51 protein-coding genes and 1 riboswitch (2 of these 52 only partly in view) are annotated in these 56,333 nt (G+C 73.2%); of the genes, 26 read left to right on the top strand and 25 right to left on the bottom strand.

The genetic code is table 11. The features are described 5' to 3' along the window. The 3 genes from ACFCXS_RS20265 to ACFCXS_RS20255 all read left to right on the top strand — a co-directional run. Positions 1–984 carry the 3' portion of a sensor histidine kinase gene (locus ACFCXS_RS20265; protein WP_376644991.1) on the top strand. 186 nt of this gene lie to the left of the window's left edge, so the window shows 984 of its 1,170 coding nt (coding positions 187–1,170); the start codon falls outside the window, past its left edge; the stop codon is at positions 982–984. A gap of 14 nt (positions 985–998) precedes the next feature. Next, positions 999–1,661, top strand: a complete 663-nt coding sequence (locus tag ACFCXS_RS20260) for a response regulator (RefSeq protein ID WP_376644729.1) — start codon at positions 999–1,001, stop codon at positions 1,659–1,661. Positions 1,662–1,771: 110 nt separating this feature from the next. After that, positions 1,772–2,920 (top strand): ROK family transcriptional regulator, encoded by a 1,149-nt coding sequence (locus ACFCXS_RS20255; protein WP_376644728.1) that lies wholly within the window; start codon positions 1,772–1,774, stop codon positions 2,918–2,920. Positions 2,921–3,109: 189 nt separating this feature from the next. Here the strand turns inward: ACFCXS_RS20255 and ACFCXS_RS20250 are convergent, their stop codons facing one another. Beyond that, complete coding sequence (locus ACFCXS_RS20250; protein WP_376644727.1) at positions 3,110–3,871, bottom strand: GntR family transcriptional regulator; 762 nt, start codon at positions 3,869–3,871, stop codon at positions 3,110–3,112. 169 nt (positions 3,872–4,040) lie between these two features. Further along, a complete protein-coding gene (locus tag ACFCXS_RS20245) occupies positions 4,041–4,925 on the bottom strand; it encodes an RNA polymerase sigma-70 factor (RefSeq protein WP_376644726.1) in 885 nt (294 codons plus the stop codon). Positions 4,926–5,034: 109 nt separating this feature from the next. On the opposite strand from ACFCXS_RS20245, the gene ACFCXS_RS20240 reads away from it, so the two are divergent. From ACFCXS_RS20240 to ACFCXS_RS20220, 5 genes are all read left to right on the top strand, one after another. Continuing rightward, the gene (locus ACFCXS_RS20240) at positions 5,035–5,688 is read left to right on the top strand and encodes an NADPH-dependent F420 reductase (protein WP_376644990.1); all 654 of its coding nucleotides are present in this window, start codon (positions 5,035–5,037) and stop codon (positions 5,686–5,688) included. Between the two features lie 107 nt (positions 5,689–5,795). Beyond that, positions 5,796–6,626: an alpha/beta fold hydrolase gene (locus ACFCXS_RS20235; RefSeq protein WP_376644725.1), complete on the top strand. Its 831-nt coding sequence runs from the start codon at positions 5,796–5,798 to the stop codon at positions 6,624–6,626. A gap of 40 nt (positions 6,627–6,666) precedes the next feature. Further along, positions 6,667–8,106 (top strand): PLP-dependent aminotransferase family protein, encoded by a 1,440-nt coding sequence (locus tag ACFCXS_RS20230; protein WP_376644724.1) that lies wholly within the window; start codon positions 6,667–6,669, stop codon positions 8,104–8,106. Between the two features lie 140 nt (positions 8,107–8,246). Next, complete coding sequence (locus ACFCXS_RS20225; protein WP_376644723.1) at positions 8,247–9,821, top strand: alkaline phosphatase D family protein; 1,575 nt, start codon at positions 8,247–8,249, stop codon at positions 9,819–9,821. 130 nt (positions 9,822–9,951) lie between these two features. Next, positions 9,952–11,187, top strand: coding sequence for a GNAT family N-acetyltransferase (locus ACFCXS_RS20220; protein ID WP_376644989.1), 1,236 nt, complete (start codon positions 9,952–9,954; stop codon positions 11,185–11,187). Between the two features lie 9 nt (positions 11,188–11,196). Here the strand turns inward: ACFCXS_RS20220 and ACFCXS_RS20215 are convergent, their stop codons facing one another. After that, positions 11,197–12,417, bottom strand: coding sequence for a trans-sulfuration enzyme family protein (locus tag ACFCXS_RS20215; RefSeq protein ID WP_376644988.1), 1,221 nt, complete (start codon positions 12,415–12,417; stop codon positions 11,197–11,199). Between the two features lie 67 nt (positions 12,418–12,484). Here ACFCXS_RS20215 and ACFCXS_RS20210 point away from each other — a divergent pair, with 67 nt between their 5' ends. Together ACFCXS_RS20210 and ACFCXS_RS20205 are read left to right on the top strand one after the other, a co-directional pair. Continuing rightward, a complete protein-coding gene (locus ACFCXS_RS20210; RefSeq protein WP_030835643.1) occupies positions 12,485–12,976 on the top strand; it encodes an Lrp/AsnC family transcriptional regulator in 492 nt (163 codons plus the stop codon). Positions 12,977–13,007: 31 nt separating this feature from the next. Next, positions 13,008–14,699, top strand: a complete 1,692-nt coding sequence (locus ACFCXS_RS20205; RefSeq protein WP_376644722.1) for a DUF885 domain-containing protein — start codon at positions 13,008–13,010, stop codon at positions 14,697–14,699. A gap of 49 nt (positions 14,700–14,748) precedes the next feature. On the opposite strand, the gene ACFCXS_RS20200 is transcribed toward ACFCXS_RS20205, so the two are convergent. The 4 genes from ACFCXS_RS20200 to asnB form a co-directional block, all read right to left on the bottom strand. Then, the gene (locus ACFCXS_RS20200) at positions 14,749–15,267 is read right to left on the bottom strand and encodes an immunity 21 family protein (RefSeq protein WP_376644721.1); all 519 of its coding nucleotides are present in this window, start codon (positions 15,265–15,267) and stop codon (positions 14,749–14,751) included. A 243-nt stretch (positions 15,268–15,510) separates the two neighbouring features. Beyond that, positions 15,511–18,507: an AAA family ATPase gene (locus ACFCXS_RS20195; protein ID WP_376644720.1), complete on the bottom strand. Its 2,997-nt coding sequence runs from the start codon at positions 18,505–18,507 to the stop codon at positions 15,511–15,513. Beyond that, positions 18,504–19,667 carry an exonuclease SbcCD subunit D gene (locus ACFCXS_RS20190; protein WP_376644719.1) on the bottom strand — a complete coding sequence of 388 codons (1,164 nt, stop codon included), beginning with the start codon at positions 19,665–19,667 and terminating at the stop codon, positions 18,504–18,506. Before ACFCXS_RS20190 ends, ACFCXS_RS20195 begins: the two co-directional genes overlap by 4 nt. Positions 19,668–19,852: 185 nt before the next feature. After that, entirely contained in the window at positions 19,853–21,718 is a 1,866-nt protein-coding gene (gene asnB / locus ACFCXS_RS20185) for an asparagine synthase (glutamine-hydrolyzing) (protein ID WP_376644718.1), read from the bottom strand. Between the two features lie 158 nt (positions 21,719–21,876). Between asnB and ACFCXS_RS20180 the strand changes: the two genes are divergently transcribed. From ACFCXS_RS20180 to ACFCXS_RS20160, 5 genes are all read left to right on the top strand, one after another. Next, positions 21,877–22,242 carry a hypothetical protein gene (locus ACFCXS_RS20180; RefSeq protein WP_376644717.1) on the top strand — a complete coding sequence of 122 codons (366 nt, stop codon included), beginning with the start codon at positions 21,877–21,879 and terminating at the stop codon, positions 22,240–22,242. Next, positions 22,235–23,647, top strand: coding sequence for an amidase family protein (locus tag ACFCXS_RS20175; protein ID WP_376644716.1), 1,413 nt, complete (start codon positions 22,235–22,237; stop codon positions 23,645–23,647). The genes ACFCXS_RS20180 and ACFCXS_RS20175 overlap by 8 nt, the downstream gene beginning before the upstream one ends. 82 nt (positions 23,648–23,729) lie before the next feature. After that, complete coding sequence (locus ACFCXS_RS20170) at positions 23,730–24,917, top strand: 3-deoxy-7-phosphoheptulonate synthase (protein WP_376644715.1); 1,188 nt, start codon at positions 23,730–23,732, stop codon at positions 24,915–24,917. A gap of 97 nt (positions 24,918–25,014) precedes the next feature. Next, the gene (locus ACFCXS_RS20165) at positions 25,015–26,007 is read left to right on the top strand and encodes an aldo/keto reductase family protein (RefSeq protein WP_376644714.1); all 993 of its coding nucleotides are present in this window, start codon (positions 25,015–25,017) and stop codon (positions 26,005–26,007) included. Between the two features lie 49 nt (positions 26,008–26,056). Continuing rightward, the gene (locus ACFCXS_RS20160) at positions 26,057–26,872 is read left to right on the top strand and encodes an SDR family NAD(P)-dependent oxidoreductase (protein WP_376644713.1); all 816 of its coding nucleotides are present in this window, start codon (positions 26,057–26,059) and stop codon (positions 26,870–26,872) included. A 63-nt stretch (positions 26,873–26,935) separates the two neighbouring features. Here the strand turns inward: ACFCXS_RS20160 and ACFCXS_RS20155 are convergent, their stop codons facing one another. Next, positions 26,936–27,538: a MarR family winged helix-turn-helix transcriptional regulator gene (locus ACFCXS_RS20155; protein WP_376644712.1), complete on the bottom strand. Its 603-nt coding sequence runs from the start codon at positions 27,536–27,538 to the stop codon at positions 26,936–26,938. A 71-nt stretch (positions 27,539–27,609) separates the two neighbouring features. Between ACFCXS_RS20155 and ACFCXS_RS20150 the strand changes: the two genes are divergently transcribed. Beyond that, the gene (locus ACFCXS_RS20150; RefSeq protein ID WP_376644711.1) at positions 27,610–29,151 is read left to right on the top strand and encodes an MFS transporter; all 1,542 of its coding nucleotides are present in this window, start codon (positions 27,610–27,612) and stop codon (positions 29,149–29,151) included. Positions 29,152–29,213: 62 nt separating this feature from the next. On the opposite strand, the gene ACFCXS_RS20145 is transcribed toward ACFCXS_RS20150, so the two are convergent. The 7 genes from ACFCXS_RS20145 to ACFCXS_RS20115 form a co-directional block, all read right to left on the bottom strand. Then, on the bottom strand, positions 29,214–29,840 hold the full coding sequence (locus ACFCXS_RS20145; protein WP_376644710.1) for a YigZ family protein: 627 nt from the start codon (positions 29,838–29,840) through the stop codon (positions 29,214–29,216). 115 nt (positions 29,841–29,955) lie between these two features. Continuing rightward, positions 29,956–30,240, bottom strand: a complete 285-nt coding sequence (locus ACFCXS_RS20140) for a hypothetical protein (RefSeq protein WP_376644709.1) — start codon at positions 30,238–30,240, stop codon at positions 29,956–29,958. A 121-nt stretch (positions 30,241–30,361) separates the two neighbouring features. After that, a complete protein-coding gene (locus ACFCXS_RS20135) occupies positions 30,362–30,904 on the bottom strand; it encodes a histidine phosphatase family protein (protein ID WP_376644708.1) in 543 nt (180 codons plus the stop codon). Further along, positions 30,901–31,617, bottom strand: coding sequence for a hypothetical protein (locus ACFCXS_RS20130; protein WP_376644707.1), 717 nt, complete (start codon positions 31,615–31,617; stop codon positions 30,901–30,903). Before ACFCXS_RS20130 ends, ACFCXS_RS20135 begins: the two co-directional genes overlap by 4 nt. A 97-nt stretch (positions 31,618–31,714) precedes the next feature. Next, a complete protein-coding gene (locus ACFCXS_RS20125) occupies positions 31,715–32,512 on the bottom strand; it encodes an ABC transporter ATP-binding protein (protein ID WP_376644706.1) in 798 nt (265 codons plus the stop codon). Next, positions 32,509–33,561: a FecCD family ABC transporter permease gene (locus tag ACFCXS_RS20120; protein WP_376644705.1), complete on the bottom strand. Its 1,053-nt coding sequence runs from the start codon at positions 33,559–33,561 to the stop codon at positions 32,509–32,511. The genes ACFCXS_RS20125 and ACFCXS_RS20120 overlap by 4 nt, the downstream gene beginning before the upstream one ends. Continuing rightward, the gene (locus ACFCXS_RS20115; RefSeq protein ID WP_376644704.1) at positions 33,558–34,574 is read right to left on the bottom strand and encodes an ABC transporter substrate-binding protein; all 1,017 of its coding nucleotides are present in this window, start codon (positions 34,572–34,574) and stop codon (positions 33,558–33,560) included. The genes ACFCXS_RS20120 and ACFCXS_RS20115 overlap by 4 nt, the downstream gene beginning before the upstream one ends. A gap of 68 nt (positions 34,575–34,642) precedes the next feature. Beyond that, positions 34,643–34,833, bottom strand: a riboswitch (cobalamin riboswitch). An 81-nt stretch (positions 34,834–34,914) separates the two neighbouring features. On the opposite strand from ACFCXS_RS20115, the gene ACFCXS_RS20110 reads away from it, so the two are divergent. The 3 genes from ACFCXS_RS20110 to ACFCXS_RS20100 all read left to right on the top strand — a co-directional run bounded on the left by ACFCXS_RS20110 (position 34,915) and on the right by ACFCXS_RS20100 (position 38,347). Next, complete coding sequence (locus ACFCXS_RS20110; protein ID WP_376644703.1) at positions 34,915–35,343, top strand: CoA-binding protein; 429 nt, start codon at positions 34,915–34,917, stop codon at positions 35,341–35,343. A 153-nt stretch (positions 35,344–35,496) separates the two neighbouring features. Beyond that, positions 35,497–37,101, top strand: coding sequence for an APC family permease (locus tag ACFCXS_RS20105; RefSeq protein ID WP_376644702.1), 1,605 nt, complete (start codon positions 35,497–35,499; stop codon positions 37,099–37,101). Positions 37,102–37,123: 22 nt separating this feature from the next. Continuing rightward, positions 37,124–38,347, top strand: coding sequence for a 4-hydroxybenzoate 3-monooxygenase (locus ACFCXS_RS20100; RefSeq protein ID WP_376644701.1), 1,224 nt, complete (start codon positions 37,124–37,126; stop codon positions 38,345–38,347). 150 nt (positions 38,348–38,497) lie between these two features. Here ACFCXS_RS20100 and ACFCXS_RS20095 read toward each other — a convergent pair whose 3' ends face one another. Further along, positions 38,498–38,857, bottom strand: a complete 360-nt coding sequence (locus ACFCXS_RS20095; protein ID WP_376644700.1) for an ArsR/SmtB family transcription factor — start codon at positions 38,855–38,857, stop codon at positions 38,498–38,500. Positions 38,858–38,920: 63 nt separating this feature from the next. Between ACFCXS_RS20095 and ACFCXS_RS20090 the strand changes: the two genes are divergently transcribed. Then, positions 38,921–40,021: a cation diffusion facilitator family transporter gene (locus ACFCXS_RS20090; RefSeq protein WP_376644699.1), complete on the top strand. Its 1,101-nt coding sequence runs from the start codon at positions 38,921–38,923 to the stop codon at positions 40,019–40,021. A 20-nt stretch (positions 40,022–40,041) separates the two neighbouring features. On the opposite strand, the gene ACFCXS_RS20085 is transcribed toward ACFCXS_RS20090, so the two are convergent. After that, the gene (locus tag ACFCXS_RS20085; protein ID WP_376644698.1) at positions 40,042–40,614 is read right to left on the bottom strand and encodes a helix-turn-helix domain-containing protein; all 573 of its coding nucleotides are present in this window, start codon (positions 40,612–40,614) and stop codon (positions 40,042–40,044) included. 97 nt (positions 40,615–40,711) lie between these two features. Between ACFCXS_RS20085 and ACFCXS_RS20080 the strand changes: the two genes are divergently transcribed. After that, the gene (locus ACFCXS_RS20080) at positions 40,712–41,569 is read left to right on the top strand and encodes an EamA family transporter (RefSeq protein ID WP_376644697.1); all 858 of its coding nucleotides are present in this window, start codon (positions 40,712–40,714) and stop codon (positions 41,567–41,569) included. A gap of 10 nt (positions 41,570–41,579) precedes the next feature. On the opposite strand, the gene ACFCXS_RS20075 is transcribed toward ACFCXS_RS20080, so the two are convergent. Next, on the bottom strand, positions 41,580–42,377 hold the full coding sequence (locus ACFCXS_RS20075) for an acyltransferase (protein WP_376644696.1): 798 nt from the start codon (positions 42,375–42,377) through the stop codon (positions 41,580–41,582). 112 nt (positions 42,378–42,489) lie between these two features. On the opposite strand from ACFCXS_RS20075, the gene ACFCXS_RS20070 reads away from it, so the two are divergent. Further along, positions 42,490–43,017: a gamma carbonic anhydrase family protein gene (locus ACFCXS_RS20070; protein WP_361880583.1), complete on the top strand. Its 528-nt coding sequence runs from the start codon at positions 42,490–42,492 to the stop codon at positions 43,015–43,017. Between the two features lie 54 nt (positions 43,018–43,071). Here ACFCXS_RS20070 and ACFCXS_RS20065 read toward each other — a convergent pair whose 3' ends face one another. From ACFCXS_RS20065 to ACFCXS_RS20055, 3 genes are all read right to left on the bottom strand, one after another. Beyond that, a complete protein-coding gene (locus ACFCXS_RS20065) occupies positions 43,072–43,710 on the bottom strand; it encodes a DedA family protein (protein ID WP_376644695.1) in 639 nt (212 codons plus the stop codon). Positions 43,711–43,782: 72 nt separating this feature from the next. Beyond that, positions 43,783–46,179: a phosphoketolase gene (locus ACFCXS_RS20060; RefSeq protein ID WP_376644694.1), complete on the bottom strand. Its 2,397-nt coding sequence runs from the start codon at positions 46,177–46,179 to the stop codon at positions 43,783–43,785. A gap of 411 nt (positions 46,180–46,590) precedes the next feature. After that, positions 46,591–48,462, bottom strand: coding sequence for a ricin-type beta-trefoil lectin domain protein (locus tag ACFCXS_RS20055; protein ID WP_376644693.1), 1,872 nt, complete (start codon positions 48,460–48,462; stop codon positions 46,591–46,593). A 351-nt stretch (positions 48,463–48,813) separates the two neighbouring features. Here ACFCXS_RS20055 and galU point away from each other — a divergent pair, with 351 nt between their 5' ends. Further along, complete coding sequence (gene galU / locus ACFCXS_RS20050; protein ID WP_376644692.1) at positions 48,814–49,779, top strand: UTP--glucose-1-phosphate uridylyltransferase GalU; 966 nt, start codon at positions 48,814–48,816, stop codon at positions 49,777–49,779. Between the two features lie 52 nt (positions 49,780–49,831). Here galU and ACFCXS_RS20045 read toward each other — a convergent pair whose 3' ends face one another. Beyond that, entirely contained in the window at positions 49,832–50,284 is a 453-nt protein-coding gene (locus ACFCXS_RS20045; RefSeq protein WP_376644691.1) for a DUF4442 domain-containing protein, read from the bottom strand. Positions 50,285–50,444: 160 nt separating this feature from the next. Here ACFCXS_RS20045 and ACFCXS_RS20040 point away from each other — a divergent pair, with 160 nt between their 5' ends. Continuing rightward, positions 50,445–51,467, top strand: coding sequence for a hypothetical protein (locus ACFCXS_RS20040; protein WP_376644690.1), 1,023 nt, complete (start codon positions 50,445–50,447; stop codon positions 51,465–51,467). A 117-nt stretch (positions 51,468–51,584) separates the two neighbouring features. Then, on the top strand, positions 51,585–52,889 hold the full coding sequence (locus ACFCXS_RS20035; RefSeq protein WP_376644689.1) for an MFS transporter: 1,305 nt from the start codon (positions 51,585–51,587) through the stop codon (positions 52,887–52,889). On the opposite strand, the gene ACFCXS_RS20030 is transcribed toward ACFCXS_RS20035, so the two are convergent. Beyond that, the gene (locus ACFCXS_RS20030) at positions 52,851–53,696 is read right to left on the bottom strand and encodes a spermidine synthase (protein ID WP_376644688.1); all 846 of its coding nucleotides are present in this window, start codon (positions 53,694–53,696) and stop codon (positions 52,851–52,853) included. The two genes, ACFCXS_RS20035 and ACFCXS_RS20030, sit on opposite strands and share 39 nt — an antisense overlap. Positions 53,697–53,784: 88 nt before the next feature. Next, positions 53,785–54,954 carry an elongation factor Tu gene (tuf, locus tag ACFCXS_RS20025; RefSeq protein WP_376644687.1) on the bottom strand — a complete coding sequence of 390 codons (1,170 nt, stop codon included), beginning with the start codon at positions 54,952–54,954 and terminating at the stop codon, positions 53,785–53,787. A 342-nt stretch (positions 54,955–55,296) separates the two neighbouring features. Between tuf and ACFCXS_RS20020 the strand changes: the two genes are divergently transcribed. Then, positions 55,297–56,088 carry a TVP38/TMEM64 family protein gene (locus tag ACFCXS_RS20020; RefSeq protein ID WP_376644686.1) on the top strand — a complete coding sequence of 264 codons (792 nt, stop codon included), beginning with the start codon at positions 55,297–55,299 and terminating at the stop codon, positions 56,086–56,088. A gap of 18 nt (positions 56,089–56,106) precedes the next feature. Here the strand turns inward: ACFCXS_RS20020 and ACFCXS_RS20015 are convergent, their stop codons facing one another. Then, positions 56,107–56,333, bottom strand: partial view of a thiolase family protein gene (locus ACFCXS_RS20015; protein WP_376644685.1) — the 3' portion only. 943 nt of this gene lie beyond the right edge of the window; only the last 227 of its 1,170 coding nucleotides appear in the window; its start codon lies beyond the right edge, outside the window; the stop codon is at positions 56,107–56,109.

The raw sequence follows: 56,333 nt of genomic DNA, 5'->3' as shown, positions 1-56,333 counted from the left end.
CAGGCCAGGCTGTTGCTGACCGGCCGTCGGGACAGGGGCGAGAGCGAGGAGATCGTCGTCACCCCCTCGGCCACCTGGGGTGACCGCGGGCGGATGGTGGTGTGGCTGGAGACGCGGCTGCTCCTCGGCGCCCTGGCATCGCATCTCGCCGTCCAGCTTCTCCTGCTCACCATGGACCTGGTGTCGACGGCACTGGGCGGCGGGCGCGCCGGCGGAGCCTGGCTGCCCGTCGAGGGCCGCCACTGGTGGCACGCCCTGCTCGTCCCCGTGCCCGTGGTCCTGGCAGCCGCGATCGTCGTCGGTTCCGGGCACCTCATCACCCGCATCGCGCTGCGTCTGCTCGGCCCGTCCCCCTCCGAGCGGCTGGCCGCGCTGGAGGAGCGTACGGACCAGCTCCTGGAACGCACGCGGATCGCCCGCGAGTTGCACGACTCCATCGGGCACGCGCTCACGGTCGCAGTCGTGCAGGCGGGCGCCGCCCGGGCGGCGGGCGATCCGGCCTTCACCGACCGTGCGCTGGTCGCCATCGAGGAGACCGGCCGGGCCGCCCTGGAGGACCTGGAGCGGGTGCTCGGGGTGCTGCGCGAGTCGGGGAAGCCGGTGAGCGGGAGGCCGGCCCTGGTGGACGCGGGGCGTCTGCTGGAGTCGGCCCGCGCGTCCGGGGCGAAGGTCGACGCCGAGGTGACCGGCCCGGTGGAGACGGTGCCCGGGCCGGTGTCCCGGGAGGGCTACCGGATCCTCCAGGAGTCGCTGACCAATGTGCTGCGGCACGCGGGCGCGGTCCCGGTGCGCGTCCGCGTGCAGGTCACCGGCGACACCGTCGTCCTCGCGATACGCAACCCCCTGCCGGCCGGAGTGACCGGCTCCGGACGCGGCAGCGGCCTGCGCGGGATACGGGAGCGCGCGGCCCTGCTCGGCGGCCGGGCCCGGACCGGCCCCGACGAAGGGGACTGGCAGGTCCATGCAGAACTGCCCCTGAGGTGATCTACGCTGGCCCGATGCCGGTCACCGTTCTCCTCGTCGACGACGAACCCCTCGTGCGCGCGGGTCTGCGGGCCGTGCTGGAGGCACAGTCCGACATCGAGGTCGTCGGGGAGGCCGCCGACGGGGCGGCGGTGATCCCGCTGGTGCGGAGGCTGCGGCCGGACGTGGTCGCCATGGACGTGCGGATGCCGCTGCTGGACGGCATCGAGGCCACCCGGGCGCTGCTGCGGACGGTCGACGATCCGCCGCGGATCCTCGTGGTGACGACGTTCGAGAACGACGAGTACGTGTACGAGGCGCTGCGGGCGGGTGCCGACGGGTTCCTGCTCAAGCGGGCCCGGCCCGCCGAGATCGTGCACGCGGTCCGGCTGATCGCCGAGGGCGACTCGCTGCTGTTCCCGGCCTCCGTGCGGCAGCTTGCCGCCGAGTACGGCGACGCCGGCGGGAACCGTGCGGCACGGGCCGTGCTGGATCGGGCCCAGCTGACCGAGCGGGAGGCAGAGGTGCTGCGGCTGATGGCGCGTGGCCTGTCGAACGCGGAGATCGCCGCCCGGCTGGTGGTGGGGACCGAGACCGTGAAGTCGCACGTCAGCTCGGTGCTGGCGAAGTTGGGCGCGCGGGATCGCACCCAGGCGGTGATCGCGGCGTACGAGTCGGGGTTCGTGGCGCCGGGCTGACCACCGGGGGGCGGGTGCCTGCCCCTCGCCGGGTGCGACCTGCCCCTCGCCGGGTGCGCCGGACCGAAGTACGATCCGGCCAACACGCGCACGACCTGGGAGGACGGACGGTGGGGCGGCTGACCGGCGGGGATCCCTCGCTGCTGCGAAGGATCAACTCCGCGGTGGTGCTGCACGCGCTGCGCGCCACGGACTGCGCGACGCTGACCGAGATCACCCGGGTGACGGGGCTGTCCCGGCCGACCGTCGAGGGTGTCGTCGAGGGGCTCATCGAGGCCGGGCTGGTCGTCGAGAAGGCCGCCGAGGAGGGTGCTGCCCGGCGGCAGGGGCGTCCGGCGCGGCGGTTCCGGTTCCGGGCCGAGGCCGGGCATCTGATGGGGCTGGAGATCGGGGCGCACCGGGTGGCGGCGCTGCTGTCCGACCTGGACGGCCGGGTGATCGGCGCCCAGGCGAAGGACGTGCCCGAGACGGCGGGGGCCGACGAGCGGCTGGAGCGGCTGCGCGGGGCGGTCGCCGAGTTGCTGCGACGGGCCGGGGTCGCTCGCGGCTCGCTGCGGGCCGTGGGTGTGGCGACGCCCGGCATCGTCGAGGCCGACGGCACGGTGCGGCTGGGCACGGCGCTGCCGGGGTGGACGGGGCTGCGGCTGGGCGAGCGGCTGGGACGGTCGTTCACGTGCCCGGTCTTGGTGGAGAACGACGCCAACGCCGCTGCCGTGGCCGAGCACTGGAAGGGCGCGGCCACCGAGTCGGACGACGTGGTCTTCGTGCTGGCGGGGCTCAGCCCGGGCGCCGGTTCGCTGATCGGGGGGCGGCTGCACCGCGGCTACGGCGGGGCGGCCGGCGAGATCGGGGCGCTGCATCTGCTGGGCCGGGGGGTGACGCCCGAGACGCTCCTGTCGACCACGGACGAGCCCCTGCACCCCCTCGACGAGCAGGCGGTCGCCGCGGTCTTCGCGCAGGCCCGCGAGGGCGACCGGCGGGCCCGGGCGGCCGTCGAGCGCTTCATCCAGCGTCTCGTCCACGACGTGGCGGCCCTCGTCCTCGCCCTCGACCCGGAGCTGGTCGTGATCGGCGGCTGGGCGGCGGGCCTGGACGGCGTCCTGACCCCCCTGCGCGAGGAACTCGCCCGCTACTGCCTGCGTCCCCCGGAGGTGACTCTCTCCGCACTGGGAGACGCGGCAGTGGCGACGGGCGCCCTGCGCCTGGCCCTGGACCACGTGGAGGAGCAGCTGTTCGCGGTGGAGCAGCGCCCCCTTTAGGGGCGCGGGGCCGCACCGACCTGCGACTCCGCCGCATCGGGGCAAGGGGTCAGGACGCTCCGGCTCCGGCGCCCGCACCCTTCAGGGGCGCGGGGCCGTGTCGATGTGCGGCTCCGCCGCGTGGGCGCGACAAGCCACGACGCTCCCGGCAGCCCGCCGAGCACCGCCTCCCGCCCCCGTTCTGGTCGGTCAGGACGCCTTCTGCCGAGGCCCGGCGTGAATCTCCACGCCACCTGAGTCACCGAAGGTCAACCGGCACGTGTCAGCCCGGTACGTGGCCACCGACAACGCGGACGTACGCCCCCCGGCGAAGAACCGCGTGGTCACCACGAGCACGGGCGCCCCGGGCAGCCGGTCCAGCTCCTTCGCCTCCTCGGCCCCCGCGGAACCGAGCTCCACCGCGTTCTCCTGCCGCTCCAGCTCCAGCCGCTGCAGCTCCCGCAGCACCGCACGCGCGCGTGCCGCTCCGGACGGCGCGTCGATGCCGGAGAGCTCGGGTACCGAGGGCTGCGGGATGTACAGCAGCTCCGCGGCCACCGGCCGGCCGTGCGAGACGCGGGAGCGCCGCACGATGTGCACGAGTTCATCCCGGCCGGTCTCCAGCGCGTCGGCAACGCTCGCCGGTGGCGCGGCCGCCGTGCAGTCGACGGGCTGCCAGGCATCCTCGGGACCGCCCGGCCAGGTGTGCGGGCCGGTGCCGAGGGAGACGCCCTCGCGGGGCGGCGCGACGGTCGTACCGACGCCACGGCGCCGCTGCAGCCTGCCTTCGAGTTCGAGTTGCTCCAGGGCCTGGCGGAGCGTGGCGCGGGCGACTCCGAAGCGGGCCGCGAGGTCGCGCTCGTTGGGCAGGATCTCGCCCACCGAGAACTCCGAGTCGAGGGCCTCACTGAGCACGGTCTTGAGATGCCAGTACTTCGGTTCCTGCACCGATTCCAGCTGCGTGGTCCCCACCCTGTCCTCCGCATTCGCCGTGGTCGGCGGCCTTTTAGCGCCCTTGTTTATTAAAGGTTGTTGCACTTCTGTGCGACCATAGGGCGGCCCTGATTCTTGGTCAAGACCAATGGCCGGGAACGTTCACGGGGCGTTCATGAAGGGCCGTCGACGGGCTCCGGCGAAGCACCTAAGAGACCGTCAGGGACCGCAGCTTGTCGGGGTTTCGGACGATGTAGACGGACTGGACGCGTCCGTCGGCGACATCGACCTGGAAGACGGAGTCGGGCTTGCCGCCGGAGAGGATCAGCGCGGCCGGGCCGCCGTTGAGCTCCAGGAACCGCACGGACAGGTCCGGGAGGCTCTTCTGTGCCACGCCGACGAGGAAGCGGCCCACCTTGTCGGCGGTCCGCAGGACCCGCAGCGGGGCCTGCGACTTGCCACCGCTGTCGCCCACGAGCCGGACCTCCGGGGCGAGCAGCGCCATCAGGCCTTCGAGGTCGCCGCCGGCCGCCGCGGCGAGGAACCGCTCCGTGAGGTCGCGTCGCTCGGCGGGGTCGACCTCGTAGCGGGGGCGCCGCTCCTCGACGTGCTTGCGGGCCCGCCCGGCCAGCTGACGCACCGCCGGTTCGCCGCGGTCGAGCATGGAGGCGATGTCGGCGTAGGGGAAGCCGAAGGCCTCGCGCAGCACGAACACGGCCCGCTCCAGCGGTGACAGCGACTCCAGGACGACGAGCACGGCGAGGGAGACGGAGTCGGCGAGCACGGACCGCTCGGCGGTGTCCGGCACGGTGTCGCCGAAGTCGGTGACGTACGGCTCGGGCAGCCAGGGGCCGACGTACGTCTCGCCGCGGGCCTTGATCTGCCGGAGCCGGTCGATGGCGAGGCGGGTCGTGATCCGCACGAGGTAGCCGCGTGGCTCGCGCACGTCGCCGCGGTCACCGCCGGACCAGCGCAGCCAGGCCTCCTGGACCACGTCCTCCGCGTCGGCCACGCGCCCCAGCATCCGGTAGGCGACGCCCAGCAGGACGGGGCGGTGTGCTTCGAAGACATCGGTCGGGGTCTCGGTGGTCACGGCTCCATCCCAGCCCACCCCTGCGGCCCTGTCCAGGCGGAATCGTCACTTCCCGGACAGAATGGCCGACAGGACGCCGGTCATCGGCGGTACGGCTGCGGAGGTGGCGATGCGGTACGGGGTGCTGGGCACGGGACAGGTCGGGCGTACGCTCGGCGGGCGGCTGGTGGAGCTGGGGCACCAGGTGCGGCTGGGATCGCGCACGCCGGACAACACGGCCGCCGTGCAGTGGGCCGCCGCCGCGGGCCCCCGGGCGAGCGCCGGGACGTTCGCACAGGCGGCGGAGTTCGGGGAGGTCCTGGTCAACGCGGTCGGCGGGCGGGTGGCACTGGCCGCGCTGGAGGCGGCGGGCGCGGAGAACATCGACGGCAAGATCGTCGTGGACGTGTCCAATCCACTGGCTTTCGAGGAGGGCGAGCTGAGGCTGTCCCCCGCCGAGTCGGACAGCGTGGGCGAGCAGATCCAGCGGGCCTTTCCGCACGCGCGCGTGGTGAAGTCGCTCAACACGGTCAACTGCCGGGTGATGGTGGATCCGGGCAGCGTGCCGGGCGAGCACAACGTCTTCGTCTGCGGGGACGACCCCGGCGCCAGGGAACAGGTGACGGCGCTGCTCGGGGAGTTCGGCTGGCCGGCGGAGCGGGTGCTGGACCTCGGCGGCATCCGGGCGGCCCGCGCGGTGGAGATGTGGCTGCCGCTGTGGGTCGGACTGTTCCAGAAGTTCGGGCACGGCGAGTTCAACCTGGAGGTGCGGCGGTCGCGTTGAACGGGCCGACACCGTGAAGGTGGCGCCCCCATGGGGCTACCCGCGGGTAGCAATTGCTGACAAGCTGTCTACGGCGTCCGTCAGCGAGTACAGCCGAGGAGCACCCCATGTCCGCCACCGTCTCCTTCAAAGTCGCCTCCGCACAGGGCGAGCAGAGCGTGACCCTGTCCTACACGCGCCGGGGCAGCGGAGAACCGCTGCTCCTGCTGCACGGCATCGGCCACCACCGTCAGGTGTGGGACCCGGTGATCCCGGCGCTGGCGGCCGAACGCGACGTGATCGCAGTGGACCTGCCGGGTTGCGGTGAGTCGCCGGCGCTCCCGGACGGAATGGCGCACGACCTGCCCACGATGAGCACGGTCCTGACGGCCCTCTTCGGGGCCCTGGAGATCGACCGGCCGCATGTGGCGGGCAACTCGCTGGGCGGTCTGCTGGCCCTGGACCTGGCCCGGGCGCAGCTCGTCCGCTCCGTCACCGCCCTGTCCCCCGCCGGGTTCTGGAACGAGGCCGAGCGCCGCTACGCCTTCACCGTGCTGACGGCGATGCGGCAGATCGCCCGGCGGATGCCGCCGCCCCTGGTGGAGCGGCTGGCCCGCCCGGCCCTCGGCCGCACCCTGCTGACGAGCACCATCTACGCCCGTCCCGGCCGCCGTTCACCCGAGGCCGTGGTCGCCGAGACGCTCGCCCTGGCGCGGGCCCAGGGGTTCTCCGAGACGTTGCGCTCCGGCCGGACGGTGCAGTTCACCGACGACATCGTGGGGACGCCGGTCACCGTGGCGTGGGGCAACCGGGACCGGCTGCTCATCCCCCGCCAGGGTGTGCGTGCCAAGGGCGTCATCCCCGGCGCCCGGCTCGTGCGGCTGCCCGGTTGCGGGCACGTCCCGATGAACGACGATCCGGCGCTGGTGGCCCGGGTGGTGCTCGACGGCAGCCGCTGACCCCGCGAGGAGAGCCGCAGAGCCTCTAGGGTCTCCCCTCATGGGGCCGACGCGGAGAAACCCGGGCGGAGGTGCGGCGTCCGCCGCCTGGGAGCTGCTGCTCCCGGCCGCTTCGGCCCCGGCACGCACGCGTGGCCGCTCCCTGCAGGCGGCACTGCGCGAGGCGGTCCGCTCGGGCCGCCTCGCGCCGGGCACCCGGCTGCCGTCGAGCAGAGACCTCGCGGCGGACCTGGGAGTGTCACGCGGGCTGGTCACGGAGGCGTACGAGCAGCTGACGGCCGAGGGATACCTGCGCAGTGGCCGGGGCGCCGGGACGTGGGTGGGCGCGGCCGTACGGGCGGCGCGGCCGCGGGCGCACGATCTCGCTCCGCGCTCGCCCGGTGCCCGGGCGGACTTCGTGCCCGGGACGCCGGATCTCGCGCTGTTCCCGCGGGCGGCCTGGGCCGCCGCGCAGCGCGCCGTGCTCGCGGGACTTCCGCACCGGGAGCTGGGCTACCCCGATCCGCGGGGGCTGCCGGGGCTGCGTACCGCGCTGGCCGAACTGCTCGCCAGGCGACGGGGTGTGGTGGCCGACCCCGAGCGGCTCGTGGTCGTCTCGGGCGTGGCCCAGGCGACGGCCCTGCTCGGTTTCGCGCTGCACGCGCGCGGGATGCGCACCGTCGGCGTGGAGGATCCCGGCAGTCCTCAGCACGACGCGCTGTACGCGGCGGCCGGGGTCGCCGCCGTGCCGCTGCCGCTGGACGACGAGGGCGTCGCCCTGGAGCCGCTGCGGGCGTCCGGCGTACGGGCCGTGGTGGTGACCCCGGCCCACCAGTTCCCCACCGGCATCGCCTGTTCGGCCCGGCGGCGCGCCGAACTGCTGGACTGGGCGCGGTCCGTGGACGGCATCGTCCTGGAGGACGACTACGACGGCGACTTCCGTTACGACCGTGCCCCCGTCGGGGCGCTCCAGGGTCTAGACCCGGACCGCGTGGCCTACACGGGCTCGGTCAGCAAGTCCCTCGCGCCGGGCCTGCGGCTGGGCTGGCTGCTGGTGCCGGATTCCTGGACGGAGGAGGTCGTCGAACGCAAGCGCACGATGGATCTCGGCCACCCCGCCCTCGACCAGGCCGTGTTCGCCCGCTTCCTGGAGCGCGGCGACTACGACCGCCAGTTGCGCCGCTGCCAGCGCGCCTACCGCGAACGGCGCGACGCGCTGGTCGCGGCGCTGGACGCGCACTTCCCCGGAGCGGAGGTGTCCGGGATCGCCGCCGGCCTGCACGTCATCGTCACCCTGCCGGGGCGGTACGGGCCCGAGGAGCGGTTCCTCACGCGCATGGCGGAGGCGGGGGTGGCGGTGCGCCCGCTCTCGGCCTACGCACACCCGCCGACCGGACCCGCGGCGGCCGGGGAGGTTCGGCTGGTCCTGGGCTACGCCCATGTGCCGCCCGCCCGGATCGCCGGGGGCGTGCGGCTGATGGCGCAGGCCGCGGCCGGGTGAGGCGACCGGGTGAGGCGACCGGTTCGCGCGTTCCCTCACCCTGCGGTCGGTTGTTCACTTGGGGTTCGTGTGTGCGCCGCGATGTGCCAGTAGGTGTGGCTCTGCACACTTGGCCGGATCCCGTCCCCGGAGGCGTATCCATGTCACACCGTCCGTTGCCCGGACGCCGCAGCGTCCTGCGTGGCTCCCTCGCCGCGTCGGCGGCCCTGTCCCTGCCCACCGCTCTCGGCGCGGCGCCCGCTTTCGCCCGCTCCGGACGCCCGACGGCAGGGTGGGGGGTGCAGGCGGGCGACGTGACGTCCGACTCCGGTCTGGTGTGGGTGCGCTCCGACCGGCCGGCCCGGATGATCGTCGAGACGTCGGCGACCGAGTCGTTCCGCAACCCGCACCGATGGCACGGGCCGCTGCTGGGCCCGGGCACCGACTTCACGGGCACGACCCGGCTGCGCGGTCTGCCGTCCGGCGAGCAGATCCACTACCGCGTGCTGCTCGCCGACCCGGACGACCCGCGCCGTGCCGGTGAGCCGGTCACCGGTACGTTCCGCACGGTGTCCGCCAGACGCCGCGACGGCGTCCGGTTCGTCTGGTCCGGCGACCTGGCCGGGCAGGGCTGGGGCATCAACCCGGAGCTCGGCGGCTACCGCATCTACGACGCGATGGGCGCCCTCGACCCGGACTTCTTCCTCTGCAGCGGCGACAACATCTACGCCGACGGCCCGATCACCGAGACCGTGGCCCTGCCCGACGGCCGGACCTGGCGCAACGTCACGACCGAGGAGAAGGCGAAGGTCGCCGAGACGCTCGCGGAGTTCCGCGGCAACTTCCGCTACAACTTCCTGGACGAGAAGCTGCGGGCCTTCAACGCCCGGGTGCCGTCCATCGTGCAGTGGGACGACCACGAGGTCCTCAACAACTGGTACCCGGGCGAGATCCTCACCGACACCCGGTACACCGAGAAGCGCGTCGACGTGCTCGCCGCGCGGGCCCGCCAGGCCTTCTCCGAGTACTTCCCGATCTCCACACTGCGCCGCCCCGACGGCCGGGTCTACCGTGTGCAGCACCACGGCCCGCTGCTGGACGTGTTCGTCCTGGACATGCGCACCTACCGCAACGCGAACTCGCCCGACGACCAGACCACCGATCCGCAAGGCATCCTCGGCCGGGAGCAACTGGAGTGGCTCAAGCGGGAGCTGTCCCGCTCGCGGGCGGTGTGGAAGGTGATCGCCTCCGACATGCCGATCGGACTGGTCGTCCCGGACCCGACCCAGGGCAAGGCGAACATCGAGGCCGTCGCGCAGGGCGACCCCGGCAAGCCGCTCGGCCGCGAGCTGCAGATCGCGGAACTGCTGCGGTTCGTCAAGCACCGGCGGATCACGGGCACGGTGTGGCTGACGGCCGACGTGCACCACACCTCGGCGCAGCACTACCAGCCGTCCAAGGCCGCCTTCACGGACTTCGAGCCGTTCTGGGAGTTCGTCTCGGGTCCGCTCAACGCGGGCGCCTTCCCCGCGAGCGCCCTGGACGGCACCTTCGGCCCGGACCGTGTGTTCGTGAAGGCGCCGGCCACCGCCAACGTCTCCCCCGCCGGTGGCTACCAGTTCTTCGGCGAGGTCGACATCGACGGCCACAGCGGCGAGCTGACGGTACGTCTGCGGGAGCAGGACGGCACCGTGTTGTTCACCCAGACGCTCCAGCCTGGCCTGGTCGGCCAGTAGGTACGGAACTCAACGTTTGAAGCGTCCATAAAGGGGGCAGACTGCCCTCTTTACCCATCGGTCACAATGCGTTCGCGATCACGCAACACCGTTCGGTCACAGTGGGTGCATGACGCGAGAACTGACCCACATGACGCATGCCGAAGCCGACCGCCGCCCCGCCACCTCGTGGCAGCGGGTCGCGGCGGCGTTCCACGCCTGGCGAACACGACGCCAGGAACACGCGCCGCCCTCGAGTGATACCGGGTCCCCGGCACCGGAGCCGGTGCCGGGGGCGCACACCCTGTGGCGGATGCGGACCACGGTTCAGGAGGAACCGGGGTCGCTGGCGGCGCTGTGCAGCGCCCTGGCCGGGCAGCGCGTCGACATCCTCAGCCTGCAGACGCACCCGCTGGCCGAGGGCACGGTCGACGAATTCCTGCTGCGCGGCCCGGACGGCCTGCCGGCGTCCGCGATCACCACGGCCGTCGAGTCGGCCGGTGGCGCCGACACCTGGATCGAGCGGGCCGACGCACACGACCTGGTGGACGCGCCGACCCGGGTCCTCGGGCTCGCCGCCCGCACCGCCCTGGACTCGGCGGAACTGCCGCTGGCCCTGCGCCAGTTGCTGGGCCGGTGCACGATCCGGTCGCTGCCCGCGCCGGCCGGTGGAGGCCGGGCACCGGAGAGCCTCGCCGTCGAAGGGGCCCTCGACGACACGGTGATGCGGCTGCGCGGACCGGAAGGCGGCATGATCATCGTGGAACGGCCGTATCTGCCGTTCACGCCGACCGAGTTCGCCCGGGCGAGGGCTCTGGTGGAGCTGGACGCCCGGCTCGGACCGCGCCTGCCGCACGGACGAGACGTGTTCACGCTCGCCGAGGGCAGCGACATCACCGTGCGGCGGGCCGACACCCGTGACCTCGAAGCAGCCCGGGCGATGCACGAGCGGTGCTCGCCGCGCACGCTGAAGCTGCGCTATCACGGGCCGGTCGGTGACGCCGACCGCTACCTGAACCACCTGCTCAGCCCGCGCTACGGCCGCACCCTCGCCGTGCAGACGGCCTCCGGGCGGATCGTCGGGCTCGGTCACCTCCTGTGGGACGGGGACGAGACGGAGGTCGCGCTGCTCGTCGAGGACGGGTGGCAGCGCCGGGGTGTCGGGGCGGAGTTGCTGCGCAGGCTGGTGGGGATGGCGGTCGAGGCCGGGTGCTCGAGTGTGTATGCCGTGACGCAGGCGTCCAACACGGGGATGGTCGCCGCCATGCGTGGCCTGGGGCTGCCTCTCGACTACCAGGTCGAGGAGGGGACGCTGGTCATCACGGCGCGGCTGGGTGAGGCGGTCGTGACGGCGGCGGAGGAGCTCGGGAGCGCCTCCGCGTCGTAAGAGCGTGCGTCAGTGGGCGGCCGCGGGCTGGTTGTGGTTGCTCGCGCTGTTCCCCGCGCCCCTGTCGGGGCGTCGTCCCAGGGCTGCGTCGAGATCCGACCACAGGTCCTCCACGTCCTCCAGCCCCACCGACATGCGCAGGAGCCGGTCGCTCACGCCGGCTCCCCTGCGGTCGTCCGCGTCCACGATGCGGTGGCTGATGGAGGCCGGGTGCTGGATGAGGGTGTCGACGCTGCCGAGGCTCACCGCCGGGGTGATCAGGCGTACCGCGCCGATCACCTCGTGCGGGTCGCCGTGCACCTCGAAGGCGACCATCGCGCCGCCGATGCGCGGGTAGTGCACCCGGGCGATCCGCGGGTCGGCGGCGAGGCGGCGGGCCAGTTCGGCCGCCGTGGCGGAGGCCGCCCGGACCCGGACGGGAAGGGTGGACAGGCCGCGCAGCAGCAGGTAGCCGGCCAGCGGATGCAGGACTCCGCCGGTGGCGAAGCGCACCTGTCGCAGCCGTCCGGCGAGCTCCTCGTCACAGGCGACCACGCCCGCGAGGACGTCGCCGTGGCCGCCGAGGTACTTGGTGGCACTGTGCAGGACCAGCCGGGCACCGTGCTCGGCGGGGCGCTGGAGGACCGGCGTGGCGAAGGTGTTGTCGACGAGCAGCGGTACCGTGCCGCAGGCGTGGGCGACGGCCCGCAGGTCGACCTCGGCGAGCGTGGGGTTGGCCGGGGACTCGACCAGGACCAGTCCGGTGTCCGGGCGCAGGGCGTCGGCGACACCCGCCGGGTCGGTCCAGGTCACCTCCGAGCCCAGCAGCCCGGCGGTCAGCAGGTGGTCGCTGCACCCGTAGAGGGGGCGTACGGCGACGACGTGCCGCAGGCCCATGGAGCCGCGCACGAGCAGAACGGCGCTGAGGGCGGCCATGCCGCTGGCGAACGCCACGGCCGCCTCGGTGCCCTCCAGGCGGGCCAGGGCGGTCTCGAAGCGGGCGACGGTCGGGTTGCCCAGCCGTCCGTAGACGGGCGGGCCGTCCGGCTCGGCGCCGGTGGTGGCGAAAGTGTCGATGCGGGCCGCCTCGCCACGGCTGTCGTACGAGGGGTACGTGGTGGACAGGTCGATCGGCGGGGCGTGCAGCCCCTGCCGGGCGAGGTCGTCCCGCCCGGCGTGCACGGCCTCGGTGGCGAGGGCTCGCGGTGGGGTGCGTATGGCGTCGTGAGCGCGCGTGCTCGTTGTGTCCATGTCCATGGTGGGCAAGGGTGAACATCGGCCGGGCCGCCGGGTGCGGATCCCGTGTTACGTTCGGCCGATGGCTGAATCTGTCGTACTCGATCCGGTGGATCTCCATCTGTTGCGGCTGTTGCAGAACGACGCCCGGGCGACCTACCGGGATCTCGCCGCGCAGGTCGGGGTGGCTCCCTCGACGTGTCTGGACCGGGTGACGCGGCTGCGCCGGTCGGGCGTGATCCTCGGGCACCGGCTGGAGCTGGATCCGGCCAAACTCGGGCGGGGACTGGAAGCCCTGCTGTCGGTGCAGGTCAGGCCGCACCGCCGGGAGCTGGTGGGGCCGTTCGTGGAACGGATCCGGGTCCTGCCGGAGTCGCGGACGGTGTTCCATCTGACCGGTCCCGACGACTATCTGGTCCATGTCGCGGTCGCCGACATGGCCGATCTGCAGCGGCTGGTGCTCGACGAGTTCACGTCGCAGCGGGAGGTGGCGCGGGTGGAGACCCGGCTGATCTTCCAGCAGTGGGAGTGCGGGCCGCTGCTGCCGCCTTCGCCCTCGGCTCAATCGGCGTGACGTGCGCGGTCCGTCGTACGAGGATGGCTGCATGTCTGAGATCAAGAGCCAGCTGCCCCGAGAGGTCGCCGACGCCTACGTCGACGAGCTCGTCGCCCTCGACCCGATCACCGGTACGTTCCTCGGCGACAAGGAGAGTTCGAGCAGGCTGCCCGACACGTCGCCCGCGGGGCAGGAGGCACTTGCCGAGCTGGCGCGGCGGACGCTGGCCCGGCTGGACGAGGCCGAGCGGCTGCCCGGCGCGGACAGTGACATCGAGCGCCGGTGCGCGCGGCTGCTGCGCGAGCGGCTGGGCGCCGAACTCGCGGTGCACGAGGCCGACGAGAGCCTGCGTTCCGTCAGCAATCTGAGCTCCATCGCGCATGCGGTGCGGCAGGTCTTCACCGTGACGCCCGCACAGACGGAGCAGGACTGGGCGGCGATCGCCGAGCGGCTGCGCGGTGTCCCGGCCGCGCTGGAGGGCTACCGGGAGTCCCTGGCGCTCGGCCTGGAGCGGAAGCTGTACGCGGGCCCCCGCGCCACCGCCACCTTCGTGACGCAGCTCGGTGAGTGGGCCGACTCGGACGGCGAGGGTCACGGCTGGTTCGAGCAGTACGCGGCGGCCGGCCCCGAGACCCTGCGGTCCGAGCTGGACACCGCCGCCCGCGCGGCCACCGAGGCGGTCGTGCGGCTGCGCGACTGGATGCGGGACGTGTACGCGCCGACGATCGAGGGCGCGCCGGACGTGGTGGGCCGGGAGCGGTATGCGCGCTGGGTGCGCTACTTCAACGGCACGGACCTCGATCTGGACGAGGCGTACGCCTACGGCTGGTCCGAGTACCACCGGCTGCTCGGCGAGATGAAGAGCGAGGCCGAGAAGATCCTGCCGGGCGCCGGCACACCGTGGGAGGCGCTGGCCCACCTCGACGCGCAGGGCACGCACATCGAGGGCGTCGACGAGGTCCGTGACTGGCTGCAGAGCCTCATGGACGAGGCGATGGACGCGCTCGACGGCACCCACTTCGACCTGGCCGAGCGGGTGCGCCGGGTGGAGTCGCGCATCGCCCCTCCGGGCAGCGCCGCGGCCCCCTACTACACGCCGCCGTCGGACGACTTCTCCCGCCCGGGCTGCACCTGGCTGCCCACCATGGGCGAGACGCGCTTCCCGGTCTACGACCTGGTGTCGACCTGGTACCACGAGGGCGTGCCCGGCCACCACCTCCAGCTCGCCCAGTGGAAGCACGTGGCGGAGAACCTCTCGCGCTACCAGGCGAGCGTCGGCATGGTGAGCGCCAACGCCGAGGGCTGGGCGCTGTACGCGGAGCGGCTGATGGACGAGCTGGGCTTCCTGACGGACCCGGAGCGCCGGCTCGGCTACCTGGACGCGCAGATGATGCGGGCCGTGCGCGTCATCATCGACATCGGCATGCACCTGGAGCTGACGATCCCGGACGACTCGCCCTTCCACCCCGGCGAGCGCTGGACGGCCGAGCTGGCCCAGGAGTTCTTCGGCTCGCACAGCAGCCGTCCGGCCGACTTCGTGGAGAGCGAGCTGACCCGCTACCTGTCCATGCCGGGCCAGGCCATCGGCTACAAGCTCGGCGAGCGGGCGTGGCTGCTGGGCCGTGAGAACGCCCGCGAGCGGCACGGCGACGCCTTCGACCCGAAGGCGTGGCACATGGCGGCGCTGTCACAGGGGTCGCTGGGTCTGGACGACCTGGTGGACGAACTGTCGCAGCTGTAGTTCGTACACGGGGGGACACTGCGCCGTCCCGCGCCCCTGGAGGGTTTCGTCAGCGCGGCGTTCGCAGATGGAGCCGGATGAGGTCCAGCCAGGTCTCCGGGCCCGGCTGGACCCGCGCGGTGCGGACCGTGTAGGTGCCGGATTCCAGGGCGACCCGGACCTGGTCGGTGCCGGCCAGGGCCGTCCCGGGCCAGGCCGCGTCGAAGAGGCGGACGGGTCCGGGCACCTTCCAGGTCGTCTCCGGTCCCCACTGCGCCGCGGTGGTCGCCAGGGGGACGCTGGCCAGGACTTCGTGCTCGGAGTCGCCGGCGCACCAGCGGACGAACATGCCGTGGCCGGGCAGGTAGGCGGTCGCGGCGGGCTCGTCGCCCAGGACCAGGGCGGTGCAGTCGCCGACCGGGAGGAGGCCGACGTCGCCGTCCACCTCGCAGGCCCGGTCGTAGTCGGAGGCCGTCTCCTCGCCGTCGGCGCCCGCCCAGAACGGCAGGACGGTCTCCGGTACCGCTATCAGCGGCCCGCCGCCCGACTCCACCCACTCCACAGCGCCCGGCTCCGCGTATCGCACCATGGCGCTAGAACCTACAGGGCTGACTCGTGGCAGAGGGCCGGGGGTGGCGGCTGCGGCGGCTCCGCAGAGGGCGGATGACCGAAGGCCGTGTCCGGAGAAGATCGGGGAGTCGGGGGACCAAAGGGCGTATCGGGTGGTGCAGGAGGCGTCGACGGATTCGGCAGCCGCAGCCGTCGGCGCACACGGTGACCACGAGCGTGGTGCACTCCCCGCCTCTCCCTCGGCGCCCCCGGGCCGCTGACCTCAGCCGGCGCCGCGCTGCCGCAGTGCCGACCCGGAACGGCCCTTGACCACTTCGAGCTGGGCGTGCACCCGGCGCCGCAGGTCGGCGACATGGCTGACGATACCGACGCTGCGGTCGCGTTCGCGCAGGGAGTCGAGCACGTCGAGGACCTCGTCCAGGGTCTGGTCGTCGAGACTGCCGAAGCCCTCGTCGATGAACAACGTGTCCAGCCGCACCCCGCCCGCCTCGTCCGTGACGACGTCCGCGAGGCCGAGGGCCAGGGCGAGCGAGGCGAAGAACGTCTCGCCGCCCGACAGCGTCGCCGTGTCGCGTTCGCGGCCGGTCCAGGCGTCGACGACGTGCAGCCCGAGCCCGCTGCGGCCGCGCCCGGCGCGGTCGTCGGAGTGGACGAGGGTGTAGCGGCCGGACGACATCCGGCGCAGCCGTACGGTCGCGGCGGCGGCGACCTGCTCCAGCCGGGCGGCCAGGACGTACGACTCCAGGCGCATCCGGCGTTCGTTGTCCGCCGAGGTCCCGGCGGCGAGGCCGGCCATGCGGGCGACGCGGTCGTACTCCTCGCGCAGCGGCGCCAGCCGGCGCACGGAGGCGGTCGCCCGGGCGGAGAGGCGGTCGAGGTCGGCGCAACGCCGCTCGGCGGCGTCATGGGCGGAGGCCGCCTCGCGCAGCCGCCGGGCCGCATCTTCGGCCGCCCGCTGCGCCGCGTCCGGGTCGGCCCGCGGTTCGCGGGCCGCCGCGGCCGTGTCGCCCTCCGCGAGGACGGCCCGTACGGCGGCCTCCTCGTGCTCCCAGGCGTCCAGGCGGCGTTGCAGCTCGCGGTGGGCTGCACGATCCAGGAGTGCGTCGGCCGCGGCCTGCGGCGTCTCGAAGCCGGCCCGGAAGGCGGCGTCGGCGAGGCGGGCGTCGGCGTCCTTCAGCCGCTGGGCGGTGTCCTCGGCCACGCGGGCGGCGTCGGCGGCGTCCGTGAGCAGGGCGGTCCGCCGCTCCAGCTGCGCGGCCCGGGCGGCGACGCTGTCGCAGGAGCCGCGTGCCCGGTCCAGTTCCTCCTCCAGCGCGGCCCGTTCGCGGTCCAGGCGCTCCCGGTGACCGACCCGGGCGGCGGTCCGCACGGCGGTCTCCTGCCGGGCGGCGAGGCGTCGTTCGTGCTCCTGTCCGGCCTGCCGGAGCCGCTCCTGCGCGGCGTGCAGCTCGGCCGCGGCACTGCGGGCCTGCGCGTAGCGCCCCTCCAACTCCTCGGCGTCCTCGGCGAGTCGATCGGTGGGGGTGTCACCGGCCTCCGCGGTGGCGGCGGCCAGTGCCTGCCGTGCGTCCCCGAGCTTCCGCTCGGTGCCAGCGCGCTGTTCGTCGGCGCGCTGGTAGGCGGTGAGGGCGTGTTCCTCCGCCTCTCGGTCCACGTGCCCGGCGGCCTTGCGGGCGGGGGCGGGGTGTTCGGTGGCGCCGCAGACCGCGCAGGGTTCGCCGTCGAGGAGGTGTGCGGCCAGTTCGGCGGCGATGCCGTTCAGGCGCTGCTCCTTGAGTTCGAGCCAGTGCTGCTTGGCCCGCAGCGTCTCGTCCTGCGCAGTGCGCACCCGCTCGACGGCACGCTCCGTGTCCTTCGCGAGCTGGTCGCGCAGGCGGGCCGCCCGCAGCCGCTGCTGCGCGGGCTCACGGCGTGCGCCGAGCTGCTCGGCGAGTGCGGCGGCCTGCTGAGCGGAGTCCACGCGGGTCTGGAGTGCGGTGCGCCGCTCCTCCCAGCCGTCGAGCCAGGCCTCCGCGTCCTGCAGCAGGTCGGCGTCCGCGCGGTCCTGGCGGTCGAGGTCGGTGCGCTCGTCGAGGAGTTCGGCGAGGCGTCGCTCGGCGCGGCGGGCGGAGTCGAGTCCGCCCAGTTCCTCGGCGGCCCGGCGGGCGGCGGCGGCGAGTCCGGCCGCGCCCGCGTCGGCGAAGGTCTCCGGCAGCAGGCCACGCGTGCGTGCCCCGGCGGCGGCCGCCCTGCGGTGTTCGGCTTCGGAGGCTTCCCTCAACTCGAGGGCGGGCGCGACGGCTTCGGCCTTGCGGGCCCGCTCCATGAGCGCCTGGGCCTCCCGGTAGGCCTCGGCTCCCCGCTCCAGGGCGGCGGCCCGTTCCCGGGCCTCCGCGTGGCGCCGCTGAAGCCGGGCCCGTTCGCGTACCTCGTCCAGGGCCTGGCCGGCACCGGCCTGAGTGGACTCGGCCGCGGTGAGCGTGCACGCGGCGACGGTGAGCTGCTCACGGGCGGTGCTTCGGGCCACTGCGGCGGCACCGAGCACGGCCTCGGCGAGCCCCGGTTCGCCCGGGGCGAGATCGGGCAGCTCCATGGCGTCGTCCGCGGCCTGCTGCATGCGGTGGGCGTCGGCCAGCAGCTCCGCGTCCCCGTCGCGCACCTGGGCCTCGGCGGTGCGGCGCCGCTCGGAGAGGCGCTTTTCGACGTCGGCGAAGCGGCGGGTGTCGAACAGGCGGCCCAGCAGTTTGCCGCGGGCCTCGGCGTCGGCGCGCAGGAACCGGGCGAAGTCGCCCTGCGGAAGCAGCACGACCTGGCAGAACTGTTCCCGGCTCATGCCGAGCAGCTGGGTGATCTCCTCGCCGACCTCCTGGTGGGAGCGGCTGAGGTCCTTCCAGGTCCCGGCCGTCGCGTCGTACTCGCGCAGCCAGCTCTGGGCCTTGTCCAGGGTCGTGCCGGTGCCGCGTTTCTTGGGGCGTTCCCAGGGCGGCTGACGGGTGACCTCCAGGCGGCGCCCGGCGACGGTGAGGTCGAGGGTGACCTCGGTGCGGGTCGCGGGCGCGGCGTGGTCGCTGCGCAGGGCCGTACCCTGGCCACCGCCCTGCCGGGCGCCCGGCACCGAGCCGTAGAGGGCGTAGCAGACGGCGTCCAGGACGGATGTCTTGCCCGCGCCGGTGGGTCCGTGCAGCAGGAACAGCCCTGCCACCGACAGCTCGTCGAAGTCGACGGTCTGGGTGCCCCCGAAGGGTCCGAAGGCGGTGACCGCGAGCCGGTGGAGCCTCACCGGGCCACCTCCCGTACGGTCTCGTCGGCCCGTACCGCGTCGAACGCGTCGCGCAGCACGCCCTGTTCGTGCGGGTCGGGTCCGGCGCCGCGCACATGGGCGACGAAATCCTCGGCGATCTGCTGGTCGCTGCGGCCGGCCAGGCGCCGGGCGTACGACACCTCGGACTCGTCCTCGTCGCGGTCGGGGTCGAAGACGAGACTGAGCGTGTGCGGGAAGCGTGCGGTGAGCCGGGCCATCGGGTCGGCGGGGCGGACCGGGTCGGTGAGTGTCGCCTCGACCCAGGCCTCTTCGTACCGTGTCAGGTCCGCATCGGCGAGCAGGTCCTCCAGCGGGCCCCGGATCCGGGCGAGGGCGCGGGGCACCGGGCAGTCGACGCGCTCGGCCTCGACGGAGCCGTCGGCGGCGAGGTCGACCAGCCACATGCTCTTGCGGTGGGCGGCCTCGGAGAAGGAGTAGGGCAGCGGCGAGCCGGAGTAGCGGACGCGGTCGGTGAGGGTCTGGCAGCCGTGCAGATGGCCGAGCGCCACGTAGTCGACGCCGTCGAACACCCCGGCCGGCACCGAGGCGACGCCGCCGACGGTGATGTCCCGCTCGCTGTCGCTGGGTTCGCCGCCGGTGACGAAGGCGTGCGCGAGGACGACGGAGCGGGTGCCGGGCGGGCGCGCGGCGAGGTCGGCGCGGACCCGGTCCATCGCGGCGGCGAGAACGGCCTCGTGCCCGGCCTTGTCCGCCCCGAACTCGTCCTTGACCAGGGCCGGTTCGAGATAGGGCAGTCCGTAGAAGGCGACGTCGCCGTGGGCATCGGCCAGCATGACCGGGGTGCCCGCCGCCGCCGGCTCCGTCCGGAGGTGGATGCCGGCCCGCCCGATGAGCCCCGCGCCCACGCCCAGCCGGCGGGCCGAGTCGTGGTTGCCGGAGATCATCACCGTCGGCACACCGAGACCGGCGAGGCGGTGCAGGGCGTCGTCGAACAGCTCGACGGCGGCGAGCGGCGGCACGGCCCGGTCGTAGACGTCCCCCGACACGACCACCGCGTCCACGGCGCGCTCCCGCACGGTCGTGACGAGGTGGCCGATGAACTCGGCCTGGGCGGCGAGCATGTTCACCCGGTGGAAGGCCCGGCCGAGATGCCAGTCGGAGGTGTGCAGCAGCCTCAAGACGCCGCTCCGGCCCGCATGTCTCCCCCTACTGTCCGTTCGTGGGCGACAGCGAGCCGGTCCGGCTCGCTGTCGGCCCCACCACGCTAACGCGTGTGGACACCCGGTCCACCACGAACCTCGCACCGCCACACCCGTCCGGGAGCAAATCAGCGGAAATGTCCGCAACCGGGCTGTGAAACAGGTCATTCGGGCCCGATGCCGTACTCCCGCATCCACCGGTCGAGGTAGAGAGCGGTCTCCAGTCCGTTGCGGCGCAGCTGTGTGTCGAAGTACCCCTGCGGGTGTTCGAGCAGCCGGGCGAGCCCGACCGCGTCGACGACGTCGAAGGCCGGCGAGGAGCGGTCGGCGAGCAGCGCCTGCGTGCGGGCCCGCAGATCCTTCTCGTAGAGCCGGTCGGCGGTGGTCGGGTAGGGGCTCTTGCGGCGCTCCAGCACCGAGCGGGGGACGATGTCCTGGGTGGCCCGCTTGAGCAGGCCCTTGGGGTCACCGTCGGGTGTCTTCAGGTGCCAGGGCGTGTTGTGCACGTACTCGACCAGCCGGTGGTCGCAGAACGGCACCCGGACCTCCAGTCCGGCGGCCATGCTGAGCCGGTCCTTGCGGTCGAGCAGGGCGGGCAGCCAGCGAGTGAGGTGCAGGTGGCCGATCTCCCGCATGCGGCGTTCGGCCGCGGAGTCGCCGGGCAGGTGCTCGACCTCGCGCAGTGCCTGCTGGTAGCGGTCCGCGCGGTACTCCTCGAAGGCGGTGGCCTTCCGGAAACCCGGGGCGAGCAGTTCGGGCGTGATCAGCTGCATGCGGCTGAGCCAGGGGAAGCGCGCCGCCCGGACGGCGTCCGGGTCGTGGAACCAGGCGTATCCGCCGAACACCTCGTCGGCCGACTCCCCCGACAGGGCGACCGTGGAGTGCTCGCGTATCCCGCGGAACAGCAGGTGAAGCGAGGTGTCCACGTCACCGAAGGTGTACGGCAGGTCGTGGGCGTACAGGACCGCGTCACGGTGGGCGTCCCGGGTGAGTTCACCCGCGGACAGCTCGATGAGCCGGTGGTCGGTGCCGATGTGCCGGGCGGCTTCGCGGGCGTAGGGCGAGTCGCGCTCCGGCCGGAAGTCGCTGGCCCTGAAGTCGGCTTCGCTTCCGGTGAAGTCCACGGCGAAGGAACGCACCGGGGGTTCGCCGGCCCGGGACTGCACCTGTGCGGCCAGGGCGGTGAGGACGGTGGAGTCCAGCCCGCCGGAGAGCAGGGTGCACAGCGGCACGTCGGTGACCAGCTGGCGGGCGACGGTGTCCTCCAGCAGGGCCCGCACGGTGTCGGCCGTGGTCGCGGCGTCGTCCTCGTGAGGGCGGCGCCCGAGGCTCCAGTACCGGTCGGTCCGCAGCCCGTGACGGTCGTAGACCGCGACGCAGCCCGGCGGGACCTCCTCGATGTCCCGGTACGGCGTGACCCCCGGCGACTTCGCCAGGCCGAGGAGGTCGGCGAGCCCCTGGCTGTCGAGGCGGGCGGCGAAGCGCGGGTGGGCGAGGATCGCCTTGGGTTCGGAGCCGAACAGAACGCCGCCGCCGAGCCGTGCCACGTACAGCGGCTTGATGCCGAGACGGTCGCGGACCAGGATCAGGCGCTGCACGCGCTCGTCCCACAGGGCGAAGGCGAACATGCCGTTCAGGCGTCCTACGCAGTCCGGGCCCCACTGGAGGTAGGCGCGCAGGACGACCTCGGTGTCCGACCGGGTGTCGAAGGCATGGCCCAGTCCGCGCAGTTCCTCGCGCAGTTCGCGGAAGTTGTAGACCTCGCCGCTGTAGCTGAGCACGGCGGCCGGCGGCTCGCCCTCTCCCGCGCCCGCGGCTGCTCCCGGGCCGATGGGCGCGGACATGGGCTGCCTGCCGCCTTCGAGGTCGATGATCGCCAGCCGGCGGTGACCGAGCACCGCGTGTTCACCGGCGTGGATCCCGGCGGCGTCCGGGCCCCGGCAGGCCATGGTCCGCACCATGGGTTCAAGGCCGTCCACCTCCCGGGTGAGGTCGAGACCGACGTCGGCCCAGCCTGCGATTCCGCACATGACAAAGCTCCAAGCGAAGAGGGGAGAGTGGCCGACGGATGTGCCCGGACGAGGGCCGCGCACCACTGGGGAATTGGGGTGGGGAATTCGCTCCCGGCAGATCTGGAAACCCGCTGTTCGAGCGCGCTTAACCGGGACTTCAATGTGCTTCCGGTGTCGTGCCCGTGGGCCCGCGGGCCTTTCGCCACCTGGGGCGGGCCTCCCGGCTGATCAAGGTGAACGGGCTGCGCTGCGACCTGGCCCGCGTGGAGGAACTGGCCCGTACCCGTTGCCCCGGCGTCGACCTCGTCTGCGTACCGGTCGGCGATCCGGTGCGCGGCGAGCACTACGAGGTGTACTACGCAGGTCCCCGGCCGGCCGAACCGGCCGCGCTGCGCCGGATGCTGGGCCGGTTCCCCGCCGGCCTGCCCGCGCCGCGTGCCGTGCACCGCGTCGCCCGTGTCCCACGCAGCGCCACCGGCAAGGTCCTCACCGCCGAGCTCACCGCCGCCCGCCACCCAGCCGAGGAGCCCGAGCATGCCTGACACCGCCACACCCGAGACCCCCACACCCCAGGACGCGATCACCACCTATGCGCGGCAGGCGCGTTGGACGCCCCGCGCGTCGCGGCCGGCCGTGCCCGACGCCCCGGTACGGCTGCCCCTGCCGGAGCGGGTGACGGCGCGCTCCCGGGGCACCCTGACCGCCGAGGAGTGGCGCACCGCGGAGGCCGCCTGGTCCGACGAGGCCGACGCCCGCTACCGGGCGTGCGTCCAGCGCGCCCCGCTCGGCCCGGACGCCCCGCCGGTGCGCGTCGGCGTGAAGGACACCGTGGACGTGGCCGGCCTCCCCACCCGGCTCGGCCTGCGCGGCCACCGCCACCACGCGCGCGTGTCGACCCCGGCGATCGCCGCCCTGCCGCCCGCACTCGCCTCCGTGACGGCCAAGGTGGTCACCACCGAGCTGAACATCGGGGTCGGGTCGGAGTGCGTCAACCCCTACGTCCCGCACATCGACCCCGGCGGCTCCAGTACCGGCACGGCCGTGTCGGTGGCCGCCGGCATCTGCGACCTCGCCCTCGGCACGGACGTGCTCGGCTCGGTGCGCTGGCCCGCCGGCCAGTGCGGGACGGTGGGCCTGCGGATGACGCACCGCGACTCGCTGCTGGAGGGTGTCTTCCCGCTGTCCCCGCCCATGGACGCGCTGGGCTGGGCGGCCCGCAGCGCCGCGGACCTGGCGTACCTGTGGCCGCTCCTCGGTCTCGACCGGCTCGGGGACCAGCGCCCGGCCGGTGCGGGCCCTTACCGGATCGGTGTCGTGGCCAACGCCGAGGGGCCCGAGGGCACGTGCGGTCCCGTCATGCGCGGGGCGCTGGAGACGGCCTGCGGGCACCTCGAAGCGAGCGGCCAGCGGCTCGACGCCGTACGCGTCGACGACCTGTGGGCGCTGCGCGGACCCGCCTGGGAGTTGTGCGCCCGCCAGGCGTGGGACGCGTACCAGGTGTGGCGGCCCTGGGTGCCCACCGACCTGCACGAGACGACCCGCGGTGCGCTGGAGGTCGGGGCGAAGGTCCGGGACGACCGCTACGCCTGGATCCTGGAGCGCCTGGCGCACACCCGCGCCACGGTCGAGGCGGACTTCGACTCCGCGGGCGTGGACGCCTGGCTGCTGCCCCTGGACCCGGCAGCGCCCCCGGACCTCGCGACCGCCGACGCCCGGGTGTCGACCATCCCGGCCCCGCAGGACCCCGACTACGACCTGCGCGTGGCCTACACCCCGCTCGCCAGTTTCGCCGGGCTGCCCGCGCTCACCATGCCGGTCGCGCGGGACGAGCGCGGAGCGCCGCTGTGCGTGCAACTCGTCGCCCGCCGCGACCACGAACCGCTGTTGATCCGGCTGGCCGCCCTGCTGGAGGAGGCGGTCGGGCCGCTCGGCTTCCGGCCGAGCTGAGACGACCGGCCCGGCCCGGACGCCACCCCGCGGCGGTGTGCCGCCGCGACTCCCCCCACCCCCAGCCGACGGAGGAAGAACCATGACCGCCACGCGCCTGCTGCTGCCGGCCCGCGCCCGCCAGCAGCCCGAATGGGCCTCGCTCGACGAACTCAAGGACGTCCTGCTTTCCCTGGAGAGCAAACCTCCGCTGGTGGACGCCGCCGCCTGCGCCGACCTCACGACCGGCCTCGGGCGCGCCGCCCGCGGCGAGGCCTTCGTCCTGCAGGCCGGGGAGTGCGCCGAGCGGTTCGCCGACGCCACCCCCGCCACCGTCCTCGCCAAGGCGGACGAACTGCATCGGCTGGCCGACGAGTTCACCGAGCTCAGCGGCCTGCACACGGTCCGGATGGGACGGATCGCCGGCCAGTACGCCAAACCCCGCTCGCGCCCGACCGAGACCCTGCCGGACGGCACCGAACTGCCCGTCTACCGCGGTGACGCGGTCAACGCCCCCGAGCCCACCGCCGCGGCCCGTACCGCCCTGCCGTCCCGGCTGCTGCTGGCGTACCGGCACGCCGGCGCCACGCTGAGCACCCTGCTGGAACGGGACATGGGCCTGGCCGGCCGGACGGCCCCCGAGCGCACCTACGCCGGGCACGAGGCGCTGCTCCTGGAGTACGAGCAGGCTCTGGTCCGCCCGGGCACGGACGGCAGGGGCTACGGCTCATCCGGTCACTTCCTGTGGATCGGCGACCGCACCCGTCAGCCGGACCACCAGCACGTGCAGTTCGCCGCCTCGGTCGGCAACCCGGTGGGCGTCAAGATCGGCCCCCAGGCATCCCCCGAGGAGGTCCGCACGCTGGTGCGGATGCTCGACGCCCGGCGGCGGCCCGGCCGGCTCTCCCTGATCGTGCGCATGGGCCGGGACCGGGTCGTCCCGCAGCTGACGGCCCTCCTGGGGGCGCTCGGCGACGAGGCGGCCGACGTGGCCTGGATCTGCGATCCCATGCACGGCAACACCCGGGTGAACGGCGCCGGGCAGAAGTGCCGCGCGATCGAGGACGTCGACCGGGAGATCGAGGGGTTCGTGACGGTCCTGCACGCGCACGGCCTGCACCCCGCCGGTCTGATGCTGGAAACCGCCCATCACCCCGTCACGGAGTGCGTCGACACGGCGGCGGACCTGGCCTCGGCCACGCCGCTGCCCCGCTACGAGTCGGCCTGCGACCCGCGGCTCAGCCCGCACCAGGCCCGTGAGGTCGTGGCCTTCACGGCAGCCCTGCTGTGAGGCGCCCGGCCGGAGGTCCGCGAGCGCCCCCACGGCGACCCCCCGCAGCACCCACGCGAACCGGACCAGAAACTGAGAAGGAAGAGGCGACACACCCATGGAGTTCCGCCGACTCGGCAACAGCGGCCTCGTGATCAGCGAGCTCGCGTTCGGCAACTGGATCACCCACGGCGCCCAGATCGACGAGGAGACGGCGCAGTCCTGCGTGCGCGCCGCACTCGACGCGGGCATCACCACCTTCGACACCGCTGACGTGTACTCCGAGACCCGCGCCGAGACCGTGCTGGGCAAGGCGCTGGCCGGTCAGCGGCGCGAGGGCCTCGTGCTCTCCACCAAGGTCTGCCACCCGGTGGGCCCCGGCCCCAACGACCGTGGTCTGTCCCGCAAGCACGTCATCGAGGGCTGCGAGGCGTCGTTGCGCCGCCTCGGTACCGACTACGTCGACGTCTACTACGCGCACCGCTACGACCCGGCCGTACCGCTCGAGGAGACCATGTCGGCCTTCGCGGACCTGGTCCGCTCCGGCAAGGTGCTCTACGTCGGGGTGAGCGAGTGGACGGCGGAGCAGATCAGCCGCGCCGCCTCCCTCGCCCGGGAGCTGCGCGTCCCGCTGGTGGCGAGCCAGCCGCAGTACTCCATGCTGTGGCGGGTCATCGAGCCGCAGGTGGTGCCCGCGTGCGAGCGCGAAGGGCTCGGCCAGGTCGTCTGGTCGCCGCTGGCACAGGGCATCCTGAGCGGCAAGTACCGTCCCGGCGCGGGCGCGCCGGCGGGTTCACGGGCGGGCGACGACGCCGGCAAGGGCTTCGTCGACATGCTGGTCGGGCACTGGATGAACGACGAGGGCGCCCTGCGGGCGGTCCAGGAACTGGGCCCCGTCGCCGCGGACCTCGGCCTGACGATGAGCCAGCTCGCCCTCGCCTGGGTGCTGCAGAACCCGTCGGTCTCGGCGGCCATCATCGGCGCGAGCCGGCCCGAGCAGGTCAAGGAGAACGTGGCGGCCTCGGGCGTGCGTCTGGAGCAGGACGTGCTGGACCGCATCGACGAGCTCCTCGGGGACTACGTGGTGCGGGACCCGGCGCGCACGGGCTGACCGACCGGGCAGGGGGGCTGTTCAGGACCGACGAGAGGAGCGCGGCCGAGTGGCGGACAGGGACGGCATGGACGGCGTGCGGGAGTTCGGCCGGCCGAGGGCGGGGCGCCGGGCGGTGATCGTGACCGGCGGGAGCCGGGGCCTGGGTCAGGAGACCACGCTCCGGCTCGCCGCCCAGGGGTGCGATCTCGCCGTGTGCGGTCGCGACGCCGCCTCGTTGGAGGAGGTGGCCGACGAGGTGCGGAAGCGGCACGGGCGTGTCCTGCACACCGAGCGGCTGGACGTGCTCGACGAGAAGGCCCTCGCGGCGTTCGTGCGGAACGCCGCTGCCGAACTCGGCCGGGTGGACGGCCTGGTGGCCGTGGCCGGCGGCGTGTACGGCACGGACCTGCGAGCCACGGAACCCTCCGACTGGGACCGGACGTGCCGGCTCAACGTCACCCATCCGGCGATCGCCCTGCGGGAGTCCGCGGGTGATCTGGCCGAGACCGGGGGCAGTGCCGTGCTCGTCTCCTCCGTCTCGGGCTGGAAGCCCGCCCCGCCAGCCCAGTACGCGGCGGCCAAGGCCGCACAGATCCACCTGGCCGCCTCCCTGGCCCGCGAGCTGGGGCCCAGGGGGGTCCGGGTGAACTGCGTCTCGCCCGGTTCCATGCTGATCGAGGGCAAGGGCTGGGCCAAGCTCCGGGACGAGGACCCGGAGTCCTTCCGCCGGTTCGAGCAGGAGTTTCCCGGCGGCCGCCTGGTCGATCCGCGGGATGTCGCCGAGGTGATCGCCTTCCTGCTCTCGGACCGGGCGCGGGCGGTCAACGGCGCGAACATCCCCGTGGACGGCGGACAGAACGCGCCGAGCGCCCACGGCTACTGAGCCGCGGCCGCGGTCCCACCCGGGCGCGAGGGCCGCCGTTCCGTGACGGCCGGAGCGGGTGGTTCAGCCCTGCTCCGGGTGGTCGAGGCCTTCGTGCCCCACGTGGGAGACACCCCGCACGTCGAGCCGTGCCTGCACGTCGCCGAGCAGCTCCCGCAGCAGCTCGGCGAGGGCCTCCTGCCGCTCCGGGCCCAGGCCTTGGAGGAGCTCCGCCTCGCGCGCGAGCACCCGGTCCACCGTCCGCTCGACCAACTCGTGCCCGGCCTCGGTCAGTTCCACGAGCACCGCACGGCTGCGGCCGGGGGCGGGGCGGCGGGTGACCAGGTGGTCGCGCTCGGCGCGTGCGACCCGCTGCGAGATGGCGCCCGCCGTGACCAGGGAGTGCCCGGCGAGGTCCCGGGTGCTCATCGTGTAGGGGGGCCCGCTGCGGCGCAGCACGCTCAGCAGGTCCAGGGTGGCCGGGTCCACTCCCCCATCGGCGAGGACGCGCCGACGGTCGTCGCCGAAGTGCTTGGCGAGCTGCCAGATCCTCGTGACCACGCCGATGGAGTCCACCGGGGTCTCGGGACGCTCGCGGCTCCAGGCGGCCGCGATGGCGTCCGCCGGGTCGTCTCCTGTCCCGCCTGTGGTGGCCGGCCGGCGGTCGCTTCGTTCCGGCGTCCTCATGAGCGTTCCCTTCCACCTGCTACATTCAGATATGAATTTAGCGCTAAACGTACGCGACGACGAGTGGTGATATGCGCACCGTGACACGCAAAACGAGTCCGAAGGCCGCGGCCGGGGCCTCCTCCACGACCGGCCCTCCCCGAGCCACCGGACGGGACTGGGCGGGACTCACCGTGGTCCTGCTGGCGATGTTCATGAGCCAGATCGACATGTTCATAGTGAACGTCGCCGCTCCGGGGATCCAGGCGGACCTGAACGCCGGGTTCGGCCAGCTCCAGTTCGTGATCGACGGGTACGTGATCGCCTACGCAGCGGGCATGGTAACCGGCGGCCGCCTGGGCGACCGGATCGGCCGCAAGCGCACCTTCCAGTACGGCGTGGCCACCTTCACCCTGACGTCCCTGCTGTGCGCGCTCGCGCCCGGCCCGGGCACGCTCATCGCGGCGCGGGTACTGCAGGGCCTGTCCGCCGCGGTGATGACACCGCAGGTGCTGTCCCTCATCCGGGCCGTCTTCGTCCACGAACGCGACCGTTCCCGGGCCGTCGGTGCCTACGGTGCCTCCATCGGGGCGGGCGTGATCGCCGGCCTCGTCGGCGGCGGTCTGCTGCTCGACCTGGACGTGGCGGGTCTGGGCTGGCGCATGATCTTCCTGATCAACGTGCCGATCGGCGCGGCCATCCTCTGCGCGGCCGTGCCCGCGATCAGCGAGAGCCGCAGCATGGACCGGCCGCGCCTCGACATCGCCGGGGCGGCCTTCACCGCCGTGCTGCTGCCCCTCGTGCTGATCCCGCTGATCCTCGGCGGTGAGCACGGCTGGCCCTGGTGGACGTACCTGTGCTTCGCTCTCGGCGCCGCAGGCACCCTGGCGTTCCTGCGCTGGGAACGCCGTACGGAGGCCGCCGGCAACGACCCGCTGCTGCCGGGCCGGCTGCTGCGGGCCAAGGGTTTCCCGCTGAGCATGGGCACGGTGCTGATGTTCTTCTCGGGCAACGCCGGGCTGTTCCTGGTGCTCACGTACCACCTCCAGTCGGGCCTGCGGCAGACTCCGCTGGCCGCGAGCCTGGTCTTCGTGCCGCTCGGCCTGGGGTTCATCGCCGCTTCGGCCGCGTGCCGCAGGCTGGCCGCCCGGTTCGGTATCGGGGTGTCGGTCGGGGGCGGCCTCGTCATGGCGGCCGGACTCGTCGCCGTGCCCACCGTCACCGGCCTGGACGGCTCGGCCCAGGCGGTCGCGCTCGCCGCCGTGATGGGCGTCTCCGGGCTGGGGCAGGGCCTGGTCGTCGCTCCGCTCGTGGACACGGTGCTGGCCCGGGTCCACCCGGACGACGCGGGCGCCGGGTCCGGTGTGCTCAACACCGTCACCCAGGCGGGGATGGCCTTCGGGGTAGCCGTCATCGGAGCCCTGTACCGCGGCTTCCTGGGCACCAATCCCCAGGCGCCGGGTCCCGGCACGGACCTGGCCGACTTCGCGGAGGCCTTCGACCGGACCGCGTTCGTCCTCGCGGCCCTCGCTGTCGGCACGGCGCTGCTCGCGTTCCGACTGGGCCGCGTGCCGGCGAGTACGGCTGACGAGCACGAGAAGGGCGCGGAGGGCCGGACCGTCGCCGACGGCTGACCTCGACAGGACCGGCCGGATCCTTCCCGGCAGCACCGCCGTGCTCCGGACGGCAGCAGCCGTCAGGCGTCCCCGTACGCCTCCCCGCCCGTTTCGAAACCCGCCGTGCCTGCGGTGGCGTCGGCGAGCCAGGAGCGGAAGGCGTCCACGTCGGAGTCCGGGAGGGCGATCCCGATGGTGACCGCCTCGCCGTAGTGCACGTCCCGGACTTCGCGCCCGGTGGTGCGCAGCTCGTTCTCCAGCTTGCCGGCCCGCTGGTGGTCGACGGTGATCGTGGCCAGACGGAACCTGCGGCGGGTGCGGGTACCGACGGCGTCCAGGGCCTCGCCGACCGCCCCGCCGTACGCCCGGATGAGCCCGCCCGCTCCGAGTTTGACCCCGCCGAAGTAGCGGGTGACGACGGCGACGACGTACCGCATGTCGCGGCGCAGCAGCATCTGGAGCATGGGGACGCCCGCGGTGCCGCCGGGTTCGCCGTCGTCGCTCGCCTTCTGGACGGAGGCGTCGGCGCCGATGACGTAGGCCCAGCAGTTGTGGGAGGCGTCGGCGTGCTCCTTGCGGACCGAGTTGATGAAGTCCTGGGCCTCCCGCTCGTCGCCCGCCGGGGCGACGGCGCACAGGAAGCGGGAGCGGCTGACCTCGGTCTCGTGCACGCCGGCACCGGCCACCGTGCGGTATTCGTCCTGCATCCGGCCAGCCTAATCCCCTGGTCGGGAGCGTCCCGACGGGGCGACTGCTCTCCGGGGTTCCGAAGCGGCGGCGACCCGTCTCGCCTCAGGCCGGCCGGTACCGCCGAGCTCTGCCCTACGAGTGGGCCACGACCTCACCGGCCGTGACCTGGGGCGGATGCGGCAGCAGTTCGGCAAGCCGGTCCCGGACGAAGTCCCCGGCCCTCGCGGTCGACTCCTCGGCGCCGGCGCGGTCCTGGAAGACACCGGTCGACACCATCACCCCGCCGCCGGCGTCGACCCAGTAGTAGGCCACGAATCCCTGGACCTGGCGAACGAGCGGCAGGAACTCCTGGTTCACCCGGCGACCCGCCTCAGCCGGGTCGGTCACCCCTTCGTACCGCCGGATCACTGCATGCATGTCTGGTCTCCTCATGGTCGGCAAGGCGTTCGCTCAGACGCCATACCCGCCGCGGTAGGGGTGCGCAGCGCGAGCCCGGCGCGCATCACCGGAAAGGCCCCATGCCCGTGCGGGGCCACGGCTAGTGCCTGGCGCCCCGCGGCACCGTCACGGACGTGAGCAGCGCGACGCCGGGGGACAGTGCCCGCCAGGTCGTGCCGTGCCAGGAAAGGACCGCGATCGCGGAGGTGGGGAACTTCGTGCGGACCTGCTCCAGGGTGTCGTCGAGGCCGTCACCGGCGAGGGCCGAAACCAGTTCCTCCAGCCCGGGGTTGTGCCCGATCAGCAGCAGCGTCTCCACCTCGGCGGGCACGTCGTGCACCACGGCCAGCAGGCCGGACGGGCCGGCGGCGTACAGGCGCCGGTCGTGCCGGACCGGCGGGTGCGTGCCCCACTCGGCCGCGGCCAGGTCCCAGGTCCTGCGGGCACGGACGGCGGTGGAGCACAGCGCGAGGTCCGGCAGGAGGTCGGCGTCGGCCAGGGCCCGTCCCGCCGCGGGGGCGTCCCGGCGACCGCGTGGGGCGAGGGGGCGTTCGTGGTCGGCGACGTCCAGGGGCCAGGCCGACTTGGCGTGCCGCATCACGATCAGGCGCCGCAGCGGGCCACCGCTGCCGCGGGCGATCATGACGGCGATCCCAGGTCACGGGCGAGGTCGAGGCCGAGGAGCCGGTCGGCATAGGCGTATGTCTCGAAGCGGGCGCCGTCCGCCAGTTCCGGTTCGGTCTCGACCTGGCGCAGGACCTCCAGCACCCGCGGCACGTCCAGGTCGTCGTCCCACGCTTCGCGCAGCCGCTCCCGTACGAGGTCGGGGACGGGACGCGAGGGCTGCCGGGCCCAGCGGGCGACCGCGGCGCGCCAGCGGGCCAGGGTGGCGCCGGCCTCGACGAGGCCGGCGGGCTCCAGCCGGACCGGGGCGCTGTGGTGCCGGGTCATCAGGGCCAGGCGCAATGCGGCGGGGTCGCTGTGCTCCGGCGGGCCCGGCTCGACCGGTGCGACGACGATCCGCGCCCCGTCCGGTACCGCCTCGCCTTCGGCCGCGACATGGACGACCTGGGACTCGCCCAGACCGGCACCGACGTCGGGACTGTCCTCGAAGGGGCGGATGCCGAGTGTCGTGGCGTCCGCGCGCAGTTCCGCCTGACGGTTGCCGCCGGTCAGCAGCGCCCAGACCGGTGTGCCCCCGAGTTCCAGGGTCCGCACGAGCAGGTCGCCGACGAGCAGGACCCGCAGGTCCGTCGTGCCGGAGTCCGACGCGTGCACCTGCACGCGGGTCAGACCCCGGCGGGCCGGGGCGGCGTCGACCGGCTGACGGGTTCGGGCGTCGATGATGCGCAGCACGAGGCGAGCGTAGGCGGGCGGACGGGTCCGCGCAGGCAGGACCGGCTCTTTCCGGCCACGGTGGCGCGATCGGCCCAGCCTCGCTCGCCCGCTCCGGTCAGACCAGCGTGCCCAGGAATCGCACATGAGGCCGCCCCTCGGGCCCTTCCCTGCTGACGGCGGCCCGCACCCCGTACACCTCGGCGATGAGCTCCGCCGTGAGGACGTCTCCCGCGGGGCCCGCCGCCACCACCCTCCCCGCGCACAGCACGACGACCCGATCGCAGTACATCGCCGCGAGGTTGAGGTCGTGCAGGGCGACCACGGTGGTGACGGGCAGGGCCGTGACCAGGGCGAGGAGATCGAGCTGGTGGTGGATGTCGAGGTGGTTGGTGGGCTCGTCGAGGAGGAGTTCGCGGGGTTCCTGGGCGAGCGCGCGGGCGATCTGCACCCGCTGGCGTTCGCCGCCCGAGAGGGTGTGCCAGAGCCGGCCGGCCCGGTCGGCGAGACCCGTGCGCTCCAGGGCGGCGCGCACCGCCCGCTCGTCGTCTGCCGAGGGGGGCGTCCAGGCGCGGCGGTGGGGGACACGGCCCAGCCGCACGACGTCCATGACCGTCAGCTCGACCTGGGTGTCCGACTGTTGCTCGACGACCGCGAGGCGGCGCGCGACCGTGCGGCGGGGCACGTCGGCCAGCGGTGTGCCGTCGAGGGTGACGACCCCCGAGGACGGCGCGAGCAGCCCGGCCAGCAGCCGCAGCAGCGTGGACTTGCCCGAGCCGTTGGGGCCCAGCACGCCGACCGTGGAGCCGGTCTCCGGCGCGAGGGCGACGCCGTCCAGGATGAGACGCCCGTCGGCACGCCGGCTGACCCGGTCGGCCCGCAACCCCTCCGCCACCGGTGTCTCCGTGCCGCTCATCGCACCCTCCGCGTCCGGTACAGCACCGCCACGAACGCCGGCACCCCGATCAGCGACGTCACGACCCCCACCGGAACCTCCTGCGGATCGAGGACGGTACGGGCCAGGGTGTCCACCCACACCAGGAAGACCGCTCCCGCGAGGGCGGTGACCGGCAGCAGCCTCGCGTGCCCGGGACCGGTCAGGGCCCGGGCGGCGTGCGGCAGGACCAGCCCGACGAAGCCGATCGCCCCGGCCGAGCTGACCAGCGCGGCGGTGAGCAGGGCCGTGACACACAGCAGGACCAGGCGGGTGCGGGCGACGGACACCCCGAGCGCGGCGGCCGCGTCCTGGCCGAAGGCGAAGGCGTCGAGGGTCCGGGCGTACGAAAGGCACACCACCAGCGCCAGCGCCAGCACGGCCAGGCACAGCCACACGTCGGTCCAGCCGGCGCCGCCGAGCGAGCCGAGGAGCCAGAACAGCACGCCACGGGTCGTCTCGGCGTCGGCGGAGGTCAGCACGACGAAGGAGGTGAGCGCGGAGAAGAGCTGCATGGCGGCGACGCCCGCGAGGACGACACGGTCGGTGGTGCCGCCGAGGGTGTGGCTGAGCAGGAGTACCAGCGCGAAGGACAGCAGGGCGCCGAGGAACGCGCCCGCGGACACCGGAAGGGCGCCGCCGCCCACGCCGAGCACGACGACGAGGACCGCTCCGGTGGAGGCACCCGAGGACACCCCGAGGACGAACGGGTCGGCGAGCGGGTTGCGCAGCAGCGACTGCATCACCGCCCCGCACACGGCCAGTCCGGCCCCGCACACGGCGGCGAGCAGCGTGCGAGGCAGTCGCAGCTGCCAGACGATCCCGTCCCGGATCGTCGTGAGCCCCGAGTCGCCGAGGCCGAGATGGGCGGCCACGACGGACCACACGTCCGCGACGCCGATGTCGGCGGGGCCGATGGTGATGGCCACGGCGAGGGAGGTCACGAGCGCGACGGCCCCCGCCAGACCCAGCGCGAGCCCGGCCCGGCGCCCGGGCCCGGCGGCCGGCAGCTCCTGCTCGCGGGCGGTCACTTCACCAGCCCGAACCGGCGCAGCCCGGCGGCGACCTGCTCCACGCCCTCGACGGTCCGGATCGTCGGGTTCATGGCCTGCCCGCTGAGCAGCACGTACCGCTTGTGCCGGACCGCGTCCATGTTCCTGGTGACCGGGTTGGACTCCAGGAAGGCGATCTTCTTCGCGGCGGACTCGGCGGTCTGGGACTCGCGGGTCAGGTCGCCGATGACGAGGACGTCGGGGTCGCGGTCGGCGACCGTCTCCCAGTTGACCTGTGGCCACTCCTCGTGCGTGTCGTCGAAGACGTTCTTCGCGCCGAGGGCCCGGGTGATGATGCCGGGTGCTCCGCAACAGCCCGCCATGTAGGGCGAATCGGAGTTCGCGAACCAGTAGAGGAGGGTGACGCCGGAGGCGTCGATGCCCTGCGTGGCCGTCTTCATGCGCTTGTGGAGGGAGGCCACGAGGGCGTCGCCGCGTTTGCGCACACCGAACACGGTTGCCAGGTCGTGGACTTCGCCGTAGACGGTGTCGATGCCGAGGGCCTTGTCGCGGGTGCCGTCGCCGCCGCCCGAGTTGTCCTTGCCCGCGCAGTCGGACGGGGAGACGTAGGTGGGGACCCCGAGCTTCTCGAACTGCTCGCGGGTCGCGACGCCGCCCTTTCCGAGGGTGGAGACGAAGGACGCGGCGACGAAGTCGGGCTCGGTGTCCAGGACGCGTTCGAAGGACGGGTTGTCGTCGGCGATGCGCGGCACCGTCGCGTTCGCCTTCTCCAGTCCCTTCATCACGGGGTCGGTCCAGGTGGCCGTGCCCGCCATGCGGTCGGCGAGCCCCAGGGAGAGCAGGATCTCGGTGGTGCCCTGGTTGAGGGACACGGCGTGCCGCGGCGGGGCGGCCACGCGGACCTCGTGCCCGCAGTCGGTGAGCGTGACGGCGGCTTTCGCGTCGGTGGACGTGCTCCCGCCGCAGCCGGTCAGGAGCAGGGAACCGGCGGCGAGCAGGACGGCGGCACGGGCGGGGCGGGCGAGGGGCACGGGAACCAGTCCTCAGTCGTCGAGGGCTCGGTCGCGGAGCCCGGTCGTACGGTGCTCCCCCGCCGCGCGCGGCCGCGGGGGCCGCCAGCAGGTCTTCGGACTCGGGTTCACCCGGGTCGGAGCGCCTTCCCGGACGTCCGTGAAGGAGTCCAGTGGCCGAGGCCCCGCCCGTCCCCCTCACCGCTGCGCGTCAGTTCCGGATTCGCACCGGATTCCCTGACCCACGTACATGGGTTCGACTGGCCCCGGCAAGCTATCACGGGGCCCTCCGGGGAATCACCGCGCACCCGGCGCCGTTGAACGGAGAGCAGCTCGTCCACGACTTCCGAGGAGGCCGCCGGTGTACGGCGACGAGGCAACGGTCCGCAGGATTCTCACCGAGCTCGGCGACACCTGGGCCGTGGTGGGCCTGTCGTCGAACCAGCGGCGCGCGGCGTACGGCGTCGCCGCCGTGCTCCAGCGTTTCGGCAAGCGCGTCGTGCCGGTGCACCCGAAGGCGGAGACGGTGCACGGGGAGAAGGGGTACGCGAGCCTGGCGGACATCCCCTTCGACGTGGACGTGGTGGACGTGTTCGTGAACAGCGACCTCGCCGGGGCCGTCGCGGACCAGGCGGTCGCCAAGGGCGCGAAGGGCGTCTGGTTCCAGCTCGGCGTGATCGACGGGGCGGCGTACGACCGGACCCGGGCGGCGGGCCTGGAGATGGTGATGGACCGCTGTCCGGCAATCGAGATCCCACGGCTGCCTCATCACCGCGTACAGGAATCCTGAAGCGTTTTCCAGGAAATGCCCGCAGCCGGTCAAGGCTTCCCGCGCCCGGTCAAGGCTGCACAACTCGTCTTCTGCCGCCGGGCGGTCGATTCCTAATCTGAGGCCTCTTGCTCGCCGAACTCTCCGAGTTCTCTATGAGAGGCCCCTGCATTCATGGAAAGAGACGGCCTGCGCCGGGATGTCGGGCTGATCGGGCTCATGTGGGCCTCGGTCGGCTCCATCATCGGCTCGGGCTGGTTGTACGGCGCCGAGAAGGCCGTCGTGGCGGCCGGCCCCGCGGCGATCCTGTCCTGGCTCATCGGTGCGGTGGCGATCGTGCTGCTGGCCCTGGTGCACGCGGAACTGGGCGGCATGTTCCCGGTCGCCGGCGGCACCGCCCGTTATCCGCACTACGCGTTCGGCGGACTGGCCGGCATGTCCTTCGGCTGGTTCGCCTGGCTCCAGGCCGCCACGGTGGCACCGATCGAGGTCGAGGCCATGATCGGCTACGCCGGGCACTGGCACTGGGCCCAGGGCTTCCAGCACGCGAAGGACGGGACGCTCACGACGAGCGGCTTCGTCGTCGCGGTCGTCCTGATGGCCGTGTTCGTCGTCGTCAACTTCCTCGGGGTGCGGATCCTGGCGCACACCAACAGCGCCGCCACCTGGTGGAAGGTGGCCGTGCCGCTGGCCGCGATCTTCATCATCGCGGCGGGCAACTTCCACCCGGGCAACTTCACCGAGCACGGCTTCGCCCCGTTCGGCGCCCACGGTGTGCTGAGCGCCGTCAGTTCCAGCGGCATCATCTTCGCCCTGCTGGGCTTCGAGCAGGCGATCCAGCTGGCGGGCGAGAGCCGCGACCCGCAGCGGGACCTGCCGCGCGCGACGATCGGTTCGGTCGCCATCGGAGCGGCCATCTACGTCCTGCTCCAGGTCGTCTTCATCGCCGCCCTGCCACTGGGCTCCTTCGCACACGGGTGGACCAAGCTCGACTACCCCGGCATCAGCGGCCCGTGGGCGGGGCTCGCGACCCTGCTGGGCCTCGGCTGGCTGAGCGTGGTGCTGTACCTGGACGCGGTGGTCTCCCCGGGCGGCACCGGCCTGATCTACACGACGGCCACGTCCCGGGTCTCCTACGGACTGGCCCGCAACGGCTACGCGCCGAAGCTGTTCGTCCGCACCGACGGGCGCGGCGTGCCGTGGTTCGGGCTGATCGTGTCCTTCGTGACGGGCGTGGTCTGCTTCCTGCCGTTCCCGAGCTGGCAGCAGCTGGTCAGCTTCATCACCTCGGCGAGCGTGCTGATGTACGCGGGCGCGCCCCTGGCCTACGGCGTCTTCGCGGACCGGCTGCCGCACCGGGAACGCCCCTACCGCCTGCCCGGTGGGAAGGTCGTCTCACCCCTGTCGTTCGTGGTGGCCAACCTCATCATCTACTGGTCCACCTGGGACACCCTGTGGCGGCTCGGCGTGGCCATCGTCCTCGGCTACGTCCTGCTCGGCGGCTACGCCTGGTACGCCACGAGCAAGGGCCTGCCCGACGCTCCCCGGCTCGACTGGAAGGCCGCCCAGTGGCTGCCCGTCTACCTGCTGGGCATGGGCGTCATCTCCTGGCAGGGCGGCTTCGGCGGCCAGGGGCACCTCGCCCTGTGGTGGGACATCCTGGTCATCGCGGTGTTCTCGCTGGCGATCTACTACTGGGCCCGGGCGTCGGCCTCCCTGTCCGGGGAGATCGAGCGGAGCATCGAGGAGGTGGCCGTCACGGAGGTGCCGGTCCACTGAGACCGGCCTCCATAATGGGCGCATGCCCCACGCCTCTCCGCCCCTGAACTCCGGCGCCCCGCAACGCTTCCCAGTCGTTGTCGTGGGCGCCGGTCCGGCGGGTCTGACGGTCGGCAACATCCTGCGGGCCGCGTCCGTCGACTGTCTGGTGCTGGAGACGCAGACCCGCGAGTTCATCGAACAGCGGCCCCGCGCCGGGGTCATCGAGGAAAGGGCCGTACGAGGCCTGGAGAAGCGGGGCCTCGCCCGGAACCTCCTGGACCGCGCGGAACTGCACACCGCGTGCGAGTTCCGCTTCGACGGGGAGCGCTACCGGTTCCCTTACGGCGAGCTGACGAGCAGTCACCACTTCGTCTACCCCCAGCCGTTGCTGGTGACGGACCTGGTGCGGGAGTACGCCGACGCCCGCGGCGGTGAGATCCGCTTCGGCGTCCGGGACGTGGAGCTGCACGACATCGACAGCGACCGGCCGTCGGTGTCGTACGTCTGCTCCGAGACGGGTGAACGCCGGGTGGTGCACTGCGACTTCGTCGCCGGGTGCGACGGGGCACGCGGAGCGACCCGGGCCTCGCTGCCACCCGAGCGGGTCCGGATCGCGCGGCACGACTACGGCGTCGGCTGGCTCGCCCTGCTCGCGGAGGCGCCGCCGTCCGCCGGCTGTGTGCTGTTCGGCTGCCACCCGCGGGGGTTCGCGGGCCAGATGCCCCGCAGCCCGGAGGTGACCCGCTACTACCTCCAGTGCCCGCCGGGCGACGACCCCGACAACTGGCCCCACGAACGCGTCTGGTCGGAGCTCCGGCAGCGGCTCGCAGCGGCCGGCGTGCCGCCGTTGACCGAGGGGCGGCTGATCGAGAAGCGCGTGCTGGACATGCACGACTACGTGGTCGAGCCGATGGTGCACGGCCGGCTCCACCTCGCCGGTGACGCGGCCCATCTGGTCGCCCCCATCGCCGCCAAGGGCATGAACCTCGCCCTGCACGACGCCTTCCTGCTGGGCGACGCCCTGGTCGCCCGGCTGACCACGGGCGACGACAGCGGACTGGCCGGCTACGAGCAGGCGTGCCTGCGGCGCGTGTGGGACTACCAGGAGTTCTCGCAGTGGCTCGCCGAGGTGTTTCACGGCACGGCGGCGGGCGACCCCTTCCGCGCGGGCACCGCGCTCGCCCGGCTCCGCCGCCTGTTCACCTCCCCCACCGCGGCGGCCGCTTTCGCCGAGCAGTACCTCGGAACGGCTGCGCGTCACTGAACGGGCCGCACTCGTGGCGACAGCGGTGCGTAACCGAGCGGGCCACTCGTGACAGCGGTACGTAACCGAGCGGGCCACTCGTGAGGACAGCGGCGCTTTGCCGAGCGGGCCGTGCTCATCGAAGCTGCGGCGCTCCCGGGCCGGCCGTGCTCAGTCGTGCAGGGGGCTGTCGTTGAGACGGTGGTCGGCCACGTTCAGTGCCTCGTCGACGAGCCGGCGCAGATGACCGTCGCGCAGTGAGTAGATCACCCGGCGCCCCTCCTTGCGCGTGTTCACCAGGCCTGCCAGGCGCAGTCGCGCCAAGTGCTGGCTGACGGCCGGCCTGGCCGCCCCGCACGCCTCCGTGAGCGTCGTGACGTCGGCCTCTCCCCCGGTCAGTGCGTGCAGCAGGGCGAGCCGGGTCCGGTCCCCCAGCAGGGCGAGGACTTCGGCGGCGAGTGCGAACTGCTCCTCGCCCGGGCTGCGCGGATGCGCACCGTGCGCAGATGACAGGTGCATGCGTGCGCTCATACGCACATAATGGCGGCACGGCACGGGTACGTCCACTCCCGGGCGCACCGGAAGGGGATCCACGTGAGCGAACGGCACGAGCACACCCACCCTCATGACCACCGTCACGACCACCCCCATGACCACGCCCATGGGACCGCGCTCGGGCGCGGCCACGGAAACGCCCACGGCCACCGGCACTCCCTGCGCCACCGGATGGCCCACGTCCTCGCACCGCACTCCCACGAGACCGCCGACAAGGTCGACTCCGCCCTGGAGTCCTCGGCGCGCGGCATGCGGGCGCTGTGGGTCTCGCTCGCCGTGCTCGGCGTGACGGCGCTGTCCCAGGCGGTCGTCGTGGCCGTCTCGGGGTCGGTGGCCCTGCTCGGGGACACGGTGCACAACGCCGCCGACGCGCTGACCGCCGTTCCGCTCGGCATCGCCTTCGTGCTGGGCCGGCGCGTGGCCACGCGCCGCTTCACCTACGGCTACGGACGCGCCGAGGACCTGGCCGGGCTCGTGATCGTGCTGACGATCGCGGCGTCCGCGGTCTTCGCGGGCTGGACGGCCGTCGACCGGCTGCTGGATCCCCGCCCGGTCGAGCACGTCCCGGCGGTCGCCGTGGCCGCTGTCGTGGGCTTCGCCGGAAACGAGTGGGTGGCCCGCTACCGCATCCGCGTCGGCCGCTCGATCGGCTCGGCCGCTCTGGTCGCCGACGGTCTGCACGCACGTACCGACGGCTTCACCTCCCTGGCGGTACTGCTGGGCGCCGGAGGCTCGGCCCTGGGGTGGCAGCCGGCCGATCCGATCGTCGGGCTGGTGATCACGGCGGCGATCGTCCTGGTGCTGCGGGACGCGGCCCGGGAGGTGTTCCGCCGGGTGATGGACGCCGTCGACCCGGCCCTGGTGGACCGGGCCGAGCGGGCGCTGACCGAAGTACCCGGAGTACGCGGGGTGGGTGAACTGCGGCTGCGCTGGATCGGCCACCGGCTGCGCGCCGAGGTGGCGGTCGTGGTGGACGGCGAGGTGACGGTGCGCGAGGCCCACCGCGTCGCCGTGGACGCCGAGCACGCGCTGCTGCATGCCGTACCGCGCCTGACCGCGGCCCTGGTGCACGCCGACCCGGAGCCGGTCCCGGGAGAGAGCGACCCCCATCTCCCGCTGGCCCACCACGTGGCGGCGTAGGCCGGGGCCGTGTCACCGGCTCAGGCCACGGGTGGCACCGAGACGGCCATGACCATCTCCATGGGGGCCTCGCCGGTGTTGCCGTAGGTGTGCGGGACGTTCGCCTCGAAGTGGACGCTGGCGCCCGCGGGCACGCGGTGCTCGACGCCGTCGACGGTGAGGGTCAGTTCGCCGGCCGTGACGTGGAGCAGTTCGGTCGTGCCGGCGGGGTGCGGGTCCGACGTGCTGCTCTCGCCGGGCATGAGCCGCCAGTCCCACATCTCCAGCGGGCCGGGCGCCTCGGTGCCCGCGAGGAGCCGGTTGTAGCTGCCGGCGTCGGTGTGCCACAGCCGTACGGCCTGCTCGGCCGGGATGACGCGCACGTTCGGGCCCTGTTCGTAGTCGAGCAGGGTGGTGATGCTGACGCCGAGCGCGTCGCCGATCTTGACGACGGTGCCGAGGCTGGGGTTGGTGCGGGCCTGCTCGATCTGGATGAGCATGCCGCGGCTGACGCCGGCCCGGGCGGCGAGCACGTCCAGAGTGAAGCCGCGCACCGCGCGCCAGTGTTTGACACTCCGCGCCAGGGACTGGGTCAGCAGGTCGAGGTCCGACACGTTCCGTCCAATATTTTGTATGACATAGTGCAGTGGACTGCACTACGGTGTGGTTGACCTGATCGTTCACCGCACTGTACTGCGAGGTATCCGTCCCATGACAGCGCTCTTCGCCCTGGCCACCAGCCTGTTGTGGGGGCTGGCCGACTTCGGCGGCGGTCTGCTGACCCGCCGCACGCCCGCCCTCACGGTGGTGGTGGTCTCGCAGTCGATCGCGGTGGCGGTGCTCGGCGCGGTCGTGGCGGCGACCGGCGGCTGGAGCGAGGCGGGGCCGCAGCTGTGGTTCGCCGTGGCGGCCGGGCTGGTCGGGCCGGTGGCGATGCTCGCCTTCTACAAGGCGCTCGCGCTCGGCCCGATGGGCGTGGTCTCGCCGCTGGGCTCGATCGGTGTGGTGGTGCCGGTCGGGGTGGGACTGGTGCTGGGCGAGCGCCCCGGCCTGCTGCAGTTCGCCGGCATCCTGGTGGCCGTCGCCGGCGTGTGCCTGGCCGGCGGTCCGCAGTTCCGCGGCGCCCCGGTCCAGCGCCAGGCCATCGTCCTGACGCTGCTCGCGGCGTTCGGCTTCGGCGCGGTGATGGCGCTGATCGCCGAGGCTTCGACGACACTGACCGGCCTGTTCCTCGCCCTGTTCGTCCAGCGGGTGACGAACGTCGCCGCGGGCGGACTGGCCCTCTGTGTCTCGGTCCGGCGCGGATCTCCCGCGCTCCCGGCGGACGGCTTCCCCTGGCGCTCCCTTCCCGCCCTCGCCTTCGTCGGCCTCGCGGACGTCGCCGCGAACGGCACGTACTCGATCGCCGCGCAGCACGGCCCGGTGACGGTCGCCGCCGTCCTGGCCTCCCTGTACCCGGTGGTGACGGCCGTGGCGGCGCGGGGCGTCCTCCGGGAACGGCTGCGGGCGGTACAGGCCGCGGGAGCCGGGCTCGCCCTGGCCGGGACGGTACTGCTGGCGTCGGGCTGAGCCCTGCGCTTCAGGAACCCGGCTCCAGCTTCGCCAGATCGGCCGCCGTCCCCTCCTCCAGTTCGGCCAGCCGGGCCGCCGTCTCCTCGTCCAGGCCGGACAGCGCGCGCAGCTGCTCGGGGGTGACGCCCTCCGGTATCGGCACCGGCGCGGGGGTGCGCAGCGGTGGCTGCCAGCCGTCCGCGGGGGTCCAGCGGCGAACGACGCGGGCGGGCGCGCCGGCCACCACGGCGTGGTCCGGCACCGTGCCCCGAACGACCGCGCCCGCGGCCACCACGACGTTCCGTCCGATCCGGGCGCCCGGCAGGATCACCGCACCCGTGCCGATCCAGCAGCCGGGCCCGATCTCCACCGGTTCCATCCGCGGCCACTGCTTGCCGATCGGCTCGTGCGGATCGTCGTAGGAGTGGTTCGTGGAGGTGACGTAGACGTACGGGCCGAAGTAGCAGTCGCTGCCGATCGTGACCGTCGTGTCCGCGATGACGTGGCTGCCGCGGCCCAGGACGACCCCGTCGCCGATGCGCAGGATCGGGTCCGGTCCGAGGTCGAGGTCGGGCATCAGGCCCGCGGTGAGGGTGACTTGCTCGCCGATGATGCAGTGGGAGCCGAGGTGGATCCAGGGTTCGCCGAAAACCGTGCCGAGCGGGAAGGCAAGTCTGGTACTCGTTCCCATCGCGCCGAAGCGGTAGCGGCCGGGGTGCTCGGCGGTGACGGAGCCCGTGCGCTGCAGCCATGCCCAGCCCGCGTGGACGGCGCGCTGCGTGAGGCCCCGCCGCCAGGATGAGAACGTGTTCTTGCGCTTCGGCACGACCTCACGGTACTCAGCGGTAGCTCCGGTCGCGGCGCCGGAGGCCTGTGATCTTCGCCCCACCGGGTGGCGTACGGTGTGCGCGTTGTCTACGACGTTCCTGGAGGCGGACATGGCGCAGCGGGCGATGATCACGGGGATCGGCGGCAGGGAGCCCGAGATCCATGAGACGGCGTTCGTGGCGCCCACGGCGTCGGTGATCGGGGGCGTGACGCTGGGCCCTGGAGCGAGCGTCTGGTACGGAGCCGTGGTGCGCGGCGACGTCGAGGCGATCTCCGTCGGGGCGAGCAGCAATGTCCAGGACAACTGCACCCTCCACGCCGATCCGGGGTTTCCCGTGAGCGTCGGTGAGCGGGTGAGCATCGGGCACAACGCGGTCGTGCACGGGGCGACGGTCGAGGACGACTGCCTGATCGGCATGGGGGCGACGGTCCTGAACGGCGCCGTGATCGGAGCCGGTTCGCTGGTCGCGGCGCAGGCGCTGGTGCCGCAGGGGATGGTGGTGCCGCCCGGGTCACTGGTGGCGGGGGTTCCCGCGAAGGTCCGGCGGGAGCTGTCGGAGGAGGAGCGGCAGGGCGTCACCCTCAACGGCACGATGTACGCCGAGTTGGCGAAGGCGCATCGTGAGGTGCATGCGTAAGTTGTTCGGCGGGTGCGGCGTGGGTGGGGGCTGGTCGCGCAGTTCCCCGCGCCCCTAGGGAACCTGCGGTTCTGCCCCCTCCAGGTTCTGGTTCGCCTTCTTCGCCCTGCGCTTGATCACCAGCATGGACGCCAGGCCCACCAGGACCGCCGCCACCAGGCCCAGCCACGAGAAGCGCTTCAGCCAGGCCTCCGCGACGATGCCGACGTAGTAGATGACGGCCGTCGTGCCGCCCGCCCAGACGATGCCGCCGAGGACGTTGGCGATGAGGAACTTCCAGTACGGCATGCGGAGCACACCGGCGAGGGGGCCCGCGAAGATACGGAGCAGGGCGACGAAGCGGCCGAAGAAGACGGCCCACATGCCCCACTTCTCGAAGGAGCGCTCGGCGGTGGCGATGTGGCCCTCGCTGAAGTGCTTGGGGAACTTGCTGCCCAGCCAGGCCAGCAGGGGCCGCCCGCCCTTGCGGCCGATGGCGTAGCCGATCGAGTCGCCGATGATCGCGCCGGCCGTGGCACTGGCGCCCAGGACGACGGGGTCGATCTCGCCGTTCTGGGACGCGAGCAGCGCCGAGGAGACCAGGATGATTTCGCCCGGCAGCGGGATGCCCAGACTTTCCAGGCCGATGACCAGCCCGACCAGCGCGTATACGGCGACCGCGGGTACGGTTTCGAGCCACTCCTGGACGTGCAACGCCGGTTCCTTTCGCTGAGCTTCCCTGCGTGCCCTGGGAAGCCTACCGGCTTCTAGGACGTCCCTCGGGGCTCAGGCGTTCCAGCTCCACTCGGCCACCTCGGGCAGGTCGGTGCCGTGCTCACGGATCCAGGCGTGGTGGCGGGTGCGGGCATCGGCCATCCGCTGGCGCACGGCCGTGGCGCGCACCGCGAGGCCGGGGACGCGGTCGATGACGTCCATGACCAGGCGGTAGCGGTCGAGGTCGTTGCGCACGACCATGTCGAACGGCGTGGTCGTGGTGCCGGCCTCCTTGTAGCCGCGCACGTGCAGGTGCGCGTGGCCGGTGCGGCGGTAGGCGAGGCGGTGGATCAGCCAGGGGTAGCCGTGGTAGGCGAAGATCACCGGCTTGTCGGTGGTGAACAGGCCGTCGTACTCGAAGTCGCTCATGCCGTGCGGGTGCTCCCCCTGGGGCAGCAGCCGGGCGAGGTCGACGACGTTCACGACCCGGACGGACAGCTCGGGCAGATGGCGGCGCAGCAGGTGCGCGGCGGCCAGGGTCTCCTGGGCCGGGACGTCACCGGCGCAGGCCAGCACGACGTCGGGATCGGCGCCGTCCTCGGTGCCCGCCCATTCCCAGATGCCGGCACCGCGGGCGCAGTGGACCCGGGCCTCGTCCATCGACAGCCAGTCGAAGCAGGGCTGCTTGCCCGCCACGATCACGTTGACGTAGTCGCGGCTGCGCAGCGCGTGGTCCGCCACCGACAGCAGGGTGTTGGCGTCCGGCGGGAGGTAGACCCGGACGACCTCGGGGCTCTTGTTGAGGACGTGGTCGACGAAGCCGGGGTCCTGGTGGGAGAAGCCGTTGTGGTCCTGCCGCCACACATGGGAGGTCAGGAGGTAGTTGAGGGAGGCGATGGGGGCCCGCCAGGGCAGCCTGCGCGAGGTGCGCAGCCACTTGATGTGCTGGTTGACCATGGAGTCGACGATGTGCACGAACGCCTCGTAGCAGGAGAAGAGCCCGTGCCGGCCGGTGAGCAGGTAACCCTCGAGCCAGCCCTGGCAGAGGTGCTCGGAGAGCACCTCCATCACGCGTCCGTGCCGGTCGAGGTGCTCGTCCACGGGCAGGGTCCCGGCCTGCCAGGACTTGCCGCTGGCGGCGTAGACGGCCTGGAGCCGGTTGGAGGCGGTCTCGTCCGGGCCGACCAGGCGGAAGTCGCGTCGGCCGGCGGTGTCGCGCATGATCCGGGCGAGGAGATCGCCGAGGACCCTGGTCGGCTCGTGCAGGGTCGTGCCGGGCTTGTCGACGGGCACGGCGAAGTCGTCGAGGGACGGGACGGGCAGGTCGCGGACGAGCAGGCCGCCGTTGGCGTAGGGGGTGGCGCCCAGACGCCTGGTGCCCTCGGGGACGCAGGCGAGGACGTCCGCGACCGGGCGGCCCTCCGCGTCGAACAGCTCCTCGGGCCGGTACGAGCGCAGCCAGGACTCCAGCTGCCGCAGGTGCTCCGGGTTGTCGCGGACGCCGGACAGCGGCACCTGGTGGGCGCGCCACGTGCCCTCGACCGGCTCGCCGTCGACCTCGGCCGGGCCGGTCCAGCCCTTGGGGGTGCGCAGCACGATCACCGGCCAGCGCGGGCGGTCGGTCACGCCGTCCTCCCGGGCGGCGCGCTGCGCGGCGGCGATACGGTCGAGCGCGGTGTCCATGGCCTCGGCCATGGTGCGGTGGACGGTGGCCGGGTCGTCGCCGGCGACGTGGATCGGCTCGTGGCCGTAGCCGCGCAGCAGCGCGTCGAGCTCTTCCTCGGGGAGGCGGGACAGCACGGCCGGGTTGGCGATCTTGTAGCCGTTGAGGTGCAGGATCGGCAGGACGGCACCGTCGTGGACGGGGTCGAGGAACTTGTTGGCGTGCCAGGACCCGGCGAGCGGGCCGGTCTCGGCCTCGCCGTCACCGATCACGCAGGTCACCAGCAGGTCCGGGTTGTCGAGAGCGGCGCCGTAGGCGTGGGCGAGGGAGTAGCCGAGTTCGCCGCCCTCGTGGATCGAGCCGGGCACCTCCGGGGCGACGTGGCTGGGCACGCCGCCGGGGAAGGAGAACTGCCGCATGAGCAGCTCCATGCCCCGCGCGTCCCGGGAGGCGTCCGGGTACTTCTCGCTGTAGCTGCCCTCCAGCCAGGAGTTGGCCAGGACCGACGGGCCGCCGTGGCCCGGGCCCCAGACGCACAGGGCGTCGAGCCCCCGGTTCCTGATCACCCGGTTGAGGTGGGTGTGGACGAGGTTCAGCCCGGGTGAGGTGCCCCAGTGGCCGAGCAGCCGCGGCTTGATGTGCTCGGGCCGCAACGGCTCGGTGAGCAGCGGGTTCGCCAGCAGGTAGATCTGACCGGCCGCCAGGTAGTTGGCGGCCCGCCAGTGGGCGTCCAGGGTGCGCAGTTCCTCGTCGGTCGGCGCGGTCCTGCTGTCGGACCTGCTGTCCCGGCTCGGGGCCTCGGGCATGGGTGACTCCCTGGGTTCTGCGGGCGGACTCAGGAGGAGTACCAGTTTGTTCCGGTTCGATGCCAGGCGCCTGTCGGCCGTCCGGCCCGCCCGCGGGGTTGCCGGGCGCCGTCCCTGCGGGCGGGCCGCGGCCTGCCCGCAGGGACGGCGAGGATGCCTGGGTCCGCGCAGCCGGACGGCCCTTGAGGCCACCGAGTGGGCGACCCCGGGCGGGGCTCGGATGGCCCGGATCGCCCCCGACGCCCCCGACGCCCCCGATGCCCCCGATGCCCCCGATGCCCCCGGCAGCCTCGCCGCCGAAGCACACGGCTCCCCCGGCGGGGGCCGGAGCCGGGCCTCCCGGGCCGATATACCCGCTCGAACGTCCCGGGATCTCGCTCGTACGCCCCGGGCGCGGATCCCGCACCGCTGCTACGGCAGGCGCACCGCGGAGCGCAGCGTCGCCACGGTGTCGGACACGGTGGCCGGCGCGCTTGCGAGGACGCCGGATCCTGCCTTCGGAGCAGACCCACCGGACCCGCCGGCCTCGTCCACCGCGTCGGCACCTGACCCGCCTGCCTCGCAGCAGCCCACCTGCGCGAACCGCGTCTCGTACCGGTCCTGGGGCGGTTCCCCGGTCCGGGTGCGCGGCGGTACGGGCCGGTCCCCGGGAGAGGCGTCCTCGTAGGGGCGCTGCTCGCCCTCCCGGCGGCTCTCCCGCGGAGCGCCCTGCGCCCGCTTCTCCCGGGACTCCCCCGGCCCGCGGGGGACGGCGGCCGGTTCCAGTGCCCAGCGCTGCGCCTCGGACGCGTCGCGGTCGGTGACGATCACGCCCCTGCCCTTCCCGGGGGCGAGGGCCAGGCCCTTGCCCCCGCGCGGCAGGAGCTCACCGCGCACGGTCAGGTCGTAGCGGACGACTCCCGCGTGCACCAGGCAGCCGGCCAGGGCGACGGATCCCTCGGCGGTGTCGGAGCCGAGACACAGGGTGGGGTCGGCGGCGCTGCGCAGAACGCCGTCGTCCTGGTAGGACCACTGCTGGGACCCGCCCGTGGAACAGGCGGTCAGCACGATGCGGGCGTCGGCCCGGACGCGTCCGCCCAGGACGTCGACGCACAGGCCCTCGTCGAGGTTGCGCAGCCGTCCCCGGGCCACTTCGGCGGCGTTGCCGGCGGAGGCGGCCGACGGGGAGGGGCCGACCGAGGGCGTGAGGGAGTCCGGTCCGATGGACGACGCCCCCGGGCCGTCCGGGTCGACGGAGTGGCCACTGACCGCGCCCCAGGTGGCCTGCGGGTCGACGGTACCGCCCTCCTCGGTCCAGCCCCGCGCGGCGAGCAGGGTCGCGAGCAGCACGAGGGAGGTCACCCCGACGGCGGCGGCCAGCGCCTTCGCGTGCCTCCTCGGCGCACCGGGCCCGCCGGCCGCCGGCAGGGCACGGGGCCGGAGGCGATGGCGTCCGCCGGGGGCCGGGGCCCCCGGGCCGCCGGCGCTGCGGCCCGGCCGTGATTCCAGGTAGCGGCGGCCGCCCCAGCCGAGCACCGTCTCGGTGAGCAGGTCCTCCAGACCGCCCTCGAAATGGCTGAGTTGCTCGACGGCGTGGCGGCAGTAACGGCATGCCATGAGATGCCGCTGCACATCGGGAAGCAGGGCTCCGCCGCGGCGCATGGGAACGTCCAGCAGACGGTTGTAGTAGCGGCATTCCTGCGTCGGCGCGAGTTCCCGGTGGGCGCGTACACACCCCGACCTGAATTGCTCGCGCGCCTGCTCCAGGGCGGCCGAGGCGGTACCGGCGTCCACTCCGAGCAGACCGGCCGGTACCGATATGGGTTCGGCCTCGACGTCCGTGTGCCAGAGCAGGCATTGGGAAGCCCCCGGAAGGCTGCGGAAAGCGCGCTCCGCGAGGCGCCGCCTTTCGGATGTCCCGGGGCGGGCGGCGCGCAGGCCGCGGGCACCGACGGTTTTGCGGAGTTCCGGCAGTACTTCGGAAATGCCGCTGTCGGCGGCCCACTCCCCGACCGTCTCCCGGACGGCGGTGAGCAGCCGTGGACGCAGGGCCCCGCCGCTCGGCCGGGCGAGTTCCCTGCGGAAGGCGGCGGCCGCCGCCATCGACGCGGAATCCTCGGAGGACGCCAGGCAGATCACGGCGTACTCGTAGACCGCGCGCCAGTGCCGGGCGAGCAACAGGGCGACGGCGCGCGGCCCTTCGGCGGGTTCGCCCACCCGGGCGAGGAGATTGCGGTCGGACTCCGCGGGTCCCGCTCCGGGTCGTGGCGCGTACGGCGGGCGTGGGGGGTTGGGGGATTGCACGGAACCATTTCCTTCCAGCCGAGAAACGGCAGGCGAATTGCGCGTCCGTCGGAAAGCCGGTGGGTGATTGGTGCATACCTGTGCCGTGTCAGCTGCGGACTCGGCTGTGAGTCGGGTCACTTTCGCACATACGACTGACAGGTAACAAGGAGTTCGGATGACCCAAGTTCAAAACGAAGCGAATTCAGATACGTTACCGGCGGTATCCGCACCGGTTTTCGAAAACGCGAGCCCGAAGGGCGGCAAGTTGTGCGCGCTCAAAGACCGTTGGTCCACACAATCTTCAACTCCACAGCGCACTCCCATGCGGCTCCCGGCGCACTCTCAGCTCTGCAGGCCAGCATGAGCCTCATGATCACCCCCCGCCCTCGCACCCCTGCGACCCTCGCCCGTGACGTCCGCACAGCCCGCACCGTCCGTAAGGCGGTCGTCCCGGCCGCCGGCCTCGGCACCCGCTTCCTGCCGGCCACTAAGGCGACGCCCAAGGAAATGCTGCCGGTCGTCGACAAGCCCGCCATCCAGTACGTGGTCGAGGAGGCGGCAGCGGCGGGACTCGACGACGTACTGATGGTCACCGGCCGTCACAAGCGGGCCATCGAGGACCATTTCGACCACGCCCTGGAACTGGAGCAGGCCCTCACGGCCAAGGGCGACACCGTACGACTGGACGCGGTGCGCGATCCTGCGCGGCTGGCGAGCATCCACCACATCCGCCAGGGCGACCCGCTCGGCCTCGGTCACGCCGTGCTGTGCGCCCGCCGCCATGTCGGCGACCAGCCCTTCGCGGTCCTTCTCGGCGACGATCTGATCGACCCCCGCGAGAGTCTGCTGAGCCGGATGCTCGACGTCCGCGACCGCAGGCTCGGCAGCGTGGTCGCCCTCATGGAGGTTCCGCCGGAGCACATCCACCGGTACGGCTGCGCAGCCGTCGAGCCGACCGGCGAGGAGGACCTCGTCCGCGTCACGGGCCTGGTCGAGAAGCCGGACCGGCGTCAGGCACCCAGCCGTTACGCCGTCATCGGCCGCTACGTCCTCGACCCTGCGGTCTTTCCCGTCCTGGAGCGCACCCCGCCGGGCCGGGGCGGCGAGATCCAGCTGACCGACGCCCTGCAGGAGATGGCCGCGGACGGCACGGTGCACGGAGTGGTCTTCAAGGGCCTGCGCCACGACACCGGCGACAAGGCCGACTATCTGCGCGCGGTGGTCAGGATGGCCTGCGAACGACCCGACCTGGGGCCGGAGTTCACGGCATGGCTCCGGGTCTTCCTCGGGGAGCTGGACGGCGTGCTCCCGGGGGACCGGGGCGCGGCGGCCTGACCCGCGAAGGCCCCGGCACCCGGCCGGGGCGGACGCGCATCCGGCTGCCGGATCAGCCGTTGGGCCGCAGGGTCCACACCACGGTCATCTCGCCGGTCACGGCACCGTCGGCCCGCTGGATGGCGATGGCCACCGGGAACTCGGGGCGCTCACCGGCATCCAGCTGCGCGACGACCTCGGCGGCCGGGCGGCCCAGGGTGGCCGTGGCCGTGACGGCGCCCATCGCCAGCTTCTTGTAGGAGATCTCGGCGCTGACGGCGAGCGGCACGGCGCGCGAGAGCTGGTCCCCGAACGCGGCCAGCACGATCGCCCCGCTCGCGGACTCGCCGAGCGTGAACATCGCACCGGCGTGCGGGCCGCCGACGTGGTTGTGGTACTCGGCCTGGTCCGGCAGCGACACCACCGCACGGTCCGGCGAGGTCTCCAGGAACTCGAGGTTCAGGGTCCGGGCCATGGGCACCGTGGCGGCGAGCATCTCGCCGATGGACATCTGGTCTGCGCTCATGCCCGAATGTTACTCACGAGTAGAGACGCCTGGCCAGGCCGGTGTGACGACCGCCGCATCCCTCCGCACGACATCCACACAGGGCTGTCTCCGGGTTGCTACGTCTCCGTCCACGGGCAGTGACCGAATCGTGTCCGGGGCGCGGCTAGGGTTGCTGCCCATGTGGCCAGGACAGCAGCCGCCCGGGGGCGAGCAGAACCCGCAAGCGAACAACCCGTACCAGCAGCCGGGGTACCAGCAGCCGAATCCCTACCAGCAGCCGGGATACCAGCAGCAGCCCAACCCCTACGGGCAGCAGCCGCAGTGGGGCGCTCCGGGGCCGGCCGGCGCGCCGCAGCCCCCGCAGCCGCCGCAGGGCGGTGGCGGAGGCGGCCGGACGAAGCTGGTCGCGATCATCGCGGCGGTCGCGGTGGTCGTGGCGGCCGGTGTCACGGGCTTCCTGGTGCTGGGCGGTGACAAGGACGACACGGCCGACGGTGGCAAGAACGGCAAGAACGACAAGGTCGCGACGAGCCCGTCGGCCGAGGAGCCGAGCGCCCCCGCCTCGGACGACAACCCCCGCGGCGGCGAGGCGGCGCAGCCCACCGTCAAGGGCTGGAAGGTCGTCGTCAACCCCAAGTGGGGCACGGCCTTCGACGTCCCCGCGGACTGGGAGGTGGCCTCCCCCACCTCGTCCGTCTTCTTCGAGGACGAGAAGTCCGACGACGGCAAGCCGCTGATCATCATGTCGGCACCGGCGTTCTACAAGTCCAAGTGGTGCACGAGCGACGACAACAAGGACGGCAGGACCGAGACCGAGTCCCTGGCCGGGGCGGGCACCAAGGGCGCCGACGGCGCCAAGAACACGGACGAGGTCGCGGTCAACCAGGTGGCCTGGTGGGTCTACGGCGGATATACGCAGCCGGACAAGAAGAGCGTCAAGGCCGACGACAAGGCCGAGCCCTACACGACCGCCTCGGGCGTGAAGGGCAGCGTCGCCTGGGCGCATTCGGAGAACACGCCCGACAAGGGCAAGTGCGCGAGCGACGGCAAGGCGGTCACGTTCGGCTTCAAGAACTCCGCCGGCGACTTCGTCGCGTGGAGCTTCTTCGGCGCGAAGGGCGTCAAGGGCGAGGTGCCCGAGAAGACCATCATGAAGATCCTCAGCACGGTCCGCCTGCACGGCGAGCCGACCGGCGGCTGACCCGGAGAAGCGGAATCGGGCCCGCCCCCCGGGGCACGGCAGGGCGGGCCCGGCTCACCGGAGCACCATGAAAGAAACGGTTTGGCAGCAGGGGTCACGGGCGGCCATAGTCGGCCGGTGACGTCCCCCACCGCCTCGCCCCGAAGCCCCCGCAGACCCGCTTGGGCGGGCCGCAACTACTCCCTGCTGACCGCAGCCGCGGTCGTCACCGGCCTGGGCAGCCACGGCGCCCTCGTGGCCTCGGCGTTCGCCGTCCTCGAAGCGGGCGGCGACGGCGGTGACGTCGGCCTGGTGGCGGCGGCGCGGACCCTGCCGCTGGTGCTGTTCCTGCTGATCGGCGGCGCCGTGTCGGACCGGCTGCCCCGCCACCACGTGATGGTCGCGGCCAACGTCCTCAACTGCCTCTCGCAGGCCGCCTTCGCCGCGCTCGTGCTGACCGGGGAGCCCCGGCTGTGGCACATGATGCTGCTGGCCGCGCTCGGCGGCACCGGCCAGGCCTTCTTCAGCCCGGCCGCCGAGGGCATGCTGATGTCCTCGGTCGACGGCCAGAACGCGGGACGCGCCTTCGCCATGTTCCGGATGGCGATGCAGGGCGCGGCCCTCGGCGGTGCCGCACTCGGCGGCGCCATGGTCGCGGCGATCGGGCCCGGCTGGGTGCTCGCCGCGGACGCGGCGGCCTTCGCGCTCGCCGGAGCGCTGCGGGCCTTCCTCGACGTCGGCCACATCCCGCCCCGTGCCGCGGGCGGCGGCCTGCTCGCCGATCTGCGGGACGGCTGGCGCGAGTTCGCCGGCCGCCCCTGGCTGTGGGGCATCGTCGTCCAGTTCTCCATCGCCAACGCGGTCGTGGCCGCCGCGGACGCGGTCTACGGGCCGCTCGTCGCCCGCGACCACCTGGGCGGCGCGGGCCCCTGGGGCCTCGCCCTGGGCGCCTTCGGCGCGGGCACGGTGGCCGGCGCCCTGCTGATGACCCGCTGGAAACCCCGCCGCCTGCTCCTCGCCGGCACCCTCTGCGTGTTCCCGCTGGCCCTGCCCTCGGCCGCCCTGGCCGTCCCGGTGCCGGTCGGCGTGCTGTACGGGGTGATGTTCCTCGCCGGCGCGACGGTGGAGGTGTTCGGCGTCTCCTGGATGACGGCACTGCACCAGGAGATCCCCGAGCACAAGCTCTCCCGGGTCGCGGCGTACGACTGGTTCGGCTCCGTCGCGCTGGTCCCCCTCGCCACGGCCGCGGCCGGACCGGCGGAGGACGCTTTCGGCCGTCCTGCCGCCCTGTGGGGCTGTGCCGGCCTGGTCGTCCTGGTCACGGCGGCCGTGCTGTGCGTACCGGACGTCCGCGATCTGCGCCGCCGGAGCACACCGGTCGCCCAGGGCGGCACGGACCCCGCGTCAGCCGATGCCGAACGCCCCGTCGGGGGGCTCGGGTGACGGCACGGCGTCGCCGTCCCCGACGGGCCGCGCTCCGCCGATGAACGCCCGCAGGGCGGAGCCGTGTTCGACCCGGGCGGGGAAGGCGTCGGCGGCGGTGAGACGGGTCAGGGCGGCGATGTCGACCGGCTGGTTCCCGGCGACGAGCACGGCGTTACCGAACCGCCGCCCCCGCAGCACGCCCGGCTCGGCGATCAGCACGAGCTCCTCGAAGCAGTCCGCCAGCGTGGCGAGTTGCGACCGCAGGAAGCCGAAGGGCGCGGCATCGGGGAGGTTGGCGAGGTAGACCCCGCTCCCCCGCAGCACCCGCGCGGCCTCACGGACATAGGAGACGGAGGTGAGGTGCGCCGGCACCCGTGACCCGCTGAAGACGTCCGCGAGGACGACGTCCGTCGAGTCCGCGGGAGCGTTCTCCAGCCAGGCCCGGGCATCCGCCGTGTGGAGGTCGACGGCCGCGCCTTCCGGCAACGGCAGATGCTCCGCCACCAGCTCCAGCAGCCCCCGATCGGCCTCGACGACGTCCTGCCGCGACCCCGGCCGGGTCACGGCCACGTACCGCGGCAACGTGAGCGCACCGCCCCCGAGATGCACCACGTCCAGCGCCCGCCCCGGCTCGGCCACGACGTCCAGCACGTGCCCGAGCCGCCGGGTGTACTCGAACTCCAGATGCGCGGGTTCGTCGAGATCGACGTAGGACTGCGGCGCCCCGTCCACGGTCAGCAGCCAGGCCCGCTCCCGATCGACGTCGGGCATCAGCTTGGCAAACCCGTGGTCGACGGACCGGGCGACGGGTACAGGCTCATTCACCCTCTCATTGTGCCTGTGCGAACCACGCCCTTCAGGGGCGCGGGGAACTGCGCGACCAGCCACGACGGCCCCGCAGTCCCCCACGACCTCAACCCACCACGGTCACGGTCCCCGCCCCCACGGTCCTGCCGCCCTCACGGACGGCGAACCCGAGCCCCGGCTCCAACGGCATGTCCCGCCCCAACTCCACGGTCATCGCAACCGTGTCACCGGGCCGGGCCACCGCAACCTCTCCGAGGTCGACAACGCCCACCACATCAGCGGTCCGGATGTAGAACTGCGGCCGGTACCCGGAGGAGACGGGCGTCGTCCGGCCACCCTCCCGGGCCGACAGGACGTAGACCTGCGCCGTGAATCGCCGACGTGGCTTCACACTCCCCGGCGCTGCGACCACGTGACCGCGCCGAACGGCGTCCCGAGGAACTCCCCGCAACAGCAACGCCACGTTGTCCCCGGCCTGCGCCTCCTGCATCGGCTTGCCGAAGGTCTCCAGCCCCGTGACCACCGTCTCGACGGACGCCCCGAGCACCTCGACCCGGTCGCCGACGCGCACCAGGCCCCGCTCGACCGCCCCGGTCACCACGGTTCCCCGCCCGGTGATGGTCAGCACGTTCTCCACCGGCAGCAGGAACGGCGCGTCCAGATACCGCTCCGGCATCGGCACATAGGTGTCCACCGCGTCGAGCAGCGCCTCGATCGACGCCGTCCAGCGCGGATCCCCTTCCAGCGCCTTCAGCCCGGAGACCCGAACGACGGGCACGGAGTCACCGCCGTAGCCGTGCGCGGTGAGCAGGTCGCGGACCTCCAGCTCGACCAGGTCGGTCAGCTCCTCGTCCCCGGCGTCGGCCTTGTTGAGGGCGACCACGATGTGGTCGACGCCCACCTGCCGGGCGAGCAGGACGTGTTCGGCGGTCTGCGGCATGATCCCGTCGAGCGCGGAGACGACGAGGATCGCCCCGTCGAGCTGGGCGGCGCCGGTGACCATGTTCTTGACGTAGTCGGCATGGCCCGGCATGTCGACGTGCGCGTAGTGCCGGGTGTCGGTCTCGTACTCCACGTGCGCGATGTTGATGGTGATGCCGCGCGCCGCCTCCTCGGGCGCCCGGTCGATCCGGTCGAACGGCACGAACGCGCCGCTGCCGCGGTCGGCGAGGACCTTGGTGATGGCGGCGGTCAACGTGGTCTTGCCGTGGTCGACATGACCCATCGTGCCGATGTTGAGATGCGGTTTCGTACGGACATAAGCCGTTTTGGACATGGCTGTACCTCGAAGCGTCTCGTCAGCGAAGAAGAAGTGGGACCCCGAGGACCTGCCCGACCCTCCCCTTGCGGGGTCCGCCGGACGAACCGGAGAGGGTCAGCTTCGGGCGCCGTCCATGACGGCCGTGAGATCGACGACGGCAGCCTTCGGGGCATCCGTGACCACGGATGCTGCGAGGGGGAAGGCGTGCCGGAACATGCCGTCGATCATTGCCGACGCTTTACCGCACGTCGAATGGTTTTCGTCCGCCCTGCGCACAGGCGCGCGGGGCCACGTCCTGTGACGCCGGTGAGACGAACCATACGGCGATCACACACATTTGTCGGTTAGTGTCACCGGATGCTCGATGCCACCACCCGCTCTGGGGGCACCGCCACGGCCTCTCCCCGGGCCACCGCCGCGGAGCTCGCCGTCGCCGTTCCCCCGGCAACGACCGTCACGTCCGCCGTACCGACCCGTTTCGCAGCTCGCTGCACGAGAGTTCTGCTCTCTCCCTATGCGCGGCTGTCCCTGCTCGTCGTGCTGCTCGCCGCGGGCGCGTGCGGGGTGCTCCTGTTCGAGCCGCAGAAACTGCTGACGGAGGGCTGGCCGCCGCAGCTCTCGGGTGCCGCGGCGGCGGCGGTGTTCACGGTGGCGTACGGCGTGTGCACCGTGGCGTTCGTGCCGAGGCCCCTGCTGAACCTCGCGGCGGGCGCGCTGTTCGGCTCCCAACTGGGCCTCGGCGTGGCGCTGACGGGTACGGTGCTGGGCGCCGGCATCGCCTTCTGCCTGGGCCGGGCGCTGGGCCAGGACGCCCTGCGGCCGCTGCTGCGCGGGCGCTGGCTGAAGGCCGCGGACGGCCAGCTCAGCCGGCACGGCTTCCGTTCGATGCTGATGGTGCGCCTGTTCCCGGGTGTGCCGTTCTGGGCCGCGAACTACTGCGCGTCCGTCTCCCGCATGGGCCTGCTGCCGTTCCTGCTGGCCACGGGCATCGGCTCGATCCCGAACACCGCCGCCTACGCCGTCGCGGGCGCCCGGGCCTCCACCCCGACCTCTCCCGCCTTCCTGATCGCCATGGCGTGCATCGCCCTGCCCGCGCTGGCGGGCGTGGTGGTGGCCTGGCGCAAACGCCACCAGCTGCGCCGCCTCTGACGTCCCGTCACGCCCGGCTCAGACCCGTTCCAGCACCATGGCGTTGGCGAGTCCGCCCGCCTCGCACATGGTCTGGAGCGCGTACCGGGCGCCTCGTTGCCGCATCGCGTGCACCAGTGTCGTCGTCAGCCGGGTGCCGCTCGCCCCGAGGGGATGCCCGAGCGCGATGGCCCCGCCGTTCACGTTGACCCGGGCGGGATCGGCGCCGGTCTCCTGTTGCCAGGCCAGTACAACGCCGGCGAACG

This window comes from Streptomyces sp. NPDC056373, assembly GCF_042262425.1.
Lineage (GTDB): Bacteria > Actinomycetota > Actinomycetes > Streptomycetales > Streptomycetaceae > Streptomyces.
This window is presented reverse-complemented; position numbering and strand designations above follow the sequence as displayed.

Bases quoted from the DNA above. Each gene is read 5' to 3' on its own strand.
- ACFCXS_RS20170 (WP_376644715.1), top strand. From the start codon at position 23,730: ATGACCGCCACGCGCCTGCTGCTGCCGGCCCGCGCCCGCCAGCAGCCC.
- ACFCXS_RS20020 (WP_376644686.1), top strand. From the start codon at position 55,297: ATGCTCGATGCCACCACCCGCTCTGGGGGCACCGCCACGGCCTCTCCC.
- ACFCXS_RS20060 (WP_376644694.1), bottom strand. From the start codon at position 46,179: ATGCCCGAGGCCCCGAGCCGGGACAGCAGGTCCGACAGCAGGACCGCG.
- ACFCXS_RS20235 (WP_376644725.1), top strand. From the start codon at position 5,796: ATGTCCGCCACCGTCTCCTTCAAAGTCGCCTCCGCACAGGGCGAGCAG.
- ACFCXS_RS20210 (WP_030835643.1), top strand. From the start codon at position 12,485: ATGGCTGAATCTGTCGTACTCGATCCGGTGGATCTCCATCTGTTGCGG.
- ACFCXS_RS20215 (WP_376644988.1), bottom strand. From the start codon at position 12,417: ATGGACACAACGAGCACGCGCGCTCACGACGCCATACGCACCCCACCG.
- ACFCXS_RS20240 (WP_376644990.1), top strand. From the start codon at position 5,035: ATGCGGTACGGGGTGCTGGGCACGGGACAGGTCGGGCGTACGCTCGGC.
- asnB (WP_376644718.1), bottom strand. From the start codon at position 21,718: ATGTGCGGAATCGCAGGCTGGGCCGACGTCGGTCTCGACCTCACCCGG.
- ACFCXS_RS20040 (WP_376644690.1), top strand. From the start codon at position 50,445: ATGTGGCCAGGACAGCAGCCGCCCGGGGGCGAGCAGAACCCGCAAGCG.
- ACFCXS_RS20225 (WP_376644723.1), top strand. From the start codon at position 8,247: ATGTCACACCGTCCGTTGCCCGGACGCCGCAGCGTCCTGCGTGGCTCC.
- ACFCXS_RS20045 (WP_376644691.1), bottom strand. From the start codon at position 50,284: ATGAGCGCAGACCAGATGTCCATCGGCGAGATGCTCGCCGCCACGGTG.
- ACFCXS_RS20095 (WP_376644700.1), bottom strand. From the start codon at position 38,857: ATGAGCGCACGCATGCACCTGTCATCTGCGCACGGTGCGCATCCGCGC.
- ACFCXS_RS20230 (WP_376644724.1), top strand. From the start codon at position 6,667: ATGGGGCCGACGCGGAGAAACCCGGGCGGAGGTGCGGCGTCCGCCGCC.
- ACFCXS_RS20150 (WP_376644711.1), top strand. From the start codon at position 27,610: ATGCGCACCGTGACACGCAAAACGAGTCCGAAGGCCGCGGCCGGGGCC.
- ACFCXS_RS20145 (WP_376644710.1), bottom strand. From the start codon at position 29,840: ATGCAGGACGAATACCGCACGGTGGCCGGTGCCGGCGTGCACGAGACC.
- ACFCXS_RS20155 (WP_376644712.1), bottom strand. From the start codon at position 27,538: ATGAGGACGCCGGAACGAAGCGACCGCCGGCCGGCCACCACAGGCGGG.
- ACFCXS_RS20200 (WP_376644721.1), bottom strand. From the start codon at position 15,267: ATGGTGCGATACGCGGAGCCGGGCGCTGTGGAGTGGGTGGAGTCGGGC.
- galU (WP_376644692.1), top strand. From the start codon at position 48,814: ATGATCACCCCCCGCCCTCGCACCCCTGCGACCCTCGCCCGTGACGTC.
- tuf (WP_376644687.1), bottom strand. From the start codon at position 54,954: ATGTCCAAAACGGCTTATGTCCGTACGAAACCGCATCTCAACATCGGC.
- ACFCXS_RS20175 (WP_376644716.1), top strand. From the start codon at position 22,235: ATGCCTGACACCGCCACACCCGAGACCCCCACACCCCAGGACGCGATC.
- ACFCXS_RS20220 (WP_376644989.1), top strand. From the start codon at position 9,952: ATGACGCATGCCGAAGCCGACCGCCGCCCCGCCACCTCGTGGCAGCGG.
- ACFCXS_RS20100 (WP_376644701.1), top strand. From the start codon at position 37,124: ATGCCCCACGCCTCTCCGCCCCTGAACTCCGGCGCCCCGCAACGCTTC.
- ACFCXS_RS20125 (WP_376644706.1), bottom strand. From the start codon at position 32,512: ATGAGCGGCACGGAGACACCGGTGGCGGAGGGGTTGCGGGCCGACCGG.
- ACFCXS_RS20260 (WP_376644729.1), top strand. From the start codon at position 999: ATGCCGGTCACCGTTCTCCTCGTCGACGACGAACCCCTCGTGCGCGCG.
- ACFCXS_RS20080 (WP_376644697.1), top strand. From the start codon at position 40,712: ATGACAGCGCTCTTCGCCCTGGCCACCAGCCTGTTGTGGGGGCTGGCC.
- ACFCXS_RS20070 (WP_361880583.1), top strand. From the start codon at position 42,490: ATGGCGCAGCGGGCGATGATCACGGGGATCGGCGGCAGGGAGCCCGAG.
- ACFCXS_RS20165 (WP_376644714.1), top strand. From the start codon at position 25,015: ATGGAGTTCCGCCGACTCGGCAACAGCGGCCTCGTGATCAGCGAGCTC.
- ACFCXS_RS20140 (WP_376644709.1), bottom strand. From the start codon at position 30,240: ATGCATGCAGTGATCCGGCGGTACGAAGGGGTGACCGACCCGGCTGAG.
- ACFCXS_RS20205 (WP_376644722.1), top strand. From the start codon at position 13,008: ATGTCTGAGATCAAGAGCCAGCTGCCCCGAGAGGTCGCCGACGCCTAC.
- ACFCXS_RS20135 (WP_376644708.1), bottom strand. From the start codon at position 30,904: ATGATCGCCCGCGGCAGCGGTGGCCCGCTGCGGCGCCTGATCGTGATG.
- ACFCXS_RS20105 (WP_376644702.1), top strand. From the start codon at position 35,497: ATGGAAAGAGACGGCCTGCGCCGGGATGTCGGGCTGATCGGGCTCATG.